The organism is Azoarcus indigens (assembly GCF_004361735.1).
GTDB lineage: Bacteria > Pseudomonadota > Gammaproteobacteria > Burkholderiales > Rhodocyclaceae > Azoarcus > Azoarcus indigens.
Window position 1 is genome coordinate 1 of sequence record NZ_SNVV01000007.1, and the last position, 56938, is coordinate 56938.

The following is a 56938-nucleotide window of genomic DNA, read 5'->3' on the forward strand; positions in this document are numbered from 1 at the left end:
ATCCTGCCCAGCGCGTCCCAGGTGTGGCTGGCGACACTGCTGTTGTTGGCGTACTTGGACTGGGTGCGCCGCCCCAGCAGGTCGTAGGTGAAGACGACGTTGTCCGCGGTGGCGGGGTAGCTGCGGCCCACCAGCCGGTTGAGGTTGTCGTAGGCGAGCGTGACCGTCTGGCCGCTGCGCTTCCGGTGGCTGGTGAGGTTGCCCGCGGCGTCGAAGCCGTACGTTTCGTAGTCGGTGGTGGAGGAGGTGTTGGGCGTGCTGGGGTGGGGGTAGCGCAGCGTTACCCGGCGGTCGTGGCCGTCGTATTCGTAGGTCGTCCGGTTGCCCTTGGCGTCCGTCAGCGTGGTCGGCAGGCCGTTGTTGCTGTAGGTGTAGGCGGCATAGGTCTGCGCCAGCGCGGTACCGACGGCGCGCCTGACCTGCAGCACGCTGCCGTCGGCGTTGTACTGGGTCTCGCTCACCCGGTTGCCGCCTTCGGCCGCGGGCAGGCTCTCGGTCACCCGGATCAGCCGGTCGAGGTCGTCGTAGGCGTAGTCGGTCACCGCCACCGGGGCGGCAGCCGTCGGGCAGGTCGTGGCCGCCGCCGTCACCGCCGGGCCCCAGGCCTTGAGCAGCTTGCCGGTCGTCGTGTAGCTGCGGCAACTCACCAGCCACTGCGTGCCGAGCTGCGCCGCGGTGCGCACCAGGCGGCCGTCTGCGTCGTAGCCGAAGCGGGTCTGCTTGCCCAGGGCATCCGTCGTTTGCGTGACGCGGCGTTCGGCGTCGAAGGTGCTGGTGGTGGTGTCGGTGACGTCGGTGCGCGGGCCATCGACCTGGGTGAGGTTGCCGACCGCATCGTAGGTGAAGCTGGTAGTGAGGTTGAGCTTGCCGCTGCCCGCATCGGCCACCACCGTTTGCGGAACGTATTTGTTGGCCGCGTTGTAGGTGCTCGTCGTCGCTACCGTGGCAGTAGCGTTGATCTTGCTCGTCTGCGAGGTCTGCAGGTAGAAGGTCGGTCACCCTCAACGACAACTTGCGGTATGGCGTTCAATGGTTCTTCGATTCAGGCGAGAACACGGTGACCTTAAGCACAACGGACACCGGTTCCGTGGCAACTCAATTCCCAGGCTTCTCTTATGTCTATTCCGGACGTGCCGACGCACGCGTCGTCCTGAACGCACTGCAGTCGAAGACCGAGGTTCGCATCCTCTCCGCGCCCAAGCTCTCAGTCATCAACAACCAGAAGGCGAGCTTGCAGGTGGGGGACCAAGTCCCGATCGTGACCCAGACAGCGCAAAGTACGGACTCCGCCGGCGCCCCCATCATCAGCACGGTTCAGATGCGGGACACCGGCGTCATTCTGGAAGTGACACCACGCGTCAACGACAACGGCAACGTGATCCTGGATGTCATGCAAGAGGTCAGCGAGGTTGCTCAAACAACTTCATCCGGCATCGACTCCCCCACTATCCAGCGACGCAAGATTCACAGCATCGTCGCCACCCGGGACGGCTTCACTGTCGCCCTTGGAGGCTTGATCCGGGAGAGCGGTGGTCGCGGAGACAGCGGCGTTCCCCTGCTGAAGGACATTCCCGTGGTCGGCAGCGTATTCAAGAACAACACCGTCGACCCAAGGCGAACAGAACTCGTTGTCCTGCTTGTTCCCCATGTCATGCGCAACCAAAGTGAGACGCAAGCTGTCGTCGACGCCCTGGTCGATGGCCTGGAAGCCGCAAGCAGCCTCGCCGAGCATGCACGACCTCTCGTACCACTCCCGACCAAGTAAGGGGTTCGTCCTGCTTCATACCTTGTGGCTGCTGCTGGTCGCCACAGCCTTGGTCATAGGATTGCTCATTCTCGCCACCCGCTCTTCGGAACGCTGGGCACTCGGAGAGCAGGAAGCTCGGCGGGAGATTGCCCAGGAGTCAGCGGTTGAACTGGTGCTGCATGACCTTGTTACGCGGGGCACCCGCAGTCCTTGGCTGACGCTGCCAAGCGCTCGTGGCGAGCTCAATGTTGATGACCAAGTCATCTCGATATCGGTACAAAACGTCGCAGGTCTGATCGACGCAGGAACCGCCGATGACAAGACTCTTGCGGCCTTTCTGGATCGAGCCGTCAAACAGAGCAGCAAAGACATGCTCATGAACCTGGATATGGCTAGGCTAAGACTTGGTGCCGAGACGCGTCCTTTCTCGACCTACGCCGAACTCCGGGCGCTCATGGGCGCCTCTGATCATGAATTCAGCTGCATTTACCCGCACCTCACCCTGTTCTCGGGAAGCGCTCAGCCCGACCTGTCTTTCGCTTCTCCACCCCTGATCGCGCTCCTGCAGATCGGGCAGCGCTCCTCCACCCCCGTCTCTGCGATGGAAGGAGTCTCGTCGGCCGCGGGAGCGACCTACCGTATCGAAGCCCGAGCGTCAGACGCATCGGGAAGCCGAAAGGGACAGGTCTTGTCGGTTGAAGTCACGATCACTGGCAGGCTCCAGCCCAGCCATATTGTCCGCAGTTGGTTACGCCTCTCCCAGGCCGAAGACAATCCGCCATGCGATTGAACATGACGCCATACTCTTTCCTAGTCGGGAGGCAGACTGCGGTCTCCAGAGCGGGCGTCCACTTCCGCCTGCAAGAGTCGATCGAACGCATCTGGGTCCAAGCTGCGGAGTAGGTCGAGTAGCGCCCTGGTCCGTTCTGAAGTTGTTTTCAGGGAGCTCTAGAGAGGCAAGCGCTTCACTCCACCGTAACGCTCTTCGCCAGGTTCCGCGGCTTATCCACGTCCGTACCCTTCACCAGCGCGGCGTGGTACGACAGCAGTTGCAGCGGGATCACGTGCAGTACCGGCGACAGCATGCCGTAGTGCTCCGGCATGTGCAGGATATGCAGACCTTCGGATTCGGCGATTTCGCTGCCGGCGTCGGCGAAGACGTAGAGCTCGCCGCCGCGGGCGCGGACTTCCTGCAGGTTGGACTTGAGCTTTTCCAGCAGTTCGTCCGCCGGGGCGACGGCGATCACGGGCATGTCCTTGTCCACCAGCGCCAGCGGGCCGTGCTTGAGCTCGCCGGCGGCATAGGCTTCGGCATGGATGTAGGAGATTTCCTTGAGCTTGAGCGCGCCTTCCATGGCGATGGGCCAGTGGCGGCCACGGCCGAGGAAGAGGGCGTGATGCTTGGCGGCGAAGCGCTGGGCCCACTTCTCGATTTCGGGCTCCAGTTCCAGCACCTTTTGCACCGCCACCGGCAGGTGACGCAGCGCGCCGAGGTGGCGGGCTTCTTCCGCTTCGCTCAGGCGGCCATTGAGCTTGGCCAGGGTGAGGGTGAGCAGCGCCAGCGCGGCGAGCTGGGTGGTGAAGGCCTTGGTGGAGGCGACGCCGATCTCGGGGCCGGCGCGAGTGATGAAGCGCAGCGCGGTTTCGCGCACGATGGCGGATTCCGGCACGTTGCAGATCGCCAGCGTACGGCCCATGCCCAGGCCGTGGGCGTGCTTGAGCGCGGCCAGGGTGTCGGCGGTCTCGCCGGACTGGGAGATGACCACGACCAGGGTGTCGGACTCCGGCACCGATTCGCGGTAGCGGTACTCGCTGGCGATCTCCACCGAGCACGGAACCTTGGCCACCGACTCCAGCCAGTAACGGGCGACCAGGCCGGCGTGGTAGCTGGTGCCGCAAGCCAGCACCAGCACCCGGCGGACGCCGTCGAGCACTTCGGGCGCCCGGGAGCCGAACAGTTGCGGAGAAACCGAGCCGCCGCCGGCAATGATCTCCAGCGTGTTGCCCAGCGCCTGGGGCTGCTCGAAGATTTCCTTCTGCATGTAGTGGCGGAACTGGCCCAGTTCCACCGCATCCGCCGACAGGCTGGAGATGTGCATCTCCCGCTCCGCCGGCGTGCCGTCGGGCCGCACGATGCGGTAGGCGTTCAGCCGCAGTTCGGCCACGTCGCCATCTTCCAGGTAGATCACCTTGCGGGTGACCTGCAGCAGCGCGGCGGTATCGGAGGCGGCGTACATGCCCTCCTCGCCCACGCCCAGCAGCAGCGGCGAGCCGCGGCGGGCGACGATGGCACGGAAGGGGTCGGCTTCGGCGACCACGCCGATGGCGTAGGCACCGACCAGTTCGTTGAGCGCGAGACGCACCGCTTCGAACAGGTCCGGCGTGGTGGCGAGCTTGCTGTGCACCAGGTGGGCGATGGCCTCGGTGTCGGTATCCGACTCGAACACATAGCCGCGCGCCTGCAGGCTGGACTTGATGGCCTCGAAGTTCTCGATGATGCCGTTATGCACCACCGCCAGGCCGCCGGAGATGTGCGGGTGGGCATTGCGTTCGCAAGGCACGCCGTGGGTAGCCCAGCGGGTGTGGGCGATGCCGATGTTAGCGCTGAGCTGGCGCGCATCGGCCAATGCCGCCAGTTCGGCGACCCGGCCGGTGGAGCGCAGGCGGGTGAGGCCATTGGCCAGCACTGCGACGCCGGCGGAGTCGTAGCCCCGGTATTCCAGCTTGCGCAGCCCTTCGAGCAGCACGGGAACCACATTGTTGGTTGCGATGGCGGTGACGATGCCACACATAGCGGGATTTCCTTGTCAGGCGGGGCCGGGAACGGGGCGGGAGAAAGGGGAGAAGGTGAGAAACGGGCTCAGCGCTTCTTCTCCGGCCGCTTCCAGCCGGCGATGCTGAGCTGCTTGGCGCGCGACACGGTGAGCTGCTCCGGCGGCGCATCCTTGGTCAGGGTGGTGCCGGCGCCCAGGGTGGCGCCGCGGCCGACGCGGACCGGGGCGACGAGCTGGGTGTCGGAGCCGATGAAGGCGTCGTCCTCGATCACGGAGCGGAACTTGTTGGCGCCATCGTAATTGCAGGTGATGGTGCCGGCGCCGATGTTCACCCGCCGGCCGACATCCGCGTCGCCCACGTAGGCGAGGTGGTTGGCCTTGGATTGATCCTCGATGCGGCTGTTCTTGATCTCGACGAAGTTGCCCACGTGCACTTCCTTGCCCAGCACCGTGCCCGGCCGGGTGCGGGCGTAGGGGCCGACGACGCAGCCTTCGCCCATGGTGCTGTCCTCGACATGGGAGAACGGGGCGATGCGGCTGCCGGCGCCGACCACGGCGTTGCGCAGCACGCAGTTGGCGCCGATGCGCACACCGTCGGCGAGTTCAACGCGGCCTTCGAACACGCAGTTGACGTCGATCTCGACGTCGCGGCCGCAGACGAGTTCGCCACGCACGTCGATGCGGGCCGGGTCGATCAGCGTCACGCCGTCTTCCAGCAGGCGGCGGGCGATGTTGCCCTGGTGCAGGCGCTCCAGTTCGGCCAGCTGCAGCTTGCTGTTCACACCCAGGGTTTCCCAGGCGGCGCCCGGCTGCACGGTGACGACTTCGACATCGTCCGCCACAGCCAGGCCGATGATGTCGGTGAGGTAGTACTCGCCCTGGGCGTTGTCGTTGCCGATGCGGCCCAGCCAGTCGCGCAGGCGGGCGACCGGCGCGACCAGGATGCCGGTATTGACCTCGCGCACCTTGCGCTCGGCGTCGGAGGCATCCTTCTCCTCGACGATGCGGGTCACCCGGCCGCTGCGGTCGCGCAGGATGCGGCCGTAGCCGGTCGGATTGTCCAGTTCCACCGTGAGCAGCGCCAGCCGGCTACCGCCGGCCGCTTCGGCCAGGCGGCGCAGCGTGGCCTCGGCGATGAGCGGCACGTCGCCGTAAAGCACCAGGGCGGACTCGGCATCCGAGAGATGGGGCAGCGCCTGCTGCACCGCGTGGCCGGTGCCCAGTTGCGGCTCCTGCCGGGCCCAAGCCAGGTCGGGCGCATCCAGCCGCTCCCGCACCACCTCGCCGCCATGTCCATAGACCACGCAGATGCGTTGAACGGAAAGCGCGCGGGCGGCGTCGACCACGTGGGCCAGCATCGGCTTGCCGGCGATCGGCTGCAGCACCTTGGGCAACATCGAACGCATGCGCTTGCCTTGGCCGGCAGCAAGAATCACGACTTCCATGGGGCCCCCGGGGGCAATCGGAAAGGCGGCGATTTTAGCATGCGCCCCTCCGCCCCCCGTGTGACGGACGCCATGGCAAGTGGGTGAATGTCAACGATATGTTGCGGCGCAGCGCCGCTTGACGCTCGTCTAATAAAAAGACCCTGTTGCCGTCTAGAATAGCCCTTACTGCAACGCAAACAGCGAGAACGTGGACATGGAAAATGCCGTGCAGCAATTTATTCAGAATCGCACCTTCGACGAGATCGCCGTTGGCGAATTCGCCCAGCTGATACGCACGCTCAAGCCGGACGACATCCACCTGTTCGCGGTGATGTCCGGCGACGTGAATCCCACCCATGTCGATCCCGAATATGCCCACTCCAGCCAGTTCCGCGAGGTGGTGGGCCACAGCATGTGGGGCAGCACGCTGATCTCCACCGTGCTGGGCACCGAGTTTCCCGGCCCCGGCACGGTCTATGTGTCGCAGGCGCTGAACTTCTGGCGCCCCATCACCATCGGCGACACCCTCACCATCACGGTGACCTGCAAGCAGAAGTTCGAGCACAACCACCACATCGTGTTCGACTGCCTGGCGGTGAACCAGGACGGCCTCAAGGTCATCGACGGCACCTCCGAGGTGCTGGCGCCCAGCGAGAAGATCAAGCGGCCACGGGTGAATCTGCCGGCAATCAAGATTTCCGACCGCGAGCTGCGCTACCGCCATCTGCTCTCCATCACCGCCGGCATGTCGCCGATTCCGATCGCCGTCGCCCACCCGTGCGATGCCGAATCCCTGCGCGGGCCGGTACAGGCGGCGCAGGCCGGGCTGGTCGATCCCATCCTGGTCGGCCCGGAGGCCAAGATCCGTGCGGTGGCGGAGGAACAGGGGCTGGACCTGCGCCCCTTCCGCATCATCGACGTGCCCCACAGCCATGCCGCCGCCGAAGCCGCGGTCGGCCTGTGCCGCGACGGTGGCGCCGAGGCGCTGATGAAGGGCTCGCTGCACACCGACGAGTTGATGGGCGCGGTAGTGTCCCGCACCGGCGGCCTGCGCACCGCGCGCCGCATCAGCCACGTATTCCTCGCCGACGTGCCCACCTACCCGCATCCGCTGATGATCACCGACGCGGCAATCAACATCGAGCCGACGCTGGAAGACAAGGTGGACATCATCCAGAACGCCATCGAGCTGGGCCTGATGCTGGGCCTGATCGAGCCCAAGGTCGCCATCCTGTCTGCGGTGGAAACCGTCACCTCCAAGATCCGCTCCACCCTGGACGCCGCCGCGCTGTGCAAGATGGCCGACCGCGGCCAGATCAAGGGCGGCCTGCTGGACGGCCCGCTGGCCTTCGACAACGCCGTCTCCCTGGTTGCCGCCAAGACCAAGGGCATCCGCTCGGCGGTGGCCGGCAACGCCGACATCCTGGTAGTACCCGACCTGGAGTCCGGCAACATGGTCGCCAAGCAGCTGGAATACCTGGCGGACGCGCTGATGGCCGGCGTCGTGCTGGGCGCCCGTGTGCCCATCGTGCTCACCAGCCGCGCCGACACCGCCGAAACCCGTGCCGCTTCCTGCGCCGTAGCGCAGTTGATGGCGCACAAGAAGCGCGCGGGGTGAGCCGATGAAGGCCATCCTGGTACTCAATGCCGGGTCGAGCAGCCTCAAGTTCGCCCTCTTCGCCCTGCAGCCCGGTCTCGCCGATGAAGCCGCCCTCTCCGGCCAGGTCGAGGGCATAGGCGCCGAGCCGGTGCTGGCCGCGCGCGACGGCGAAGGCAAGCGCTACCGCGAGCCGCTCACCGTTACCAGCACCAGCCGTACCGAGCAACACCGCGAGGCGCTCACCTATCTGTTCCGCTGGCTGAGCGCGCATAACCCGGCGCTGGAGATCGTCGCCGCCGGCCACCGCATCGTCCATGGCGGCGAGAACTACAGCGAGCCGCTGCTGCTCACCGGCCCGGCCCTGCGCCAGCTGCAGAAGCTGGTTCCGCTGGCGCCGCTGCACCAGCCGCACAACCTGCGCGCGGTGCAGGCGGTGGCGGCGCTGATGCCGGAGATTCCGCAGGTCGGCTGCTTCGACACCGCCTTCCACCGCACCCAGGAGCCTGTCGCCCAGGCCTTTGCGCTACCGCGCGCCATCTCCGCCGAGGGCGTGAAGCGCTACGGCTTCCACGGCCTGTCTTACGACTACGTGGCGCGCCAGCTGCCGGACGTGCTGGGCGACCGGGCGCAGGGCGGCGTGGTCATCGCCCACCTGGGCAACGGCGCCTCCATGTGCGCGCTGCGCGACGGCAGGAGCGTGGCCTCCACCATGGGCTTCACCGCGGTAGAGGGGCTGATGATGGGCACCCGCACCGGCAGCCTGGACCCCGGCGTGCTGCTCTACCTGATGGAGCAGAAGGGCATGGACCTGCAGGCGCTGACCAACCTGCTGTACAAGGAATCCGGCCTGCTCGGCGTCTCCGGCATCAGCCAGGACATGCGCACCCTGCTCGCCTCCGACAAGCCCGAGGCGGCGGAAGCGGTGGACCTGTTCTGCTACCGCATCGCCCGCGAACTCGGCTCGCTGGCGGCAGCGGCTGGCGGCGTGGACGCGCTGGTGTTCACCGGCGGCATCGGCGAGCACGCGGCGGAGGTGCGGGAACGGGTCGCGGCCCGTTGCGGCTGGCTGGGCCTGAAGCTGGACGCCGCCGCCAATGCCGCCGGCGCGCTGCGCATCGACGCGCCGGACAGCCAAGTGGCGGTGGCGGTGGTACCGACCAACGAGGAAGCGATGATCGCCCGCTACACGGTCGAAGTGCTGGGACTCTAAGCCTGGGCGTTCCTGCCGTGCAGTATGGAAGAAGCCCGGCAAGACCGGGCTGCTTCTTCTTTGATCCTGCCCGGTGATTGAAGCCTGGTGGGGCCGGCATCGCCGAAAGCGAGGCACGCGGCAATCCGGGCGAGGGTCGGGGGGACGCTGCGGGCTTCCGGCCTGGCCTGAGCCTTGCCGAAAGCCACCTAATCGCCCTTCCGCGCCGGGGCCCGGCTGGCCGGCGCCATCAGCAGGGCCCACAGCTCGCGCTGGCCGCCGATGCCGAGCTTGCGGTAGAGACGCTTGAGATAGGTCCGTGCGCTGGCGGGCCGGATGCCGAGCGCCGCGCCAACCTCCGCCACGTCGCCACCTCGCAGCAGAGCACGCAGCAAGTCCAGGTCGCGGGCACCAAGTTCGGGGAAGCGCTGCTGCAAGCGCGCCAGCAGCAGTGCCGGCATCGCCTCGTCGCTGCGCTGGCGGGCTTCGTGCAGCCGGGCGAGCTGGACCACCAGCGGTGCCCAGGCTTCGATGGCGCCCAGCTCGTTCGCCCCCAGCTTGCCATGCTCCCGGCCGCGGTAGAAATTCACCGACAGCCAGCGCCCGCCCTCCAACCGCGACAGCAGCGCGGCCCTATCGGCGATACGCGGCCGCTCGTAGCAGATGCGGCGGTATTCCGGCTCGAAGATGTCTTCGCCCGCCTGGCGCTGCAGCAGCAGGCCGCCGGCGCGCGCTTCGCGGCTGGCCATCGCCAGCCGGCTGCCGTCCCATGCATGGAAGCGGGCGGCGTAATCCCTTGAGATCAGCGGCAGTTCGCGGGTACGCGCGCGGTCGGCGTAGGACAAGACGGCGGGAGAAGCGGCGCCGTCGTGGACGAAGACGGTGCATTGGGCGAGCGGCAGCTGGGCCGCCAGCAGGTCCAGCAGATCAGCGGCCAGGCCACGGCCGCCGCCCTCGACGCCTGCCAGCAGCCCGGCCACCCGGGGCGCATCCAGCAGGCGGTCGTTCGCCCGCGGCCTGATAGTCCAGAACTCCATGCCATCTCCTCCGCGAGCGCCTTCCCGGTGGCGGCGCTGCCGGTGTTTTGCGGGGAGTATAGCGACGGGGGAGCGGCGGCCTTACAGGTCCCGGCGGGCAGCCGCCAGCAGGCCGGAAAAACGTTCGACGTCGCCGATCTCGTTCGCTGCCAGCAGGGCGAGCTTGGCCAGCAGGCGCTGGACTTCGGCCTGCGGCACCGCGTCGACCGCCTCGGCGAGGAGATCGTAGATGCGCTCCAGATCGGGGATGGACAAGGTGCTCATGGTTCGAGACTCCGGGGTTCGTGGCCTAGCGCCCGGTCCAGGGCGAGCTGCAGCCGGTCGGCGGACAAGGTGAGCCAGCGGGCGCAGACGTGCTGGTCCGGCCGCAGCAGATAAGCGGCGCCGGCCAGCGTCACGCCGAAGTGCCTGTGCAAGCGGCCCTCGCTGTCGGGCAGGATCTGCCCGTCTTCCACGGCGCCGCCCGGAGCTTCCTCGACCATGGCCACCCTCAACAATCGCAAGGGCACGCCACGCCGGCGGAAGGTGGCTATGCAGGCGAGCACCTCGGGCGCAGGCCCGGCGCCGAAATGAAGCAATTGGAAGGCCGGCCCCAGGTGGTCCAGCAGGAAGCCACCCTGCTCCAGCCTCAGGTCGGCACAGGGCGCGCCGTGAGGCGGGCCAGCGTCGAACAGCGCGTCGTCGTCACCCGCGCAGTTGAGGGCGGAGCTTGCGTAGTCGTGAGCGCGGGAGGTGCGCCAGTGCAACAGCGGGCGGACGAACTCCTCGCTCAACGCCAGGGACAGCACCGCGTCCCGCAGCAGGCGATAGCCGGGGCTGGGCGGCGTCATGAAGCGGGTGCTCTTGCCCGCCTCGTCGATGATCTCGCGCGCGGCGGCGACCCGCTCATGGGAGTAGCTGGACAGCAGGCCGGGGCCGGCGCAGCCGCGCAGCTTCAGTGCCAGTTTCCAGGCCAGATCGTGTGCATCCTGGAAGCCGGTGTTCGCCCCTCGCACGCCGAAGATGGGCAACAGGTGGGCAGCGTCGCCGACGAAGGCCACCCGCCCATGCAGGTAGTCCGGCAAGGTCATCGCCCGCGCGGAATAGACCGAGCACCAGTCCAGTTCCCACGGCCGGCCAGCGGCGCCGACCAGGGCCAGCGCGGCGTCGATACGGGACCTCAGCGCTGCCGGTGCCAGCGCCTCCTCGGCCGTCTCGCCTGGCGGCAGCTGGTAGTCCACGCGCCAAATGCCATCCGGCTCCCGGTGCATCAGCACGGTGTTGCCTGGATTCCAGGGCGGGTCGAAGAAGGCCAGGCGCTCGGTCGGCAAGTCCAGATCCACCCGGATGTCGGCGATGACGAAGCGCCCCTCGTAGGCCGTCCCCTCCATCTTCAGCCCCAGCAACTGGCGCAGCGTGGAGTGCGCGCCATCGGCCGCCACCACCCACTGCGCGCCCAAAGCATAGTCGCCGGCGGGTGTCTCCACCGTCAGCCGCACGCCGTCCTGGTCCTGGGCGATGGCGCTGACGCGGTTGCCCCAGCGCAGCTCGGCGTTGGGAGACTGCGCCAGCGCATCGGCCAGGTAGCGCTCCAGATAGGGTTGCTGCAGATTGGTCATCGGCAGGAAGCGCTGGTCGGCATCATGCGGCGCAGCCATGCGGAACACGCGGCGGCCGCGGTAGTAGGAATTGCCGTAGCGCCACGGCAGCCCCTTTGCCACCACCCGGTCGGCCACGCCGAGCTGATGCAGTATCTCCATGCTGCGGCGGGTGAAGACGATGGCGCGGCTGCCTTCGGAAACCTGCCGCTCCGCCTCCAGCAGCACGCAACGCACGCCGTAGCGGGCAAGATCCAGCGCCAGCGCCAGGCCGATGGGCCCCCCGCCAACGACGACGACCTGCACCTTTTCCTCCGGTGCATGCGCAGGTGGCAGCCAGACGGGATGAACACGGTAGGCGAAGTAGAGCGAGGCCCGGGGCTGGGCTTCCGGCTGGTGCATGCGCCTTTCCTCCTTAATGTCCGCCGGGCGGCGGGGAAGGACATGCTAGAGCGCGACCGGAGGCGGACTGTCCCCAGTTGGGGACAAGCGAACACCCCTTGGTGGACGACTCTTACCCTAGCAATGCGTCCCACAGCAGCTTGAACCCGGACAGGCCCAGCATTGCGGTGGCAAACAGGTAGAAAGGCCGTTCGGGAATCCGCGCCAGCAGCGCCATGCCCAGGCGCACGCCTATCGGCACCAGCGGCAGCAGGATGGCGGACATCAGCAGGCTTTCGCGGGAGAACAAGCCCAAGCCGATGTAGAAAGGCAGCTTCGCCATGTTGATGACGGCGAAGAAGAACACCGAGGTGGCGACGAACACTTCGCGCGGCAGCTTGCGGCCCAGCAGGTAGATCAGCAGCGGCGGACCGCCGGCGTGGGAGAGCGTGCTGGTGAAACCGGCGCCGGCACCGCACAGCCACGCCCAGGCGCCCGGACGGCCCTCGCCTGCCACCGCCGCCCCAGGCCGCCGCAGCAGGCGATCCAGCGCGAACGCCACCGCGATCAAGCCCAACGCGCCCTTGACCATGCGCTCCGACATCACGCCGAAGGCCAGGGTGCCGAGCAGAATGCCCAGCACCGCGGCGGGAATCAGCACCCGCAACTCGCTCCAATCCGCCTTGCCACGCCAGGCGCGGATACCGAACAGGTCCATGGCGATGAGGATGGGCAGCACCACCGCCACCGCGTCGTGCGGCGATATCCACATCGACATGAAGGGCACCGCCAGCCCGCCCAGCGCGCCGCCCAGTCCGGATTTGGAGATGCCGGTGAGCAGGATGGCAATGATGGTGACGATCCAGCCGCTGACACCCAGTTCCACGCTGCATGCTCCCGCTGCGGCGCCTTTCGCGCCTCAAAAACAAGAAGGCGACCTTCCGGTCGCCTTCCCTTGCCTGATGAAGCCTGCGCCGCTCAGCGCGGCAACACGCTCTCGCCCATCAGGAATTCATCCACCGCGCGGGCGCACTGGCGGCCTTCGCGGATTGCCCAAACCACCAGCGACTGGCCGCGGCGCACGTCGCCAGCGGCGAACACCTTGTCCACGCTGGTGGCGTAGCAGCCGGCACCGTCGGTGGTGGCCTTGGCGTTGCCACGCGCATCCTTGGCGACACCGAACGCATCCAGCACGCCGCCCACAGGATTGGTGAAGCCCATGGCGAAGAGCACCAGGTCGGCCTTGATCTCGAACTCGGAGCCCGGCACCTCGCTCATCTTGCCGTCCTTCCACTCCAGGCGGACCGCCTTCAGCGCGGTGACCTTGCCGTTGTCACCGATGAACTCCTTGGTGGCGACGGCGAAGTCGCGCTCGCAGCCTTCTTCGTGGGAGCTGGAAGTGCGCAGCTTGGTCGGCCAATACGGCCAGGTCAGCGGCTTGTTCTCCTCCTCCGGCGGCATCGGCATCAGTTCGAACTGGGTCACCGAGGCCGCGCCATGGCGGTTGGAGGTGCCGACGCAGTCGGAGCCGGTGTCGCCACCGCCGATCACCACCACATGCTTGCCCTTGGCGGAGATCGGGTTCGGGCGGTCGCCCGCCACTTCCTTGTTCTGCGGAATCAGGAACTCCAGCGCGAAATGCACGCCGGCCAGGTCGCGGCCCGGCACCGGCAGGTCGCGCGGCACTTCGGAACCACCGGCCAGCACCACCGCGTCGAATTCCTTCTTCAGATCGTCGGCGGAGATGACTTCCTTGGCGTCGTTGACGATGCCGGCAGGCATTTCCTTGGTGCCGACCAGCACGCCGGTGCGGAACACCACGCCCTCGGCCTTCATCTGCTCGGCGCGGCGGTCGATCAGGCCCTTCTCCATCTTGAAGTCGGGAATGCCGTAGCGCAGCAGGCCGCCGACGCGGTCGTTCTTCTCGAACACGGTGACGTCGTGACCGGCGCGCGCCAGTTGCTGGGCGGCGGCCAGGCCGGCCGGGCCGGAGCCGACCACCGCGACCTTCTTGCCCGTCCTGACGGCAGCTGGCTGCGGCTTGACCCAGCCTTCTTCCCACGCCTTGTCGATGATGGCGTGTTCGATCGATTTGATGCCGACCGGGTCGGAATTGATGTTCAGCGTACACGCCGCCTCACAGGGCGCCGGGCAGATGCGGCCGGTGAACTCCGGGAAATTGTTGGTGGAATGCAGCACCTCGATGGCTTCGCGCCAGTTGCCGCGATACACCAGGTCGTTCCAGTCCGGGATGATGTTGTTCACCGGGCAACCGTTGTTGCAGAACGGGATGCCGCAGTCCATGCAGCGCGCGCCCTGAACCGCAGCCTGCGCGTCGTCCAGGCGGAGCACGAACTCCTTGTAGGACTTCAGGCGCTCGTCGACCGAGGCATAGGCCTCGGACAGACGCTGGTGTTCGAGAAAACCTGTGGGCTTGCCCATATTCTTACGCGGCCTCCAGTTGCTGCTGGCGCTGCTCGGCCATCTCGGCCAGCGCGCGACGGTATTCGTGCGGCATCACCTTGACGAACTTGGTCCGCCAGGCACTCCAGTTGTCCAGAATCTGACGGGCGCGCGGGCTGCCGGTGAAGCGTGCATGGCGCTCGATCAGGCCCTTGAGGATGAGCTCGTCGCCCATCTCCAGGTGGTTGATGTCCACCCGGCCATGGGTTTCGAGCTCGTCGCCGGACTCGGACCCCTTGCGGGCCTCGATCTCCTCGGGCAGCGGTTCGAGCGCGACCTGGGCGAGGTTGCAACGGCCGGAGAAACTGCCGTCCTCGTCCAGCACGTAGGCCACGCCGCCCGACATGCCGGCGGCGAAGTTGCGGCCGGTCTGACCGAGCACGACCACGGTGCCGCCGGTCATGTACTCGCAGCCGTGGTCGCCCACGCCTTCCACCACCGCGGTGGCGCCGGAGTTGCGCACCGCGAAACGCTCGCCGCCAACGCCAGCGAAGTAAACCTCGCCTTCGGTGGCGCCGTAGAGCACGGTGTTGCCGACGATGATGTTGTCGACCGTGTTGCCGCGGAACTCGCTCTTGGGCCGGACGATGATGCGGCCGCCCGACAGGCCCTTGCCAACGTAGTCGTTGCCTTCACCGACGAGTTCCAGCGTCACGCCGCGGGCGACGAAGGCGCCGAAGGCCTGGCCGGCGGTGCCGGTCAGCTTGACGTGGATGGTGTCGGCTGGCAGGCCGGCGTGGCCGTAGCGGGTGGCAACCGCGCCGGACAGCATGGTGCCAACGGTACGGTTGATGTTGCGCACCGGCAGGTCGATGTTCACCTTCTCGCCCTTCTCCAGCGCCGGCTTGGCCAACTCGATGAGCTGGTTGTCCAGCGCCTTCTCCAGGCCGTGATCCTGGAATTCGGTGTGCAGGCGCGGCACGCTGGCAGGCACGTTCGGACGATAGAAGATGCGGGCGTAATCCAGGCCCCTCGCCTTCCAGTGCTCGATGCCCTTCTTCATGTCCAGCAGGTCGGCACGGCCGATGAGGTCGTCGAACTTGCGGATGCCCAGTTGGGCCATCAGCTCGCGCACTTCTTCGGCGATGAAGAAGAAGAAGTTGACCACATGCTCCGGCTGGCCGGAGAAGCGCTTGCGCAGTTCGGGATCCTGCGTGGCCACGCCCACCGGGCAGGTGTTGAGGTGGCACTTGCGCATCATGATGCAGCCTTCGACGACCAGCGGCGCGGTGGCGAAGCCGAACTCGTCCGCACCCAGCAGCGCGCCGACGACGACGTCACGACCGGTCTTGATCTGGCCGTCCACCTGCAGGCGGATGCGGCTGCGCAGACGGTTCAGCACCAGGGTCTGCTGGGTCTCGGCGAGGCCCAGCTCCCACGGCGAACCGGCGTGCTTGATCGACGACCACGGCGAAGCGCCGGTACCGCCGTCATGGCCAGCGACCACGATGTGGTCGGCCTTGGCCTTGGCCACGCCCGCGGCCACCGTGCCGACGCCGATCTCGGACACCAGCTTGACCGAGATGTCGGCCTTCGGATTGGCGTTCTTCAAGTCGTGGATCAGCTGCGCCAGATCCTCGATGGAGTAGATATCGTGGTGCGGCGGCGGCGAGATCAGACCGACACCCGGCACCGAGTGGCGCAGGAAGCCGATGTACTCGGACACCTTGTGGCCGGGCAGTTGGCCGCCTTCGCCAGGCTTGGCACCCTGGGCCATCTTGATCTGGATTTGGTCGGCGTTGACCAGATATTCGGCAGTGACACCGAAGCGGCCGGAGGCGACCTGCTTGATCGAGGAGCGCAGGGAGTCGCCGGCGGACAGCTCGATGTCGCGCTCGACCCGGCTCTCACCGATGATCTGCGACAGCTTCATCGCCTTGGTGATCGGCTTAAAGCGCATCGGGTCTTCGCCCCCCTCGCCGGTATTCGACTTGCCGCCGATGCGGTTCATCGCCACTGCCAGCGTGGTGTGGGCTTCGGTGGAGATGGAGCCGAGCGACATCGCGCCAGTGGCGAAGCGCTTGACGATCTCCTTGGCCGACTCGACTTCGTCCAGCGGCACCGGGGGCCCTGCCGGCTTGATCTCGAACAGGCCGCGCAGCGTCATGTGGCGCTTGCTCTGGTCGTTGATGATGCGGGCGTACTCCTTGTAGGTGTCGTACTTGCCGGAGCGGGTGGAGTGCTGCAGCTTGGCGATCGCATCCGGCGTCCACATGTGCTCTTCGCCGCGAACGCGGAAGGCGTATTCGCCGCCGGCATCCAGCATGCTGGCCAGCACCGGATCGGGACTGAAAGCCTTCTTGTGCAGGAGGATGGTCTCTTCCATGACCTCGAACACACTGATGCCTTCCACTTGGCTGGTAGTGCCGGTGAAGTACTTGTCCACGAAGGACTGCTGCAGGCCGACCGCTTCGAAGATCTGCGCGCCGGTGTAGGACATGTAGGTGGAAATGCCCATCTTGGACATCACCTTCATCAGGCCCTTGCCCACGCCCTTGACGAAGTGCTTGACGTACTTCTCGCCCGCCTCGGCATCCCCGGCCAGTTGCTGCAGGGTTTCCAGCGCGAGGTAGGGATGCACCGCCTCGGCGCCGTAGCCGGCGAGCACCGCGAAATGGTGCGTCTCGCGCGCGGTGCCGGTCTCGACCACCAGGCCGGCACGGGTACGCAGGCCCTTGGTCACCAGGTGCTGGTGGATGGCTGAAGTAGCAAGCAGCGCAGGGATGGCGACGTTGTTCTCATCCACCTTGCGGTCGGATACGACCAGGATGCTGTAGCCCTGCTGCACTGCGTCTTCGGCTTCGGCGCACAGCGAGGCCAGGCGCGCCTCCACGCCTTCCTTGCCCCAGGCGACCGGGTAGCAGATGTCCAGTTCGGCGGAACGGAACTTGTTCTTGGTATAGCGGGCGATGTTGCGGATCTTGGCCATGTCGCAGAAGTCCAGCACCGGCTGGGTGACTTCGAGACGGAACGGCGGGTTGATCTCGTTGATCTCGAGCAGGTTGGGCTTGGGGCCGATGAAGGACACCAGCGACATCACCAATTGCTCGCGGATCGGGTCGATCGGCGGGTTGGTGACCTGCGCGAAGAGCTGACGGAAGTAGTTGTAGAGCGGCTTTTCCTTGGACGACAGCACCGCCAGCGGCGAGTCGTTACCCATGGAGCCGGTGCTCTCTTCGCCGGCCTTGCCCATGGGCTCCAGAATGAACTTGATGTCTTCCTGGGTGTAGCCGAAGGCTTGCTGACGATCCAGCAGGGAGGCGGCACATTCCGGCGCGGCGGCGTCGGCCGGGGCATCCAGGCCATCGAGCTTGATGTTGATGCGGGAGAGCCAGTCGGTGTACGGCTTGACCGAGGCCAGGCTGTCCTTGATCTCCTTGTCGTCGATGATGCGACCCTGCTCCATGTCGATCAGGAACATCTTGCCCGGCTGCAGGCGCCACTTCTTGACGATCTTGCTGTCAGGGATGGGCAGCACGCCGGACTCGGAAGCCATGACGACGTGATCGTCATCGGTAACCAGGTAGCGCGCCGGACGCAGGCCGTTGCGGTCCAGCGTGGCGCCGATCTGGCGGCCGTCGGTGAAGGCGACCGCGGCCGGACCGTCCCACGGCTCCATCATGGCAGCGTGGTATTCGTAGAAGGCGCGGCGCTTCTCGTCCATCTGGGCGTGGGATTCCCAGGCCTCGGGGATCATCATCATCACCGCGTGGGCCATGGAGTAGCCGCTCATCACCAGCAGTTCGAGCGCATTGTCGAAGGCGGCGGAGTCGGACTGGCCGGGGTAAATCAGCGGCCAGATCTTCTGCAGATCGTCGCCCAACAGCGGCGAATGCACGCCCTTTTCACGGGCACGCATCCAGTTGTAGTTGCCGCGCACCGTGTTGATCTCGCCGTTGTGGGCGATGTAACGGAAGGGGTGCGACAGGTTCCACTTCGGGAAGGTGTTGGTCGAGAAACGCTGGTGCACCAGCGCCAGCGCGGAAACCGCGCGCGGATCGACCAGGTCGAGGTAGTACTCGCCCACCTGGGTGGCGAGCAGCAGACCCTTGTAGTTCACCGTGCGCGCCGACATCGACACCACGTAGAACTCCTTGCCATGCTTCAGCTGCAGCGCATTGATGGCGTTGGCAGCGCGGCGGCGGGCAACGTAGAGCTTACGCTCCAGCGCTTCGGTAACCATGATGTCGGCGCCACGGCCGACGAAGAACTGACGGATCACCGGCTCGGTGGCCTTCACAGCCGGCGACATCGGCATGTCGCGGTTCACAGGCACGTCGCGCCAGCCCAGCACCTGCAGGCCCTCGGCGCGGGCAGCCCGCTCCATTTCCTCTTCACAGGCCAGGCGGGAGGCTTGTTCCTTGGGCATGAACACCATGCCAACACCATAATTCCCGAGCGAAGGCAAAGTGATGCCTTGGGCAGCCATCTCTTCGCGATACAGCGCATCGGGAATCTGGATCAGGATACCGGCACCGTCGCCCTGCAACGGATCTGCACCTACGGCGCCACGGTGATCCAGGTTTTTAAGGATCTCCAGGCCCTGCAGGACTATGTCGTGCGTCTTATTGCCCTTGATATGGGCAATGAAGCCCACGCCACAGGCATCGTGCTCGTTGGCCGGGTCGTAAAGACCCTGCTTCTGGGGGAGATCCATCTCGTTCTTCCTCGAAACAACACGTTCGCCGGGCTAGGACCGGCGCGGTTCGGGCGGCACGGCGCAAGGCGCCGCACGCTCTCCAAACCCGCACGCTATGAAACGTGCGGACATCAAAAAAGCCGGGCGCAAGGCACACCGGCTCTACGCGACCGGGGCTCAAGGCGAGGGGTCGCTACGAACACTTCAGGCGGATTGACGAATATACCCGCGCAAAACCCGTGATTCAAGCAGTTTTTGCGCCGCCGCAAGACCTCCGGACAGCAGAAAATCCGGCACACGGCGCTCAGTAGATTTCGCCGACGGCAAACAGCCGGCGGTGCTCCTTCATCGCGTACCGATCGGTCATGCCCGCGATGTAGTCAGCAATGGCACGCGGCTTATCGATACGGGCGCGCTCCTGGTACTGCGGCGGCAGCAGGCGCGCATCTGCCATGAAGGCCTCGAAGAGGTCGCTGATGATGCGCTTGGCCTTGTCGGTCATCCGCAAGACCTGGTAATGCCAGTAGAGTTGCTCGCGCAGGAAGACCTTCAACCCCTGCAAGCGGGGCTTCAAGCCCTCGGAATAGGCAACGAGCCGCCCGGCAGCATGGACATCGTCCAGCGTTTCCACTCCGGCGCCGGCGATGTTGGCACGAGTCTGCTCGATCAGATCCAGCGCCATTGCATTGATCATCCGCCGTATCGTCTCGTAGATCAGCTTGCGCCCACTCAGGCCTGGCCATTCCGCTTCCACCGCACGGCGCTGTTCGGCGAAGACGTCCACCTCGCCCAGTTGCTCTAGGGTGATCAGACCGGAGCGCAACCCGTCATCCACATCATGATTGTTGTAGGCAATCTCGTCGGCCAGATTGGCCAGTTGCGCCTCCAGGGAGGGCTGCGTACCGTCAAGAAAGCGCCGCCCCAGGTCGCCGAGCAGTTCCGCGTTAGGCCGAGAACAGTGCTTGAGGATGCCTTCCCGCGTTTCATACGTGAGATTGAGTCCATCGAAGGCGGCGTAGCGCTCCTCCAGCAGATCGACCGTGCGCAAGGACTGCAGATTGTGCTCAAAACCGCCATACGCCTTCATGCAGGCATTGAGCGCATCCTGCCCGGCGTGCCCGAACGGAGTGTGGCCCAGATCATGGGCCAGCGCGATCGCCTCTGCCAGATCCTCGTTCAGCCTCAGCGCCCGCGCCAGACTGCGGGTGAGCTGGGCAACTTCGATGCTGTGAGTCAGCCGGGTCCGGAACAGATCCCCCTCGTGGTTCACGAAGACCTGGGTCTTATACTCCAGCCGGCGAAATGCGGTGCAGTGGATGATGCGGTCGCGGTCACGCTGGAATGCTCCCCGTGCCGCAGGCGGCGGTTCAACATGGACCCGGCCGCGCGAATTGACCTCGGTCACCGCATAGGTGGCAAGGCCCTCCGCGCTCACCGGCAGCGCGCCTCGATCGCCGCGGCGATGTCGGTCTGGGGAGCGTCGCCATGAACGACCGCAGCACCGATGGCCTTGAGCAGAACCAGTCGCAGGCGTCCCGCCTCCACCTTCTTGTCGTGCGACATCAGTTCCAGGTAGCGCTCAACGCCCAGCACCGGCCCCACGGTCGGCAAGCCCGCTCGGATGAAGAGGCTCTCGATCCGCGCGATGTCGGCATCGGCCAGCCAGCCCAGCCGTCGCGACAGCTCAGCAGCCATCATGGTACCGGCCGCTATCGCCTCCCCATGCAGCCACTCGCCGTACCCCAGCCCGGTCTCTATGGCATGGCCGAATGTGTGGCCAAGATTGAGCAGCGCCCGTTCGCCCTGCTCGGTCTCGTCCGCCGCCACCACTTCCGCCTTGTTGGCGCAGGAACGCTCAATCGCGAAAGCCAACGCTTCCGGCTCACGCATCAGCACGCGTTCGATATTGCTCTCCAGCCACTCGAAGAAGCCCGGATCACGAATCAACCCGTACTTGATGACTTCCGCGAGACCCGCAGTCAGCTCACGCGGCGGCAGGGTGCTCAGCACGTCGGTATCCGCCAGCACCAGTCGCGGCTGATAGAAAGCGCCGATCATGTTCTTGCCGCGTGGATGATTGATCGCGGTCTTACCACCAACCGATGAATCCACCTGGGACAACAGCGTCGTCGGAATCTGTACGAAGGGCATGCCACGCTGGTAACAGGCGGCGGCAAAGCCGCCCATGTCGCCGACTACGCCGCCGCCGAGCGCGATGAGGGTAGTGGATCGCTCGCAGCGCTGCTCCAGCAGCATGTCGAACACCAAGTTCAGCGTCGACCAGTCCTTGTGCGCTTCGCCATCCGGCAGGACAACCTGGCAGACGCGTATCCCTTGCGCCTCCAGGGCGTCGCGGAGCTTGCCCAGGTACAGCGGACCGACAACATCGTTGGTGACGATGGCGACCCGCGGCGTCTTCAGGTGGGGAAGGATCAGGCGGACCCGGTCGAGCAGGCCACGGCCGATATGGATGGGGTAACTGCGCTCGCCGAGCGCCACATTCAGTGTATGCATGTCGTCTTGCGCAGCGTAGGCAGCACCTTCTCGATCTGGCGCACCATGGAATTCGGATTGCAGCGACCGCCGTCTACGATGATATCGGCCACCTGGCGGTAAAGCGGATCGCGGACCGCGTACAGCTCCTCGATGCGCGCGCGCGGATTCTCCACGTTCAACAGCGGGCGGTTGCGGTCATTGCGGGTGCGCTCCCACAGGATCTGGGGGGCAACGTTGAGGTAGACGACGATGCCGCGCTGCATCAACATCTCACGGTTCTTTTCGTCCAGCACCGCACCGCCGCCAGTGGCGATGATGATGTCGGACTCCCTGGTGAGTTCGTCGATCACCTGGGTTTCCCGGCGACGGAAACCGGCTTCTCCCTCGATTTCGAAGATCGTGGGTATGGTAACGCCCGTGCGGGCGATGATCTCGTGATCGCAATCGACGAAGCGCACTCCCCGCCGCTTCGCCAGTTCCCGTCCGATGGTGGTCTTGCCGGCGCCCATCATGCCGATCAGTATCAAGCAAGTCACATGAAACCCGATGGCCATCCGTTAAAAACCAAGGGCGGCTGCCCCAGCAGGAGCAGCCGCCCTTGAATTGTAGCAGCGGCAGATCAGCTTAACGCAGGGTCAAGGCGTCGCTAACGATGCGCGGGGTGATGAAAACCAGCAGTTCGCTGCGGTTCGCAACCCGGGAATTGGTACGGAAAAGCGCGCCAAGCACCGGCAATTCCCCGAGCACGGGCACACGCTGGACGTTGGTGGTCTCCTCTTCCTCATAGATCCCGCCGATCACCACCGTTCCACCGTTCTCCACGAGAACCTCGCTCTTGATGTTCTTGGTGTTGATGGCCGGGATGTCGTAGCCGGAGAGGAATTGCGGCTGGTCCTTGTTTACCAGCACCTGCAGTTGCACCCGGCCATCGGGCGTAATCTGCGGCTTCACCTTCAGCGACAGCACTGCCTTCTTGAAAGAGACGCTGGTGGCACCGGAACTACTGGCTTCCTGGTAGGGCACCTCGGTGCCCTGCTCTATGGTGGCTTCCACCTGGTTCGCGGTCAGCACGCGCGGGCTGGAAACAACCCGACCACGGCCATCGGTCTCGAGGGCCGACAATTCCAGATTGAGGAAGCGCGTCATCGAGCTATTGAACAGGCTCAGGTTCAACTGAGCAAAATCCGCCACCGCCGTAGAACCGCCACTGGTCGACGTACCGGGCGTGAAGGTATTGCTGCCGGTACCCACCGCCGAAGATCCAAACCCCAGCTTGGCGCCATTTCCCAGGCTCTTGGACGAGTTGTCTCCGTAGGTCAGACGCACCCCCAGGTCGCGCGCAAACTCCTTGCTCGCTTCAACAATTCGTGCCTCGATCAACACCTGCCGGGGCGCGACGTCGATCTCGCTCACCAGCCGACGCAGCGACTGCAGCCGCGAAGCCACGTCGGTCACGAAGAGCTTATTGCTGCGGTCATCGACGACCACGGTACCCCGCTTGGAGAGCATCGTCTGATCCTTGCTCTTCAGGAAGTCGAAGATCTCTTTGGCCTTGTGGTAGTTGATCTGGAAGCTCTCCGTCTGCAGCGGCTCTAGATCGCCAATCTGGGCCTTGGCCTCGAGTTGCAGCTTCTCGCGCGTTGCCAACTCCTCGCCTGGCGCAATCCAGATCACATTGCCGTTCTTTCGCATGTCCAGACCCTTGGCCTGGAGAATGATGTCCAGCGCTTGATCCCACGGCACGTCCTTCAGGCGCAGGGTGAGATTTCCTTGCACCGAGTCCGAGGTAATGATGTTGAAGTTGGTGAAGTCGGCGATGACCTGCAACACTGAGCGGACGTCAATGTTCTGGAAGTTCAGCGACAGCTTTTCGCCTTGGTACTGTCCCCTGGAGCCCTGGACCAGCTTGTTCGGATCTTCCACGACGCGCTTGACCTCGAGGACGAACTGGCTGTCGCTCTGGTAAGCGTTGTGTTCCCACAAGCCGTTGGGAGTCACTGTCAGGCGGACGTTGTCGCCCTGCTGCTGGGTCGTCATGGACGTTACCGGCGTAGCGAAATCCGTGACGTCCGCGCGGCGGCGCAGATGCTCAGGCAAGGAAGTCTTCAGGAAATCCACCACCAGATTGCCGCCCTGCTGGCGAATGTCTATGCCGGTATCGGGGCTGGAGAGTTGCACCACAACACGACCCTCACCATCCTTGCCACGACGGAAGTTGATGTCGCGCACGCTCTGCCGGTCCGGCGCGGCGCTGCGGGAATCCGCAAAGTTCGCAAACGCTTGGCCAGTAACGGTATTAGCCGCGTTCTGCGCCCCAAGCGGGGACAGCGAAATCACCAGATTGCGGCCGTCGACACGCGCCTCGTAGGGCGCCATCTTGACCATGTTGAGTACAAGGCGTGTGCGATCACCGGCCTGCACAATATTGGCGCTACGCAATTCGCCCTGCTCGATGGCCTGGACGTTCCGACCCAGCCCGTTGGCAGTGGCAGGAAAGTCGAAAACGATGCGGGCTGGATTGGCGACGCTGAAACTGGCCGGCACTGCCGTCAGGGGATGCTGCAACCCCAGGCGAATGTACAAACCGCCTCCCTGTTCAGCGACCTCCAGCGTTTCAATCCGGTTTGAAGCGGTCGCTCCCGCAACAGCGTCCTGTGCGACGGCAGCCACCGAGGGCAGACAAGCCGCGACAAAGGCGGCCAGCAGCACTGCAATTCTGGTTCTCATCTTCCGGCCCCCTGCTGCTCCTGCAGCAGTAGCGAACTGGTCCGTTCGACCCAGTCGCCATTAACGTCTTGAACAAGCTCTCGAAGGGTGACTTCGGACTCGGAAATGGCTGTCACCACACCAAAGTTCTGCCCCATGTAATTACCTACCTTAACCTGATACAGATTCCGATCCGCCTGTACCAAAGCCTGGGTACTTCGCCCCTGGGTCAACACGCCCACCATGCGCAGGGACTCCAGAGGATAGGCTTCAAGCGGTTCACGGCGGCGGTCCATGTCCGGGCGCACTCCGCCCCCGGTCCGGCGCTCGGGGTCCAGCCGGTCTGCGCGAAAGGGCTCCGCCACTGCGCCGGCAGCATAGGCAACCGGATCAGCAGGCTTGATCTCTGGCAGAGGCTTGACCGCACCCCGCATGGTCTTCGCCTGCTCATTCATCCACGCTTGAATGTCTTCCTGATCGCTTGAGCAGGCTGCCAGCGAGAGCGCGACTACGACCCACCAAAAACCCCTCATTACCGGCCCCCCTTCTTGGCGGCCTGTTCAGCCTGACGCTTGCGCGCCAACTCATCTTCATCAAGGTAGCGATAGGTCACTGCGCGAGCATCGAACTTCAGCTTTCCGGATGCCTGGCCATCGAGCGCAATGTTGTTCAAGGTCACGATTCGTGGCATGCGCGCCACATCGGCCGCAAATTCGCCGAGATCGTGATAGCCACCAGTGACGCGGATCTCGATCGGCATTTCTGCGTAGAAATCCTTCACCACATCGCTACCCGGCTTGAACAACTCGAATTGAAGCCCGCGGCCCAGCCCCGCCTGGTTGATGTCCGACAGCAGCGAATCCATCTCCGCCCGATTCGGCAGCTGCTTCAACAACGCCCCGAACTGGCGGTCGATTTCAGCCAGTTGGCGCTTGTGCTCATCGAGGTTGACCGCTTGGCGCTTCTTGGCAATCCAGCTCTGCCTCAGTTGCTGCTCCTCCGCCTCGCGCTGCGCAAGCAAGGACGCCTGGTCGCTCCAGTCGAACCACCAGGCGGCGACGATCGTCAGCACGAAGACCATGACGAAAACCGCGATCCGGGGTGCCAGAGGCCACACGCCCGGATCATTGGGATCCAGCCCCTTGAAATCTTGGGCCAGGCGATTGAGATCGATGCCCCCTTTCATCTCGCCCCTCCTTGAGGCGCGGCAACGCCAGCCGGCACGTCCGGGCGCTTGAGACTCATGTTCAAGGAGAACTCGCTGACCTGACGGTTGTTTACCGTGGCAGCCTTCACCTCGACCAAGCTGGGTTGCGCCAGATATGGGGAGGCCTCGATATTGCGCATCAGGTTGGACACCCGGGCGTTGGATTGCGCATAACCGATCAGCGTGATGCGCTGCCCGTTCTGCTTGACCGACCTCAGATACACACCATCCGGCATCCGCTGCGCCAATTCATTGAATAAATGGACGGTCTGGGCCCTGTCACCCTGCAAGGACTCGATCACCTGCTTGCGGGCAAGGAGGGCGTCGATCTGCTCGCGCAAGCGCCGGATCTCCGCGATCTCGGTGTCCAGCTTGGCGATCTCCGCCTTGAAGAAGTCGTTCTTCCGCTCCTGGCGATCGATATAGCCCGCATACACGGTATGCACCAGCAGGGCGATGACGGCTGCAAGCAGGATCATCAAGCCCGAAACCACGTAGAACTGCTGGCGTCGCTCCTTGCGCCGCTGCTCACGGTGAGGCAGCAGGTTGATCCGTATCATGCGTCGAACCTCCGCAGCGCCAGGCCGCAGGCAACCATCAGCGAAGGCGCGTCCGCAGCCAGGCTCTTGGGCCGCAACTTGGAGGAAAGCGCCATGCCGGCAAATGGATTGGCGATCACGGTTTCCACCTGGGTACGGCCGCCCACGACCTCCGCCAGGCCCGGCATGACTGCACAGCCACCGGCCAGCACTACGTAATCTACTTGGTTGTACTGAGTGGAAGTAAAGAAGAACTGCAGCGCGCGGGAGACTTCAAGCGCGAGGCTATCCATGAAGGGCCGCAGCAGATCGCGCGCGTAATCGTCAGGCAGGCTGCCGCTGCGCTTGGCGGTTTCAGCCTCCTCGACGCTCATGCCGTACTGCCTCGCCACATCCTGGGTAAGCAAGGCGCCGCCAAAAGCCTGCTCGCGGGAATAGACGGGCTGACCGTTGCGCAGCACGGTGACGTTCATCACGGTGGCGCCAATGTCGATCAGGGCGATGACCTTGTCTGCACCGCCACCCGGGAGCTGGCGCCTGACGAGATCGAATGCCGACTCCATCGCCAGCGACTCGACGTCGATCACCGTCGCCTTCAGCCCGGCAGCCTGGGCAACCGCAACCCTGTCCTCGACCTTGTCCTTGCGGGAGGCAGCGATCAGCACTTCCACCTCTCCTGCGCCGCTATTGGCCTGCCCGACCACCTGGAAATCGAGATTGACCTCGTCCAGCGCGAACGGGATGTACTGATTGGCCTCGGACTCGACCTGCAACTCCATTTCCTGCTCGCGCAGTCCGTCCGGGAGAATGATTTTCTTGGTAATGACCGACGCCGCGGGCAAAGCCATCGCGACATTGCGCACTCCCGGCCCGAAGCGGCGCAGCGCCCGGCGCACGCCTTCGCTTACAGCATCCAGGTTGGCCACATTGCCGTCCACCACGGCATCCCTGGGCAGGCTTTCGATCACGTAACGCTCGATCCGGTAGCCATCCTTCTCACTACCGGAGAGCTCGACCATCTTGACTGATGACGAAGAGATATCCAACCCAGCGAGCTGTCGCGCTTTCGATCCAAATAGGGAGAACTCAATCACAAAGAAAATCCTTAAATTTCTTTATGTTAGGCGACTTTGCTGAGCAAGCCTCTGAAATGCTAGCAACAACAGTGGGAGGTGTAAAGCAAATCGCTGCAACAAAGCCGGCTGGAGCGGCGCTTGGACGCCCCTTATAATGCCCGCCCACCCCTATCCAAGATCAGGACTGCGAATGCGCTGGGTCCTCTATCCGATCGCCGGTCTGGTTGCGCTGGCGATCCTCGGCATGGCCACGCTGGCCGCGATGTCCATCCTCGCCTGGCCCAACCTGCCGTCCCTCGAATCCCTCACGGATTATCGTCCTCGCATTCCGCTGCGAGTATATACATCGGATGGCCACCTGCTGGGCGAATTCGGCGAGGAACGGCGCACCGTCGTGCGTATCGCCGACGTACCACCTACGCTAAAGCAGGCCATCCTGGCCGCCGAGGACGAGCGCTTCTACGAGCACCCTGGGATCGACATGCTCGGCATCGCACGCGCGGCCCTGTCCAACATCGCCAGCGGCGGTCGCGGCCAGGGCGCCTCCACCATCACCATGCAGGTGGCTCGCAACTTCTTCCTGTCGCGGGAAAAGACCTACAACCGCAAGCTGTACGAGATCCTGCTGGCGCTCAAGATCGAGCGCAGCCTGAGCAAGGACCAGATCCTGGAGCTGTACATCAACCAGATCTACCTGGGTCAGCGTGCCTACGGCTTCTCTGCCGCAGCCCGCGCCTATTTCAACAAGCCGCTGGCGGAGATCACCTTGCCGGAGGCGGCCATGCTGGCCGGGCTGCCCAAGGCGCCTTCCGCCTACAACCCCATCGTGAATCCCTCGCGGGCAGCGCTGCGCCAGCAGTACGTCCTGCGGCGTATGGTGGAAGCGGGCTTCATCGACGAAGCTACTTATCACGACGCCTCCGAAGCCGCCACCGTACGGGCGAAGGCAATAGAGCCGGTCCGCCGCAGCAGCGTCAGCCACGGCGACTATGTAGCAGAGATGGCGCGCCAGATCGCCGTCGAACAGTTCGGCGAAGAGGCCTATCAGCTCGGCATCCGCATCGTCACCACCGTCACCCAGGCTGACCAGGACGCCGCCTATGCGGCGCTGCGCCGTGGCGTGCTGGACTACGACCGGCGCCACGGCTACCGCGGCCCGGAGACCTTCGTCGACCTCCCTGCCGGCCACGACGAGGAGCGCTACGATGAGGCGCTCGCCGACACCACCGACTACGACGACCTGCTCGCCGCCCTGGTCCTCGACGCCTCGGCCAAGAGTGTCAAGGTCTACCGCCATGGCAGCACGCAGGAGATCACCGGCGACGGTCTGCGCTTCGTCACGCCGATGTTGAGTGACAAAGCGCCGCAGGCCCGCCGTATCCGGCGCGGCGCCATCGTGCGCATCCGCGATACCGGGGAGAAGGGCTGGGAGATTCTGCAGCTGCCGGAGGTGCAGTCCGCACTGGTTTCGATGGACCCTCACACCGGCGCGATCCGGGCGCTGGTAGGGGGCTTCGACTTCAACCGCAACAAGTTCAACCACGTCACCCAGGCCATCCGTCAGCCAGGCTCCAGCTTCAAGCCCTTCATCTACTCGGCCTCGCTGGAGCGCGGCTATGGGCCGGGCAGCCTGGTTGAGGACGAACCGCTGTACTTCCCTGCCGGCGTCACCGGTTCGCAGGCCTGGGAACCCAAGAACTACGACGGCAAGTACGACGGTCTGATGACCCTGCGCGACGCCCTCGCCCGTTCCAAGAACCTGGTTTCCATCCGCGTGCTGCAGTCCATCACCCCGCAGTACGCGCAGGACTACGTCGGCCGCTTCGGTTTCGACCCCTCCCGCCATCCGCCCTATCTCACCATGGCCCTGGGCGCAGGCGGCGTCACGCCGTGGGAAATGGCCTCCGCCTACGGCGTGTTCGCCAACGGCGGCTACCGGGTCGAGCCCTACATCGTCAAGGAGATCTACGACGGGACCGGCCGGCTGGTCGCGAAGATGGACCCGCCGGTGGCCGGTGAGAGCGCGCCCAGGGTCATCGACCCGCGCAACGCCTGGCTGATGGATTCGATGATGCAGGACGTCGTCCGCCGCGGCACCGCAACCCGCGCCCGCGCCCTCGGCCGCAACGATCTCGCCGGCAAGACCGGCACCACCAATGACTACCTGGATGGCTGGTTCTGCGGTTACAACCCGGATCTGGTCGCCATTGCCTGGATGGGTTTCTCCCAGCCCAAGAACATGGGCCGCGGCGAAACCGGCGGCTCTTCCGCCCTGCCTATCTGGGTGAATTACATGAAGACGGCGCTTGCCAACTCGCCGGAGAAAGCAAGGGAGCGTCCGCCCGGCCTGGTCTCCGTACCTACTGGCGATGGCCTGCGGGAGGACTTCGTCTACGAGGAAAACAAGCCGGCGACGCCCCCGGTATTGCCCGACCTGCCGGCCAGCCTGTTCTCCGACCACGGCCCCGCCACCGAGGCGCCGGAGGAAGCGCTGCCGCAAGTACCGGCAGCGCCGCCTCGGGCCACCCAACCGCCGGCGCCGGTGGTGGACCGGGTGCCCACCCCGGTCCAGCGCTGAGGACGAATCAGGCGGCGGGCGACAGCGTCACCGCCTCGCCGGCCTGCTCGCTCACCAGCCTGGACAACATCGCATAGAGTTCCGCGCCGTCCCGGGTGGCCAGCCACTGGCCACCCTCCGGGCGGAAATGGAAGCCGCCGGACTTTGCCGCCACCCAGATTTCCCGCGCGGCGCTGTGACGGTTGATGATCATCTTGCTGCCATTGTCGAACTCGATCTCCAATACGCCACCGGGCTTGGGCTCGATGTCGATGTCCAGTCCGCTGGCCTCCAGGGCCGCCTCGATGCGGGCCAGTTCCGCCTCGGCCGAGGCGTTGAATGCGGATTCTTCCATGTCGATTCCTTCTGTTAGGATTCCCGTTTTTCCTCGATCGACCGCCATGCGAGTCTTCCTCCCAGCCGCGGCGCTGACCGGCGCCCTGGTCTTGTCGGGCTGCGGCATCAAGGGCCCGCTCTACCTGCCCGGCAGCCAGCCCAAATCCAGCTCCAGTTCCAGCAGCAGCCAGATCGAAAGGCCCTCGGCCCAAACGGGCGCCGATCATAACAAACCCACTACACCCGCCGGCACGACCTCCGAATGACCCAGCCTTACCCTGTCACCACCCTGCGCAGCGTCGCCGATTCGCTTCATCTGGAAGACGTCGCGCTGGAAACCATCGCCCAGCGCTTCGGCACGCCCACCTACGTCTATTCCCGCGCCGCGCTCACCGCCGCCTTCCAGAGCTGGCAGCAGGCGCTGGCTGGCCGCCGCGCGCTGGTCTGCTACGCGGTCAAGGCCAACTCCAACCTCGCGGTGCTGTCGGTGTTCGCCAAGCTGGGTGCGGGTTTCGACATCGTTTCCGGCGGTGAGTTGGCCCGCGTCCTGGCCGCTGGCGGCAGCGCCGGCAAGGTCGTCTTCTCCGGCGTGGGCAAGAGCCGCACGGAAATGCGCTACGCGCTGGAGCAGGGCATACGCTGCTTCAACGTCGAATCCGCTGCGGAACTGGAGCGCCTGAACGAGGCCGCCGGCCAGCTCGGCAAGAAGGCGCCGATCGCGCTGCGGGTGAATCCGGACGTCGATCCCAAGACCCACCCCTATATCTCCACGGGCCTGAAGAGCAACAAGTTCGGCGTCGCCTTCGACGAAGCGCTGGCGCTGTATCGCCGCGCCGCCAGCCTGCCCAACCTCACCATCTCCGGCATCGCCTGCCACATCGGCTCGCAACTGCTGGACCCGGCACCGGTCGCCGAGGCTGCCGGCAAGGTGCTGGGGCTGGTGGACCAGCTGGCTGCCGAAGGCATCGCGCTGGATCACATCGATCTCGGCGGCGGCCTGGGCATCCGCTACCAGGACGAGACGCCGCCCTCGGTTGCCACCTATCTTGCGCCGCTGCTGGAGATCTTCGCCGGCCGCAAGGAAGAACTGTGCTTCGAGCCCGGCCGCTCCCTGGTCGGCAACGCCGGCCTGCTGCTGACGCGGGTGGAGTACCTGAAGCATGGCGAGGAGAAGAATTTCGCCATCGTCGATGCGGCCATGAACGACCTCGCCCGCCCGGCGCTGTACGACGCTTACCACGAAGCAGTGGCGGTCAAGGCCAGCGAAGTGCCGGCGCAGCGCTACGAAATCGTCGGCCCGATCTGCGAGAGCGGCGACTTCCTCGCCCATGACCGCGAACTGGCGCTGGCCGACGGCGACCTCGTCGCCCTGCTGTCCGCCGGCGCCTATGGCATGACCATGAGTTCCAACTACAACACCCGCGGCCGCGCCGCCGAGGTGATGGTGGATGGCGCGCAGGCGCATGAAGTGCGCGCGCGCGAAACGGTGGAGTCGCTCTACGCGCTGGAGCGTCCGCTACCGTAAATGCTGCACCGGCGGACCGCCGCAGCGGCCCGCCGCCCTCAATGGGTGGCTTCGCCGCCCAGCCGCTGGGATTCCACGATCAGCGCATGGCCGAAGGCCTTCCACGCCGGGCCGCCGTGGGTATGCACGCCGATCTCGGCGCTCTGGCGCATCGTTTCCAGCATCAGCGCTGCCAGGCCGAACAGTTCGACGCGGGCACGTGCCTGCGGATCGTCCCCGCGCAATTCCGCCAGGCTCTCCTGCGCCGAAGTCGTCAGCGCCTCGCGCGCCAACTCCCGCATCTGGTTCTCGTCCTGCCAGTCCAGGCCGAGCACGATGCCGCGCTTGACGATCTCCCGCTCCAGTTCCTCGGCGTCGCGCTCGTAGTGACCAAAACCGCTCATCTTTCCCCCAGTTCTTCCAGGCAGCGCACCAGCGCCACACGCCAATCGGGCAGCGCCACGCCAAAGCGTTCCACCAGGCGGCGCTGATCCAACCGCGAATTCAGAGGCCGGCGCGCGGGCGTTGGATAGTCGCCGCTGCCTATGGCCTCCACCGTCGTCACCTTGCGCTGCCAGGCCGGCAACACGCGGGACGCTTCATCGAAGATGGTCCGGGCGAACTCGCACCAGTTGGTCTCGCCGCCGCCAGCCAGGTTGTACAGGCCGGACTCGAAGCGCCCCTCACAGCGCTCCCGCATCGCCTGGGCAACGATCTGCGCGGTCGCATCGGCAATGTTGCGTGCCCAGGTCGGCGCTCCGATCTGGTCAGCCACCACCCGCAAGGCTTCCCGTTCGGCCCCCAGCCGCAGCATGGTACGGACGAAGTTGCCGCCGCGGGCGGCATAGACCCAGGTAGTGCGGAAGATGAGATGGTCGCAGCCGGAGGCGGCAATCGCCTGCTCTCCCGCCAACTTGCCGCGGCCGTAGGCGTTCAGCGGCGCAACCGCATCGTTCTCGAGGTAGGGCGTCGACTTGCTGCCGTCGAACACATAGTCGGTGGAGTAATGCACCAGCAAGGCACCGCGCGCCCGCGCCAGCCGGGCCAGTTCGCCGACCGCTTCGCCGTTGATGCGGGTCGCCAGCGCCTCTTCGCTCTCCGCCTTGTCCACCGCGGTGTAGGCGGCGGCATTGACGATCACATCCGGTGCCAGTTCAGCAACCCGCGCCGCCAGCGCTTCCGGCCGCGACAGATCGCAGGCGGCGCGGTCCAGTGCCAGCACCTCGCCCAGCGGCAGCAGGCTGCGCGCCAGCTCCCAGCCCACCTGGCCGCGTGCGCCAGTGAGCATCAGGCGCATGGAAAGTCCTCGTAGACCTCGGCCTGGGCGAAGGGCACGCCGGCCTTGTCCTTGGCCGCCAGCAGCGGCTCGCCGGCCAGCGGCCAGTCTATGCCCAGCGCCGGATCGTTCCACAGCAGGCTGCGCTCGTGCTCCGGCGCGTAATAGTCGGTGGTCTTGTAGAGGAAGTCGGCGGTTTCGGACAGCACCTGGAAGCCGTGGGCGAAGCCGGGCGGGATCCACAGCTGCAGGTTGTTTTCCTCCGACAGCTCCAGCCCGACCGAGCGGCCGAAGGTGGGCGAACCGCGGCGCAGGTCCACCGCCACGTCATACACCGCGCCGCGCAGCACCCGCACCAGCTTTCCCTGCGCTTGCTGGATCTGGTAGTGCAGGCCGCGCAGCACGCCGCGGCCGGAGCGGGAGTGGTTGTCCTGCACGAACTGCACGTCCAGGCCGGTGAGCTCGCGGAAAGCGCGGGCGTTGTAGCTTTCCATGAAGAAGCCGCGGGCGTCGCCGAAGACGCGTGGCTCCAGGATCAGGACGTCAGGGATCTCGGTTTCTTTTATCTGCATCAGAACACCTTTTCTTCGAGCATGCGCAGCAGGTACTGGCCGTAGCCGTTCTTGGACAAGGGCTTGGCCAGACCGCGCAGCTGGTCGGAGTCTATCCAGCCGGCGCGCCAGGCGATCTCTTCCGGGCAGGCGATCTTCAACCCCTGCCGCTTCTCTATGGTCTGGATGAAGAGGCCGGCTTCCAGCAGGCTCTCGTGGGTGCCGGTATCCAGCCAGGCGTGGCCGCGGCCCATCACCTGCACGTCCAGGTCGCCCCACTCGAGGTAGCGGCGGTTGATGTCGGTGATCTCCAGCTCGCCGCGGGCGCTGGGCTTGAGGCCGCGGGCGATGTCGCTCACCCGGCTGTCGTAGAAGTAGAGGCCGGTGACGGCGTAGCGGCTCTTGGGCTGGGCCGGCTTCTCTTCCAGGCTGACCGCATGTCCCGCCTCGTCGAACTCGACCACACCGTAGCGCTCCGGATCCTGCACCGGGTAGGCGAACACGGTGGCGCCTTGCTCGCGCTGGCCGGCGGCGCGCAGATCGTCGGCGATCTCGTGGCCGTAGAACAGGTTGTCGCCCAGTACCAGGGCGGAAGGCTGGCCGGCGAGGAAGTCCTCGCCGATCAGGAAGGCCTGGGCCAGGCCGTCCGGGCTGGGCTGCACCGCGTACTCCAGCTTCAGCCCCCAGCGCGCGCCGTCGCCCAGCAGCTGCTCGAAGCGCGGCGTGTCCTGCGGCGTGGAGATGATCAAGATCTCGCGTATGCCCGCCAGCATCAGGGTGCTCAGCGGGTAGTAGATCATCGGCTTGTCATAGACCGGCAGCAACTGCTTGGACACCGCCAGCGTGGCCGGATGCAGCCGGGTGCCGGAGCCGCCAGCGAGGATGATGCCCTTGCGGGCCAGAGACGTCGTCATTCCCACCTCCCCTCAGCGCGATGCGTAGTTGCGTTCCAGCCAGGCGCGGTAGGCGCCACTCTGCACGTTTTCCACCCAGGCCTGGTTCTCCAGGTACCACTGCACCGTGCGGCGGATGCCGGTGGCAAAGGTCTCCGCCGGCCGCCAGCCGAGTTCCCGCTCGATCTTGCGTGCGTCGATGGCGTAGCGGCGGTCGTGGCCCGGCCTGTCCTTGACGAAGGTGATCAGCCGCGCATACGGCCCGGCCGGATCCGGGCGCAGCTCGTCCAGCAGGCCGCAGATGATGTTCACGATGTCGATGTTGGGCTGCTCGTTCCAGCCGCCGACGTTGTAGGTCTCGCCCACGCGGCCGCGCGCCAGCACCTCGCGCACCGCCGAGCAATGGTCGCCGACGTACAGCCAGTCGCGCACGTTGCGGCCGTCGCCGTAGATGGGCAGCGGCCGGCCGGCCAGCGCGTTGGCAATGGTCAGCGGAATGAGCTTTTCCGGGAACTGGTAGGGGCCGTAATTGTTGGAGCAATTGGTGGTAAGCACCGGCAGGCCGTAGGTGTGATGCCAGGCGCGAACGAGGTGGTCGCTGGCGGCCTTGCTCGCCGAATACGGGCTGTTGGGCTCGTAGGCCTTGGTTTCGGTGAAGGCCGGATCCTCGGGGCCGAGCGAGCCGTACACCTCATCGGTGGACACATGCAGGAAGCGGAAGGCGGCGGCCTCTTCGACGCCCAGGCTGCCCCACCAGCCGCGTGCCGCTTCCAGCAGGGTGAAAGTGCCTTCGACATTGGTGCGCACGAAAGCGCCAGGGCCGTGGATGGAGCGGTCCACATGGCTCTCGGCGGCGAAATGGACGATGGCGCGCGGGCGGTGCTCGGCCAGCAGGCGGTCCACCAGCGTGCGGTCGCAGATGTCGCCGTGGATGAAGTGGTGGCGGTCGTCGCCAGCCAGGGTAGCGAGATTCTCGAGGTTGCCGGCGTAGGTCAGGGCGTCGAGATTCAGCACCGGCTCGTCCTGCGTCGCCAGCCAGTCGAGGACAAAGTTGGCGCCGATGAAGCCTGCACCGCCAGTCACTAGGATCATGTCGTCGTTCCGTGCGAGAAATCGGGGCGGAGCCAGACGGGTAGAATGCGTCGGTCGCGGCCCGCCGAGGACGCAATTCTATCCTGCCGCGCCGCAGCATGCGGTGACGGTACGCTGCCCACATGCCCCCCCTGCCCTGCCTCCACCGTCGCCTTCCTGCCCGCTTTGCCGGGCTTCTGGCCGTCCTGTTCCTGCTGCTCGTTTCAGGCAGCAGACCCTTATCCGCCGCCGAACTGCCGGTGCCGGTGGCGGCCGCCCTGCGCGCCGCGCGCATTCCGGCGGATGCGGTATCGGTGTGGGTGCAGCCGGTGGATGCGCCGGCGCCCACGCTGCAGCTGAACGCCGAACGGCCGATGAACCCGGCCTCGGTGATGAAGCTGGTCACCGCCTTCGCCGCCATGGACCGCCTCGGCCCCGCCTACCAGTGGACCACCCGCATCGCCACCACCGGCACCGTGCGCCACGGTGTGCTGCACGGCAATCTCTACATCGTCGGCGGCGGCGATCCCTTCCTCACCTATGAGCGCCTGTGGAAGCTGCTGCGCCAGCTGCGCGGCCTCACCGGCATCGACACGGTGGATGGCGACATCGTGCTGGACGACCGCGCGCTGCTGCTTCCCCCCCACGATCCGGACGCTTTCGACGGTCGCGGCCTGCGCCCCTACAACGCCGGCCCCTACGGCCTGCTGATGCAGTTCAACTCGCTGCGGCTGTCACTGCTGCCGGCGCCGCGCGCCGGGGGCGAGGTGCGCGTCGCCACCGATCCGCCCCTCGCCGGCCTGAGCGTGATCAACCGCCTGAAGACCAGCGACGGCCCCTGCCCGGTGTGGTATTCCGGCCTGGATGCCCGCCTGGAGCCCGGCCCCAGGCTGGTGCTGGAAGGCAGCCTGCCCGCCAGCTGCGGCCGCCGCGACTGGAGCGCCGCGCCGCTGCCGCCGGCCGACTACGCCCTGGCGCTGACCGCCGCCTTGTGGAAGGAACTGGGCGGACGGGTGGAGGGGCAGGTGCGCAACGGCCCCACCCCGGCGGCGCAGGCGGACGAGGTGCTGCGCGAGGATTCGCCGCCGCTGGCGGACGTGGTGCGCGACATGAACAAGTGGTCCAGCAACGTCATCGCCCGTCAGCTGCTGGCCACGCTGGGCAGCACCGCGCCGACGTGGACAACGGACATGGTCAGGGCCGGCGCCTACGTCGCCTTCGCGCAGTTGAATGCGGTCGGTATCCCGACCGCCGGCCTGGTGCTGGAGAACGGCTCCGGGCTCTCACGCCAGGAGCGGGTCAGCGCCGCCACGCTGGGGCAGTTGCTGGCGGTGGCCTGGCGGCGGCCGTGGATGCCGGAATACATCGCCGCGCTGCCGGTGGCCGGCGTGGACGGCACCGCCCGCCGCCGGCTGGCGGACAGCCCGGCCAACGGCCAGGCCCACATCAAGACCGGCACCATCAACGGCGTGCGCGCCATGGGCGGCTATGTGCTGGACCGCAACGGCCGCCGCCACATCGTGGTGATGCTGGTGAATCACCCGGAAGCCGCCGCCAGCCAGGCGGCACAGGATGCGCTGCTCGAATGGGTGTGGGCGCAGCAGGGTTGAAGATTTGAACGATCCGGCGGCCGGGCGCCACCACCCGCGCCGAGGCCGCATCCGCTCCCGCGCGCTCAGGCAGGATTGCGCGCCGGCCTCTCCTTCCAGCGAAGTGCGCTCCCTGCTCCTCAGCCCACCCGCACCGGCAGCGCATGCAACGGCGTCAGCGCTTGCGGACTGGCCTGGGCCGATACCGCCAGCACCTCCACGCCCGCCGCCAGTGCGGCACGCAGCGCGCGGCCATAGACCGGATCGATCTCGTCCGCCGGCCGCACCGCCACCAGGTCGGCGCGGGGCGCGCAGAACAGCAGCACCGCGCGGGCGCCGGCCGCCGCCATCGCCGACAGCTCGGCCAGGTGGCGGGCACCGCGGCTGGTCACTGCGTCCGGGAAGAAGCCGATGCCGTCCTCGCCCACCGCGGTCACGCTCTTCACCTCCACATAGGTCGGCGGCCAGCCATCCGACTCCAGCAACCAGTCGACGCGGCTGGCCACGCCGTAGCGCACCTCGGCGCGGCAGCGCTGGTAGCCGGCGAGGCCGGGCAGCAGGCCGGCGTCGATCGCCTCCCGCGCCAGCGCGTTGATGCGGCCGGTGTGCACGCCCACCAACACGGCGGGCCGCGCCTCCACCAGTTCCCAGGTCCAGGCCAGCTTGCGCAGCGGATTCGATGCCGCCGACAGCCACACCTGCGCACCGATCTGCGCACAGCCGGTCATGGAGCCGGTGTTGGGGCAATGGGCGACCACCCGGCTGCCATCCACCAATTCCACCTCGGCGAAGAAGCGCTGGTAGCGCCGCAGCAGCCGGCCTTCGACCAGCGGCGGGAGTTTCATGCGGCGGCTCCGGCGCAGCCGCCGCGCGTCAAAGGCCCGGCGTTGGGCCAGACTTCGACGGCCCTGGCATCAACGAGGGGGGCCGAACAAGCTGCACGCGGGCAAACCGACGGCGGAAACCAAACCGCGCCGGCCGGCGTGAGCAAGGGCCGCCGCATCGCCTCAGTCCATCGGCAGGCTGCGCCGGCCGCCCAGGGTCCACCAGCCGCGCACCACCCGGTAGAGCACCCACAGGCCGGCCACCCCCATCAGGAGCAGGGCGAAAGGCAGACCGATGATGGTGATGAAGAGCAGCACCGACATCACGATCCACAGCAGCGCGAACCAGAAGGTACGGATCTGCCAGCGGAAGTGGCTTTCCAGCCAGGTGCCGCGCACCTCGCCGCGCTTCCAGTAGTTGAGGATGACGGCAACGATGGAGGGCAGGCTGGCGACGAAGCCGAAGACGATGGTGGCCGACCCCACCACCGCGGTGAACACCGCGAAGGCATGCAGGGCGTAGATGAGGTGGGTGAGCGTGAGCAGCTTGTCGCCGGGGGTGGCGGCGACGGAGTAGTCGGGCTGGGACATCCGGGGGCTCCAGTGAAAGGCGGGGGATACCGGTTCAGAGTGCGCCGGCGGCGCCAGGGTTCAGGCCGGCGCCGCCCCACCTACATCTGGGCGGTACGGCGGATCACAAGCCCAGCTCGCCCCACATCGCATCCACCCTGGCCTTCACCGCGGCGTCCATGACGATGGGCGTGCCCCACTCGCGGCTGGTTTCGCCCGGCCACTTGTTGGTCGCGTCTATGCCCATCTTGGAGCCCAGGCCGGCGACCGGGCTGGCGAAGTCCAGGTAGTCGATGGGCGTGTTATCCACCAGGGTGGTGTCGCGGGTGGCATCCACCCGGGTGGTCAGCGCCCAGATCACCTCCTTCCAGTCGCGGATGTCCACATCGTCGTCCACCACGATGATGAACTTGGTGTACATGAACTGGCGCAGGAAGCTCCAGATGCCGAACATCACCCGCTTGGCGTGGCCGGGGTACTGCTTTTTCATGCTCACCACCGCCAGGCGGTAGGAGCAGCCTTCCGGCGGCAGGTAGAAGTCGGTGATCTCCGGGAACTGCTTGCGCAGCAGCGGCACGAAGACCTCGTTCAGCGCCAGCCCCAGCATCGCCGGCTCGTCGGGCGGCTTGCCGGTGTAGGTGGAGTGGTAGATGGGGTCGCGCCGCAGGGTGACGCGCTCCACGGTAAACACCGGGAACTCGGAGACTTCGTTGTAGTAGCCGGTGTGGTCGCCATAGGGGCCTTCGGGCGCGGTGTCGTCCGGGTGGATCAGGCCTTCCAGCACGATCTCGGCGCTGGCCGGCACCTGCAGGTCGGAGCCCAGGCACTGGGTCAGCTCGGTCTTGGCGCCGCGCAGCAGGCCGGCGAACTGGTATTCGGAGATGGTGTCCGGCACCGGCGTCACCGCCGCCAGGATGGTCGCCGGGTCGCAGCCCAGCACCACCGCCACCGGGAAGGGCTGGCCGGGCCTGGCCAGCTGGTGCTCGCGGAAATCCAGCGCGCCGCCGCGGTGCGCCAGCCAGCGCATGATCACCCGGTTGCGGCCCAGCACCTGCTGGCGGTAGATGCCGAGGTTCTGGCGCTTCTTGTGTGGGCCGCGCGTCACCACCAGGCCCCAGGTGATCAGCGGTGCGGCGTCGCCCGGCCAGCAGTGCTGGATGGGCAGGCGGCCGAGATCCACCTCGTCGCCCTCCCACACCTGCTCCTGGCAGGGCGCGTTGCGGGTTTCCTTCGGCGCCATGTTGAGCACCTGCTTGAGCACCGGCCACTTCTCCCAGGCGTCCTTCAGGCCCTTGGGCGGCTCCGGCTCCTTGAGGAAGGCGAGCAGGCGGCCGACATCGCGCAGCGGCTCGCGCCAGTCGCCGCCCTCGCCCACGTCCTCGCCCATGCCATAGAGCACCCGCTGCGGGGTGCCGAACAGGTTGGCCAGCACCGGGATGGCCTGCGGCACGCCGTGGGTGGTGGGCTTTTCGAACAGCAGCGCCGGGCCGCCGGCGCGCAGCACGCGGTCGGCGATCTCGGTCATCTCCAGGTGGGTGTCCACCGGCACGCGGATGCGCTTGAGTTCGCCGCGGGCTTCGAGCTTGGCGACGAAGTCGCGCAGGTCCTGGTATTTCATGGCGCGCCTCAGCCCTGGCGATGGGCGTTGATGGCGTCGCGGGTGGCCAGCGCGGCGCGGCGGGCGGCCTCGGCGTAGTCCTCGCCCTGGCTGGCGTAGAGGATGGCGCGGGAGGAACTGATCATCAGGCCGGTGCCGGCAGCGCTGCGGCCGGCCTTCACCGTGGCTTCGATGTCGCCGCCCTGCGCGCCTATGCCGGGTACCAGCAGCGGCATGTCGCCGGTCAGTTCGCGCACCCGGGCGATCTCGGCCGGGAAGGTGGCGCCCACCACCAGCGCGCAGTTGCCGCTGGCGTTCCAGTCCTCGGCCACCAGGCGGGCGACGCGTTCGAACAGGCGTTCCTCCCCGGCACCGCCGGCGACGTTGAGGAACTGCAGGTCGGAGCCGCCGGCGTTGGAGGTGCGGCACAGCAGGATCACGCCCTTGTCCGGGTAGGCGAAGTAGGGCTCGACCGAGTCGCGGCCCATATAGGGGCTGAGAGTGATGGCGTCCGCGCGGTAGCGCTCGAAGGCTTCGATGGCGTACTGCTCGGCGGTGCTGCCGATGTCGCCGCGCTTGGCGTCCAGGATCACCGGCACCGCCGGATGACGGCTGTGGATGTGGTCGATCAGCGCTTCCAGCTGCGCTTCCGCGCGCTGGGCGGCGAAGTAGGCGATCTGCGGCTTGAAGCAGCAGGCGAGGTCGGCGGTGGCGTCGACGATGCCGGTGCAGAACTCAAGGATCGCGTCCGGACGGCCCTTGAGGTGGGCGGGGAATCTGGCCGGATCGGGGTCGAGGCCGACGCAGAGCAGGCTGTCGTGCTGGCGCCAGGCGTCGGCGAGAGCGGTCATGAAATGCATGTGGGAGTCCTTGTGGGCCGGGCGCGGCGCCCGGCGGATTCAGCCGAGGCGGCGCAGCAGGTCGTCCACCAGCAGGCCGAGGAAGATGGCGCCGCCCAGCCAGTTGTTGTGGCGGAAGGCCTTGAAGCAGGCCATGCGCTCGCGCCCGCGGATCAGGCGGTAGTGATAGAGGGCGATGCCGGCGGCGCCGGCGAGGCCGAGGAAGTAGGCCGGGCCGCGCGCCACCGCCACGCCGACGGCGGCGAGGATGGCGAGCGCGGCGGCATAGCACAGCATCACCGCGGCGACGTCGAAGCGGCCGAAGGTGATGGCCGAGGTCTTGATGCCGATCTTGAGGTCGTCGTTGCGGTCGACCATGGCGTATTCGGTGTCGTAGGCCACCGCCCAGAAGATGTTGGCCAGCAACATCGCCCAACCCACCGCCGGCACCGTGCCCTGGATGGCGGCGAAGCCCATCGGGATGCCGAAGCCGAAGGCGATGCCGAGGTAGGCCTGCGGAATGGCGAGGAAGCGCTTGGTGAAGGGGTAGCTGGCGGCGAGGAACAGCGCCGGCAGCGACAGCCAGATCACCGCCGCGTCCAGCGGCAGGATCAGCAGGAAGGAGAGCAGCGCCAGCGCCGCCGCCAGCCACAGCGCCTCGCGGCCGCTGACCGCGCCGGTGGCGAGCGGCCGGTTGCGGGTGCGTTCCACATGGCCGTCGAAATCGCGGTCGGCGTAGTCGTTGATGACGCAACCGGCGGAGCGCATCAGCAGCGTGCCGAGGGCGAAGATCAGCAGGACGTGCAGCGGCGGCACGCCGTCGGCGGCGATCCACAGCGCCCACAGCGTGGGCCACAGCAGCAGCAGCGTGCCGATCGGCTTGTCCAGCCGCATCAGGCGTGCGTAGTGGGGAAGGCGTTCGGCGAGCATCATGGGGCAGGTCCGGGAAGGCGCGGGCCGGATGATACCGCGCGCACCGGCGCCGGGTCAGCGCCGGGCGTGCCGGCCGTGGGTGCCGGCATGGGCGCAACGCCGGCCCCGCTCAGGCGCGCAGCAGCGCCTCGCGGCCGCCCAGCCAGCGCGCCATCAGGCGATCGGCAACGACGGGTGCCTCGGTGAGCAGGCGTTCGGCCAGTTCGCGCGCAGCCTTGATCAGCTCGGCGTCGCGCTCCAGGTCGGCGTAGCGCAGCAGCGGCAGGCCGCTCTGGCGGGCGCCGACGAATTCACCGGGGCCGCGGATGCGCAAATCCTCGCGGGCGATGGCGAAGCCGTCGGTGTGCTCGTAGATCACCTTCAGCCGCGCGCGGCCGGTTTCCGACAGCGGCTGGGCGTAGATCAGGATGCACACCGATTCGGCGCTGCCGCGGCCAACGCGGCCGCGCAGCTGGTGCAGCTGGGCGAGGCCGAAGCGCTCGGCGTGCTCTATCACCATCAGGCTGGCGTTGGGCACGTCCACCCCGACCTCGATTACCGTGGTGGCGACCAGCACCTGCAGCTCGCCAGCGGAGAAGGCCGCCATGGTGGCGGACTTCTCCGCCGGCTTGAGGCGGCCATGCACCAGGCCCACCTTCAGCTCCGGCAGCGCCGCCGCCAGCGCCTCGTAGGTTTCCACCGCGGTCTTCAGCTGCAACGCTTCGGACTCCTCGATCAGCGGACACACCCAGTAAGCCTGGCGCCCACCCTGGCAGGCGGCGCGCACCCGCTCCACCACCTCCTTGCGGCGGGCCTCGGACACCAGCTTGGTGAGGATGGGCGTGCGCCCCGGCGGCAGCTCGTCCAGCACCGAGACGTCGAGGTCGGCGTAGTGGGTCATCGCCAGCGTGCGCGGGATGGGCGTGGCCGACATCATCAGCATGTGCGGATGCTGGCCGTGCTCGCCCTTGTCGCGCAGCGCCAGGCGCTGGCGCACGCCGAAGCGGTGCTGCTCGTCCACCACCGCCAGCGCCAGCCGCGGCAGCGTCACCGGGTCTTCGATCAGCGCGTGGGTCCCGACCGCCAGCAGCAGCTCGCCGCTCTTCAAGCGCTCCAGCTCGGCCTCGCGCTCGCGCTTCTTGCGGCTGCCGGACAGCCAGGCTACCTCCAGCCCCAGCGGCGCCAGCCAGGCGGCGAGCTTGCGGTAGTGCTGCTCGGCGAGGATCTCGGTGGGCGCCATCAGCACCGACTGCCAGCCGTTCTCCGCCGCCTGCAGCATGGCCAACGCGGCGACGATGGTCTTGCCGCTGCCGACGTCGCCCTGCAGCAGGCGCTGCATCGGATGAGCGCAGGCCAGATCGGCGGCGATCTCCGCCCCCGCCCGCGCCTGCGCGCCGGTGAGGGCGAAGGGCAGCGCCTCCACCAGCGCCCGCGGCAGCCGGCCCCGCGGCGCCAGCGCGATGGCACCGCGGGCGCGGCGGGCGTTGTAAGCGCGGCGCAGCGACAGCTGCTGCACCAGCAATTCCTCGAACTTGATCCGCCGCCAGCCGGGCGTCTCGCGGTTCTCCAGCGAATAGGCGTCCGCGTCCGGCGCCGGGTGGTGCAGGCTGCGGATGGCCTCGGCGAAACCGGGCAGATCCAGCTGCCGGCGTATCGGCTCCGGCAGCAGGTCGTCCAGCGGCACCGTCTTCAGCGCGCGGTCTATCAGCTTGCGCAGCGTCGCCTGGCCGACCCCGGCGGTGGTCGGGTAGACCGGCGTCAGCGCCTCCGGCAGGCCTTCGCCGGCAGCGACCGGCTTGACCCGCGGATGCACCATCTCGTCGCCGAAGAAGCCGCCGCGCACCTCGCCGAACAGCCGCACCCGGCTGCCGACGGTCAGCTGCTTCTGCTGCGAGGGGTAGAAGTTGAGCCAGCGCGCCACCAGCGAGCCGCTGGCATCGGCGATGCGCGCCACCAGTTGCCGGCGCGGCCGCAGCTGCACCTCGCAGGACAGCACCTCGCCCTCCACCTGGGCCGGGAAGCCGGCGCGGGCGACCTCGATGGCGGTCACCCGCGTCTCGTCCTCGTAGCGCAGCGGCAGGTGCAGCACCAGGTCGCGCATGCCATGGATGTCCAGCTTGGCCAGGCGGCCAGCCAGCTGCGGGTTCACGCCAGGCCAGCCGCGCGGCGCGGGCGTGAAGCTGGCGGTGGAAGGCGGGGACGCGGACAAAGGGCAGACGGGCTCTGGGAGCGGGACGCCTCAGGGCGTGCCGCTGGCTGGAGAGAGGAGGAAAAAGCGTGCGGCGGAAGAACACATCCGCCGCCTGCCCCATCCCCTGCTGCGGACGGGCCGGCGGCGGAGAGAAGCTCAGCCCAGCACCAGCACCGCGTCGGCTTCCACCACCGCGCCCTTGGGCAACTCCTTGACGCCGACCGCGGCGCGCGCCGGATAGGGCTCGGCGAAGTAGCGCGCCATGATCTCGTTCACCTTGGCGAAGTTGCCCAGGTCGGTCAGGTAGATGTTGAGCTTGACCGCATCCGCCAGGCTGCCGCCGGCGGCTTCGGCCACCGCGCGCAGGTTCTCGAACACCTGCACCGTCTGCGCCTCGAAGCCGTCGGCCAGCTGCATGCTGGCGGGGTCCAGGCCGATCTGGCCGGACAGGTAGACCGTGTTGCCGGCCTTCACCGCCTGGGAGTAGGTGCCGATGGCGGCGGGCGCCTTGGGGGTGGAGACGATGCTGCGGCTCATGGGATCATCCTTTTCGTATGAGGGGCGTAAGCCGCCATTTTAAACCTGCATGGGAGCGCAGCCGGCCATGACGCCAGAGATGATCGTCAACCTGGAGAAACTGCTGGACGGCCCGCGCGACAACGCCATGCTGCGTTTCTCGCTGGGCAACGCCTGGCTGGCCGGCGATCCGGCCCGCGCCGCCGGCTACTTCCGCGACGCGGTGACGCGCGACCCGGCCTACTCCGCCGCCTGGAAAGGCCTGGGCAAGGCCCTGGCCGCCAGCGGCGACGCGGCCGCCGCGCTGCAGGCATATCGCGAAGGCATCACCGTCGCCGAGAAGCGCGGCGACCTGCAGGCGGCCAAGGAGATGAAGGTGTTCGCGCGCCGGCTGGAGAAGCAGCTGGAGACGCCGCCGGAGTGAGCGGCCCGCGCCGCGGCAACCAGGCGCACGACGGCTGACACCCGCACCCGTCGCCCGCAGGACACGCCGCCGCGCCAGGCGACTTGCGGAAAGCGCCCGCCTCAGCCCTGGGCGCGCAGCACGATGTCGCAGCCCAGGCGGTTGATCACCTTCTGCAGGCCGCGCCTGGCGTTGAGGTTGAACACCAGCGGCGCCATGAAGTTGGCGCGCAGACCGGCGGTGGCCGGCGAGCCATTGGCGTCTTCCTTGCGGATGATGATGGCGACCAGCGCGTCTTCCGGCCGCTTGAGCTGCAGCAATTCCACCTCTTCGTCGCTGAGCTGGAACTCGTAGGTGACGCCCAGCAACTCCGGGCCGGTGATGGAAAAGGCCACGTCGCGCTCATCCACGCTCTGCAGCAGGAACACGCCGGCGGCGCTGCCCGCCTCGTGCATCACCACGAAACGGTGGCAGCCCTCGAAGCCGGGCAACCCCGCCGGAAACTCGATCACCTTGTCGTCAGCGATTTCCGCAGTACCGAATACCGGGCTTTCTATCTTCATCCTTGTTCTCCCGCGACGATGCGCTTCATCCAACCCGGCCACCAGCTGCGGCGGCCCCTATGCCCGGCCTTGCGGCGCCGGACGCCTCCTGATGCGTCTACTTTGCCGGACGGCCGGAGTTCCCGCCGCCCTTGGGCGGCACGATCACGCCCGGGCCATGGCCTTCGCGCCGCGCCGCCGCCTGCGCGGCCTCCGCCGCGCGGCGATCCTTGTACGGGCCGAGCACCACCCGGGTTTCCACCCGCGCCGGCAGGCCGCGCCGGGCCAGCTCCTGGCGCAACGCGTCGGCATTGGCGGCGTCGCCGAACACGCCCAGTTGAACCTGGAAGCCATCCGGCAGCGGCGCGGCCGGCTTGGCAGGCGTACGCGCCACGGCGGCGGCCGGTGCGGGCGCGGGTGGCGGAGCCGGCTGCGTGTGCGCTGCGGGCGGTTCGAGCAATGCACCGCCCGGCGCCGCCGCAGGAGCGCCGGCCACCACCGCTGCCACCGGCGGCGCTTCGACGTCGATCGCCGGGGCCTGCGCCGGCGAGGCCGGCCCTTCGCCCCCGGCAGGCGGCGCATTCGCCGCTTCCGCGGCGGCAGGCTTTTCCACCACTTTCGGCGGCACCCGGGGCCTGCCATCCTCGACCACCAGCAGGCCGACGAAAAGCAGCATCGCCAGGCCAACGGCCGCCCCTGCGCGGATCAGGGCCTGCTTGCGTTCGGGCGCCATGCTCATCGCTGTGCGTCTTCCCCGCGCGCCGCCAGCGAGCGCACCAGCTCGGCCTCGGCCACGCTGATGTCGCAGCGTTCGGCGATCAGTTCGGCCGGCAGGCCGCGGCGGGCGAATACCAGCGCCTCGGTGTATTGCGGCGCGCCGGCGGGCGTAGCGGCAGCGCTTTCGAGTTGCTCGCGCAGCAGGCGCACGCTTTCATGCAGGCCGCCGATTTCACCCTGCTGCACCTCCAGGGCGGCACGCAGGCCGGCGACTTCGCGGCGCATGCGCTGCAGTTCGAGTTCCAGCTGGAAGGCATCCGGCCCTGCGGGTGCGGACGCGGCGGCAGTTGGGGGGGCCGGTGCGGCGGGGGGTATGCCGGTGGCGGCCGGTGGCGGCAGCGGGCGGGCGACGGGAGCGTAGTCGAAACCCTCCTCGTCGTCCTCGCCGTCCTCGCCGCCCTCCTCAGCCGGCGCTTCCCGGCGGGCCGGGCGCAAACTCTCCTGCGCCCGCCGGCGGCCTGCGGCCAGGGCACGCAGCAGCTGCCAGGCGCCGTACAGCAGCAGGATCGCGATGCCTACCCACAGTAGTTCGCGCATGCCCGCCGCCCCGCCTCAGCCTGCCGCTTTCGACAGCGCCTGGTCGAGATCCCACAGGATGTCGTCCAGGGTTTCGATGCCCACCGACAGGCGCACCATGTCTGGCGGCACGCCGGCCGCGCGCTGTTCCTCTTCGGACAGCTGGCGGTGGGTGGTGGAAGCCGGGTGGATCACCAGCGTCTTGGCGTCGCCGACGTTGGCCAGGTGGCTGATCATCTGCAGCGCCTCGATGAAGCGCTCGCCGGCAGCCTGGCCGCCGCGGATGCCGAAGGACAGGATGCCGCCGGCGCCCTTGGGCAGGTAGCGCCTGGCCAGGGCGTAGTCCGGGCTGGATTCCAGGCCGGGGTAGCTGACCCAGTCCACCGCCGCATGGTTGGCGAGGAAGTCCGCCACGCCGCGGGCGTTCTCGACATGGCGATCCATGCGCACGTGCAGGGTTTCCAACCCTTGCAGCAGCATGAAGGCGTTGAAGGGCGACAGCGCCTGGCCGAAGGTGCGCAGGGTTTCCATGCGCGCCTTCATGGTGAAGCCGAAGTCGCCGAAGGTCTCGTAGAAGCGCACGCCGTGGTAGCCGGCGGAGGGCTCCACCATGTGCGGGAAGCGGCCGTTGTCCCAGGGGAAGCGGCCGGACTCCACCAGCACGCCGCCCAGCGTGGTGCCGTGGCCGCCGATGTACTTGGTGGCGGAGTGGATGACGATGTCGGCGCCATGCTCCATCGGCCGGCACAGGTAGGGCGAGGCCAGGGTGCTGTCGATGACCAGCGGCACGCCCGCTTCGCGGGTGATGGCGGCCACCGCTTCCAGGTCGAACACGTTGAGGCCGGGGTTGCCGATGATTTCGCCATAGACCGCGCGGGTGCGGTCGTTGATGGCGGCGCGGAAGTTCTCCGGGTCGGAGGGATCGACGAACACGGTCTCGATGCCCAGCCGGCGCAGGCTTACATCCAGCTGGGAGTAGCTGCCGCCGTACAGGGTGCGGGCGGCGACGATGCGGTCGCCGGCGGCGGCCAGGGTCAGCAGCGCGGTCATCTGCGCCGCCAGGCCGGAGGACACGGCCAGCGCGGCGCGGCCGCCTTCCAGCGCCGCCATGCGCTCCTCGAACACCGATACCGTCGGGTTGGCGAGGCGGGAATAGACGTTGCCGAAGGTCTGCAGATTGAACAGCGAGGCAGCGTGCTCGGCCGAATCGAAGACGTAGGAGGTCGTCTGGTAGATGGGCACTGCGCGGGCGCCGGTGGCGGCATCCGGCTGCTGGCCGGCGTGGAGGCAGAGCGATTCGATGCCGAAGCGGTGATCAGGCATGAGCGGGGCCGGCGTGGCGGTCAGGAAGATTCGCCGGATAATACTGGCCCCTCCCACCCGCCGCCAAATACGGATGGATTTCGACCTCCCCCTGCTGCTGTTCTGGCTGAAGAAGCTGGCTTCCGTCCTGCTGCTGCCGCCGCTGCTGCCGCTGCTGCCCATCGCCCTCGGCCTGCTGCTGCTCCGCCGCCGCCGTCGCCTGGGGCTGACGCTGGCCTGGGGCGGCCTGCTGCTGGCGCTGCTGCTGGTCACGCCCGGCCCGGTCAACCGCCTGCTGACGCCGCTGGAACCGCCGCCGCTGGAGATGGCCGCCATCGGTGATGCCGGCGCCATCGTGGTGCTGGCCGCCGGCAAGCGCCAGAACGCGCCGGAATACGGCGGCGAGACCATCAACCGGTTGTCGCTGGAACGGCTGCGCTACGGCGCCCGGCTGGCGCGGGAGACCGGCCTGCCGCTGCTGGTGACCGGCGGCGCGCCCACTGGCGGCCTCGCGGAAGCGGACCTGATGGCCGCCAGCCTGCAGCAGGATTTCGGCCTCGCGCCCCGCTGGGTGGAGAACGCCTCGCGCGACACCCGCCAGAATGCCGAACTCTCCGCCGCGCTGCTGCGGGAGGCCGGCATCCACAAGGTATTGCTGGTGACTCACGCCGCCCACATGCGCCGCGCCCAGGAGGCCTTCGAGGCCGCCGGGCTGGACGTGGTGGCGGCGCCCACCGCCTGGCTGGGGCAGGCGGTGGAGGGCGCAGAGGACAGACTGCACCTGCCCAGCGCCTCCGCCGCCTACGCCGGCTGGTTCGCACTGCACGAGTGGCTGGGGCTGCTCGCCTACCGGCTGTCGCGCTAAGGGGCGAAAGGTGGCAGCGGGCGCCTGCTGCCGCGGCTCAGCCACCCGGTTCAGCGCCCCTGGAAGGTGGGTTTGCGCTTCTCGATGAAGGCGCTCACCCCTTCGGCGAAGTCGGCGGTGGCGCCGCAGCGGCCGAAGGCCTCTGCCTCGTTCTGCAACTGGGATTCCAGCTGGTTGGCATGGGAATCCATCAGCAAGTGCTTGATCTCGCACAGCGCCTGGCGCGGCCCGGCCTGCAGGCGGGCGACCAGGCGGTCGGTTTCCGCTTCCAGATCGGCCGCCGGCACGCTGCGGGTCACCAGACCCAGGCGCAGCGCCTCGGCGGCATCGAAGCGCTCCGCCAGCAGCAGCAACTCCATCGCTTTGCGCCGCCCGACCACCCGCGGCAGGAAGTAGGAAGCACCGCCGTCGCCGGACAGGCCGACGCCGGCATAGGCGGTGGTGAAGGTGGCGTTATCCGCGCATACCGCCAGATCGCAGCCCAGCATCAGCGACAGGCCGAAGCCGGCGCAGGCGCCGCGCACCTTGGCGACCACCGGCTGGCGCAGGCCCTGCAGGATTTCCACCGTGGGGTTGATGTGCTGGGCGATCATGGCCTTGAAGGTGGCCAGCCGCGCCTCCGGCGACAGGTGCAGGTGGCGGGCGAAATCCTTGAGGTCGCCGCCGGCCATGAAGTGGTCGCCTGCGCCGGTGACGACGATCACATCCATATCCTTGCGTGCGGCAAGGTCACGGGCAACGGCGGCGAGGTCCTGCATCATCTCCACCGACAGCGCGTTGAGCGCCTCCGGCCGATTCAGGGTAAGGGTGGCAACCCGCTGATCCACGGTGAGCAGGACGGTTCCGGCCATGGTGTCGTCTCCATTGTCATGTGCCGCCCGGCGGCAGCGGTATTGCTTCCAGTGTAGCCGCCGGTCGGGGGCGGATCACGGAATCCGCCCGAGGCGCTGCTCCGGCCTTGCTGGAGTGGCGTTCCTGAGGCTGGGTGCGCTGCGGTTTGGAGAGACGGCGAGCCGGCCTTTCTCCCCTCGCCTCTCTCCCCTCTTGCGGGGTGTAGGCGAAACAGGCGAAGCATCGCTTCGTCCGCCGGAGCGCCCCTTCGCGCTGGTCAGCGCTGCTGCCGCATGTGGCCGGGCGCAATACCATCTATCTCTACTGCCGTCACCGCGGCAAGCCACCGCTGCGAGTGCGCACCTTCATCGTGCTGGCGCGCATCGCCGGCAATCCGGCCCTTTTCCTGGCGGCGGCGGAAGAAGACCGGCGGCACGGAACGGAGCCGCCCGGAGCCACCTCAAGCACGCAGACTCACAGGTCCAGCACCAGCAGCCCGCCCTTGGCGCGCGAGCAGCAGGGCAGGAACTGGTCGCCGGCGGCCTGCTCCTCCTCGGTCAGATAGAGATCCCGATGATCCGGCGTGCCTTCCAGCACGCGGGTGAGGCAGGTGCCGCAAACGCCCTGCTCGCAGGAGGTCGGCACCTCGACACCGGCGGCGGCCAGCGCGGCCACCACCGTCTGCGTGGCGGCCACATGCACCACCCGGCCAGAGCTGGCGAGGCGCACGTCGAAGGCGGTGTCGCCTGCCTGCGGTGCCACCTCGGCGGCGAAGAACTCGCAATGCAGCCGGTTTTCCGCCCAGCCGGCGGCGCGGGCGGCGGCCAGCACCGCGTCGATGTAGCCCTTGGGGCCACAGACGTAGAGGTGGCAGTCCGGCGCGGCGGCGGCCAGCGCGGCACCGATGTCCAGGCGTTCGGCGGCCGGCGCATCGTCGAAATGGAAGCGCACCCGCTCGGCGTAAGCGGCGGCGAGCAGGCGGTCGCGGAAGGCGGTGCGGGCGGCGCTGCGGGTGCAGTAATGCACGCGGAAATCGCGGCCGGCGGCGGCTAGGGCCTCGGCCATGCACAGGATGGGGGTGACGCCGATGCCGCCGGCGAACAGCAGCGCCGGTGCCTCGCCAGCCGCCAGCGGGAAGTGGTTGCGCGGCGAGCTGATGTGCAGCAGGTCGCCCTGCTGCACCGCCTCGTGCATCGCCCAGGAGCCGCCGCGGGAAGCAGGCTCGCGCAGCACGCCCAGGCAGTAGCGGTGGCGCTCCGCCGGCGGGTTGCACAGGGAATACTGGCGCACCAGCCCGCCGGGCAGATGCACATCCACATGGGCGCCAGCCTCGAAGGCCGGCAGCGGCGCGCCATCCACCGCCTGCAGTTCGAAGAGGGCGATGTCGGCGCATTCCAGGCGCTTGGCGGCGACGCGTACCTTGATCAGCTCAGAGGTATTCATGTTCATGCTGGGGTCCTCTATGGCGCCGGCGGACCGCAGCTGCGACGCGCCGGGCTTGCACTCGTTGGCGCAAGGGTTTGTTCTGTCTCTCTCGTGGCGGGGCCGGCTCCCGCCCGCCAGCCCCGCCGCTGTCCGGCGGACAAGCCGAAGCGCGGGGAGTTCGTCCGCCGCCGGGGGCCGTTGCGGCCAGGCTGGCGGCTACGCCGGGCCGCCCGGCGCGCAGGCATCCATGCCCCGCGCCAGGCCGCGGCCGTCGCGCCTGCGGTTCACGCCGGCACCGTCTCCCCCGCGGGCTGCTGCTCGGCGGCGATCAGCCGGTCCAGGATGCGGCGCGACTGCACGCCGCCGGCGTCGATGTTGAGCTTGAGCAGGCGGCGCTCCGGGTAGGCCAGCAGGTTGCGCTGCTGCTGCTCCAGCATCTCCAGGTCCTCGGCGAAGATCTTGCCCTGGCCTTCACGGATGGTGGCGGTCAGCGCCGCGTCCTGCGGCTTGAAGTGGCGCGCCATGCCCCAGAAGTACCAGATGGAGGTTTCGGTTTCCGGGGTGATGAAATCCACCACGATGCTGGAAGCCTTGTACTTCGGATCGGCGTGGTAGCCACCGTGGCCGGCGTGGGCGACGCCGACCTCGATCAGCACATGGCTGGGCGGCGTGAAGCGGCAGATCTGCCAGCGGTCCACCGGCACGTCGTCGGCGAGCTCGTTGGCACGCAGCGCGGCGCGCCAGAACGGCGGCGCCTGCACGTTCTCCATGTGGCGGGCGGTGATCACCGTGTCACCCTCCACCGTGGTCACCGGCGGCGCTTCGTCTATCTCCTTCTGGCCGATGCTGGTGGAATGCACATAGGTTTCGTGGGTGAGGTCCATCAGGTTGTCCACCATCAGCCGGTAGTCGCAGTTGATGTGGTACAGCCCGCCGCCGTAGGCCCATTCAGGGTTGTCGGCCCATTCGAGGTGATGGATCAGCGCCGGGTCGGCCTTGTCCGCCTCGCCCGGCCACACCCAGATGAAGCCGTAGCGCTCCACCACCGGGAAGCTGCGGATGCAGGGGAAGCCGCGCACCCGCTGCGCCGGCATCGCCACCGTGCGCCCGTCGCAGCCCATTTCCAGGCCGTGGTAGCCACAGACCAGGCGGCCGTCGGCGACGAAGCCCAGCGACAGCGGCGCGCCGCGGTGCGGACAGAAATCCTCCAGCGCGGCGACTTCGCCGGCGCGGGGGCGGTAGAACACGATGCGCTCGCCGCAGACCATGCGGCCCAGCGGCTTGTCGGCGATCTCGTCCGGCGTGCAGGCGACGTACCAGGCGTTCTTGGGAAACATCTCTATTCCTCCGGGGTGGGTTGCGCGGCGCCGACCAGCGGCGCCGCGCGGATGGGCTGGCGCCTGGACCGCCAGGCGCTCAGTGCGCAGCACTTCCTCAGTCGCTGTACTTCTTCACCAGCGCCTTGGCGGCGTCGTACAGGCGCTGGCCGTCCTTCACTTCCTTGATCCATTCGGCGGTCACCACCTGGCTGGCCTGCTGCCAGCGGCGGGCCTCGTCCGGCGTCAGCGCATACACGGTGTTGCCGCGCGCCGCCGTCATCTCGCGGGCGGCGACATCCGCCGGGGCGAACTGTTCGGACACCCAGGCCGAGGTCTCGCGGCCGCTGTTGTCGTCTATGACCTTCTTCAGCTCCGGCGGCAGGCTGTCGTACTTCTTCTTGTTCATGACGAAGACCATGGTGGAGGCGAGCAGCGCGCGGTCGGTGTCGGCCTCCAGGTGAAAGCGCGTCAGCTCCTGCGTCTTGGTCGGCGGCACCACTTCCCAGGGCACCAGCGCCCCCTCGATGACGCCCTTGGACAGGCTCTCCGGCATCTGCGGCACCGGCATGCCCACCGGGATGGCGCCCAGCGCGGCCAGCTGCTTGTTGCCAAGGCGCGAGGGCGCGCGGATCTTCATGCCCTTGATGTCCTCCAGCGACTTCACCTGCTTGTCGCGGAAATGGAAGACATAGGGCCCGGTGACCCAGGTGGCGATGGGCTTGAAGCCGGCGAACTCCGAGGCCGCGTCCGCCTGGGCGAAGTCCCACAGCGCACGGGAGGAGGCCGCGCGGTCGGCGGTGAAATAGGGCAGTTCGAACACTTCCGAGATCGGGAAGCGGCCGGGCGTCCAGCCGGGCAGCGTCCAGGTGATGTCGGAGACGCCGTCGCGCGCCTGCTGCAGCAGCTGCGGCGGCGTACCACCCAGCGACATGGCGGTGTAGATCTGGCACTTCATCCGGTTGCCCGACTCGGCGGCGATCTTGTCGCACCAGGGCACGATGAAGCGGGTATGAGCAGCGGAAGTGGGCGGCAGCGAGTGCGCCACCTTCAGCACGACTTCCTCGGCGGCACTGGCGGCGGCCGGCAGGGCCAGCAGCGCACAGGCGATCAGGGGCCTGCAATGGATCTGCATGTTCTTGTCTCCTCTCTGTTTTTTGCGTGGGGTTGGTGCTGCGGGAAAGCCTTATCCGGGCACGATCAGGCTGGCGCCGGGGATGAGTTCGCGGATCGCCGGGTGGGCGAGCGTGGTTTCGAGGTTGCGCTGGGGAATGCGGGCGTGCTCCCGCATCAGCGCTTCGGCGCGGGCGCCTTCGCGGCCGGCCAAGGCTTCGACCACCGCGCGGTGCTGGGCATTGGCCAGGCGCAGGGTGTGCAGCGCATCCGGCGCCACCGCCTGCACCCGCAGGAAGCCGTTGGGCGAGGCGAAGGGCAGCGCCATCGCCCGCTCCACCTGGCGCCGCACCACCTCGCTGCCGCAGGCGCCGGCGATGAGCTCGTGGAAGCGGGCGTTGCCGTCCACATAGGCGGCGAAGCGGGCTTCGCTCAGCGCCTCGTCATCGGCCAGCACTTCGTCGATCTGGTCCACACAGTCGGCCAGCATCTCCAGCAACTCCGGCGCCACCCCGCGCTCCGCTGCCAGCCGGGCGGACAAGCCCTCCAGCGTGGCGCGGATCTGGATGGCATCGCGGATCTCGTCCAGCGAGAAGGCCCGCACCCGGAAACCGCCGGACTGTATCGGCTCCAGCAGCCCTTCTTCCTGGAGTCGCACCAGCGCGGTCCGGATGGGCGTGCGCGAGATGCCGGTCGCCTCCGCCATCACCGGCTCCGACAGCCGCTCGCCCGGCGCCAGCTCACCGGCCAGGATCATCTCGCGCAGGCGCAGCAGCGCGCGCACGGTCTGGGAGGATGTGGCTTCACTCGTTTCGGGGAGGGGGGCGGAGGCCATGGGGCAATCCAGCTCAAGGTGTATACAGTTCAAAGTGTATACATGACAAAACTGAATTGCTCATAAAATTATTTTATCAACAAGCAGACCACGAGAGGGCGAACGGCAACGGGACTTTATGGCTTCAAGGAAGGGGATAAGAGCAAGGCTGGCGACGGGCGGAGATCGGCCTGCTGCTTCAAGGCGAAAAAAGGCTGCTTCCTGCCAGCCTTTATATGTATACAACTCTCGATATTGAACATCTTTCACCCCGCCCCCTCGCTGCGCCGGTACGACTGGGACCACGCGGCCCGGAGGCGAAAAAAAGAAGCCCCCAGGCCAGGCCACAGGGGTGGGGGTGGGGGTGGGGGTGGGACGCGGAGCGGCGGTCGGGAGGCAGGGGCTAGGTCGCTTGCATCACTCCAGGCCCCCTGGCGGACGCCCCCTTTCTTCGGCCCTTGCTCTCCCGCGAGGGGCTAGCGTATGCACACAATGACTACTGCATGAAAAAGAACGGCATTCGGACAGTTTCCGGCAGCGGAAATGACAGAAGCAGCCAGAAATTCCGCAAAAACGACAAGGAGCGAGCTTCTCTCTAATGCCGTATGAGTTGTGTGCATACACAAGCCCACGAAGGGGGAGGGAGATGCGGCGGTGAGCCCTGGGAAGCATGCGGTTTTTCCCGATGGTTGTCCCAAGCCGCGCTTTTCGGCCGCCAGCTTCAAGCGCCTTTTCGGCAGCCCCTTTTCGAACCGCCCCAACCATCTTCCCTTTACCTCCCCCAACTCCCCGACTACACCCGCTCAAACACGCCGGCCGCGCCCATGCCTGTGCCTATGCACATGCTGATCATCCCGTAGCGCGCTTCGCCGCGCGCCATGGCGGCCAGCAGGGTGGCGGTGCGGATGGCGCCGGTCGCGCCCAGCGGGTGGCCGAGGGCAATGGCGCCGCCCAGGGGGTTCACCTTCTGCGCATCCAGGCCGAGCTGGCGGGAAACGCACAGCGCCTGGGCGGCGAAGGCCTCGTTCAGCTCTATCCAGTCGATGTCGCGCAGGTGCAGGCCGGCTTGCGCCAGCGCGCGCGGGATGGCTTCCACCGGGCCTATGCCCATGATTTCCGGCGGCACGCCGGCCACCGCGTAGCTGCGGAAGCGGGCCACCGGCGCGCAGCCGTAGCGTTTCAGCGCGCGTTCGCTCATCAGCAGCACCGCGCCGGCGCCGTCGGACATCTGCGAGCTGTTGCCGGCGGTGACCGAGCCGCGGGCGGCGAACACCGGCTTGAGCTTGGCCAGGCCGTCGGCGGAGGCATCGACGCGCGGGCCTTCGTCGTCTTCCACCAGGCGCTCGGCGATGCGCACCGTGCCGCCCTCGCCGGGCAGGTGAGCGCGCACCGGGTAGGGGGCGATCTCGTCGCGGAAGCGGCCGGCGGCGATGGCGGCGGTGGCGCGGCGGTGGGATTCGAGCGCGAAGGCGTCCTGGTCGGCGCGGCTCACCTGCCAGCGCTCGGCCACCTTCTCGGCGGTCAGGCCCATGCCGTAGGCGATGCCGACGTTCTCCGGGTGGGCGAAGATCTCCGGGTTGAGGCTGACCTTGTTGCCCATGATCTGCGGCATCGCGCTCATGCTCTCGGTGCCGGCGGCGATCATGACGTCCGCCTCGCCCAGGCGGATGCGGTTGGCGGCATCCGCCACCGCCTGCAGGCCGGAGGCGCAGAAACGGTTGATGGTCACGCCCGGCACCCGCTCCGGCAACCCGGCCAGCAGCAGGCCGATGCGGGCCACGTTCATGCCCTGCTCCGCTTCCGGCATGGCGCAGCCGGTGATGACGTCGCCGATCTCGCCGGCATCCACGCCCGGCACCCGCGCCAGCAGCGCGCGCAGCACATGGGCCAGCATGTCGTCCGGCCGCACCCGGCGGAAGGCGCCGTTGCGCCTGGCCACCGGGGTGCGCACCGCGGCGACGAGGTAGGCGTCCTGTATCTCTTTGCTCATCGTGTGTCCTCCTCGGCCGGCGCTCAGTTGCGCAGCGGCTTGCCGGTTTCCAGCATGTGCACGATGCGCTGCTGGGTCTTTTCCTCTTTCAGCAGGGCGACGAACTGGGCGCGTTCCACCTCCAGCAGCCACTGCTCGTCCACCTCGCTGCCACTATCCACCTCCCCGCCGCACAGGGCGATGGCGGCGGCCTTGCCGACGCGGTAGTCGTAGGCGGAGATGAAGCCGCCTTCGGCCATGTTGGCGAGCAACATCTCGCAGGTGGCGACGCCGTTGCGCCCGGCCACCACCACCTTGCGCTCGCGCGCCGGCGGCCGCCAGCCGGCCTCGGCCAGCGCGCGGGCGCGGTGCAGAGCGACGTAGAGCAGCTCGTCCGCATGCAGCAGGATGTCGTCGCCCGCCCGGCCGAAGCCCAGCGCCACCGCCTCGCTGGCGCTCTTGGCCACGGTGGCGCGGGCGATGGTCTGGAAGGCGTTCTGGATGTAGAGGAAAACATCGCCGCCGGCGGCGCGCTGCGCCAGCCGGTGCGCCTGCAGGGCGAACTCCTTGCTGCCGCCGCCGGCCGGGATCAGCCCCACCCCCACTTCCACCAGGCCGACATAGCTTTCCAGCGCCATCACCCGGTGCGCCGCATGCATGGCGAACTCGCAGCCGCCGCCCAGGGCCAGGCCTTGCACCGCGGCCACCACCGGCACCTGGGCGTGCTTGAGTGCCATCGACACCTGCTGGAACTTGGCTACGGTGGCTTCCAGGCGGCCGAACTCGCCGGCGGCGCAGGCGGTGGCCACCTGCTGCAGGTTGGCGCCGACGGCGAAGGGCGGCTCATGCCACAGCACCAGCCCGTCCAGCTCGCTCTCGGCGCGCGCCACCGCTTCCAGCAGGCCGTCCATCACCTCTTCGCCGATGGCGTGCATCTTGGATTTGAAGGAGACGATGCCGATGCCGGCATCCTGGTCGGCA

The 56938-nt window shown here is 67.5% G+C and carries 51 protein-coding genes (1 of these 51 cut by a window edge); 10 read left to right on the plus strand and 41 right to left on the minus strand.

All coding sequences use genetic code 11. From position 1 onward, the window contains the following. Positions 1 to 887, minus strand: an 887-nt coding sequence (locus C7389_RS09425; protein ID WP_162851709.1) for an RHS repeat domain-containing protein, incomplete at its 3' end; no start/stop codon positions are given. A gap of 200 nt (positions 888 to 1087) precedes the next feature. Between C7389_RS09425 and C7389_RS09430 the strand changes: the two genes are divergently transcribed. Together C7389_RS09430 and C7389_RS09435 are read left to right on the plus strand one after the other, a co-directional pair. Further along, complete coding sequence (locus tag C7389_RS09430; protein WP_162851710.1) at positions 1088 to 1765, plus strand: type II secretion system protein GspD; 678 nt, start codon at positions 1088 to 1090, stop codon at positions 1763 to 1765. Continuing rightward, a complete protein-coding gene (locus C7389_RS09435; protein WP_133590683.1) occupies positions 1731 to 2537 on the plus strand; it encodes a hypothetical protein in 807 nt (268 codons plus the stop codon). Before C7389_RS09430 ends, C7389_RS09435 begins: the two co-directional genes overlap by 35 nt. Before the next feature lie 175 nt (positions 2538 to 2712). Here C7389_RS09435 and glmS read toward each other — a convergent pair whose 3' ends face one another. Beyond that, positions 2713 to 4539 (minus strand): glutamine--fructose-6-phosphate transaminase (isomerizing), encoded by a 1827-nt coding sequence (glmS, locus tag C7389_RS09440; protein WP_133590685.1) that lies wholly within the window; start codon positions 4537 to 4539, stop codon positions 2713 to 2715. A gap of 68 nt (positions 4540 to 4607) precedes the next feature. Next, positions 4608 to 5966, minus strand: coding sequence for a bifunctional UDP-N-acetylglucosamine diphosphorylase/glucosamine-1-phosphate N-acetyltransferase GlmU (gene glmU / locus C7389_RS09445; RefSeq protein ID WP_133590687.1), 1359 nt, complete (start codon positions 5964 to 5966; stop codon positions 4608 to 4610). Between the two features lie 196 nt (positions 5967 to 6162). Here glmU and C7389_RS09450 point away from each other — a divergent pair, with 196 nt between their 5' ends. Both C7389_RS09450 and C7389_RS09455 read left to right on the plus strand, forming a co-directional pair. Beyond that, positions 6163 to 7566: a bifunctional enoyl-CoA hydratase/phosphate acetyltransferase gene (locus tag C7389_RS09450; protein WP_133590689.1), complete on the plus strand. Its 1404-nt coding sequence runs from the start codon at positions 6163 to 6165 to the stop codon at positions 7564 to 7566. Positions 7567 to 7570: 4 nt separating this feature from the next. Then, positions 7571 to 8758 (plus strand): acetate/propionate family kinase, encoded by a 1188-nt coding sequence (locus C7389_RS09455; protein ID WP_133590691.1) that lies wholly within the window; start codon positions 7571 to 7573, stop codon positions 8756 to 8758. Between the two features lie 188 nt (positions 8759 to 8946). Here C7389_RS09455 and C7389_RS09460 read toward each other — a convergent pair whose 3' ends face one another. The 14 genes from C7389_RS09460 to C7389_RS09525 all read right to left on the minus strand — a co-directional run bounded on the left by C7389_RS09460 (position 8947) and on the right by C7389_RS09525 (position 26876). Beyond that, entirely contained in the window at positions 8947 to 9774 is an 828-nt protein-coding gene (locus C7389_RS09460) for a helix-turn-helix transcriptional regulator (RefSeq protein ID WP_133590693.1), read from the minus strand. 81 nt (positions 9775 to 9855) lie between these two features. Continuing rightward, positions 9856 to 10038, minus strand: coding sequence for a DUF2783 domain-containing protein (locus C7389_RS09465; RefSeq protein WP_133590696.1), 183 nt, complete (start codon positions 10036 to 10038; stop codon positions 9856 to 9858). After that, entirely contained in the window at positions 10035 to 11753 is a 1719-nt protein-coding gene (locus tag C7389_RS09470; protein ID WP_133590698.1) for an FAD-dependent oxidoreductase, read from the minus strand. Before C7389_RS09470 ends, C7389_RS09465 begins: the two co-directional genes overlap by 4 nt. Positions 11754 to 11865: 112 nt before the next feature. Then, entirely contained in the window at positions 11866 to 12618 is a 753-nt protein-coding gene (locus tag C7389_RS09475) for a sulfite exporter TauE/SafE family protein (RefSeq protein ID WP_133590700.1), read from the minus strand. Between the two features lie 92 nt (positions 12619 to 12710). Further along, positions 12711 to 14174 carry a glutamate synthase subunit beta gene (locus C7389_RS09480; protein WP_133590702.1) on the minus strand — a complete coding sequence of 488 codons (1464 nt, stop codon included), beginning with the start codon at positions 14172 to 14174 and terminating at the stop codon, positions 12711 to 12713. Between the two features lie 4 nt (positions 14175 to 14178). After that, positions 14179 to 18852 carry a glutamate synthase-related protein gene (locus C7389_RS09485; protein ID WP_133590704.1) on the minus strand — a complete coding sequence of 1558 codons (4674 nt, stop codon included), beginning with the start codon at positions 18850 to 18852 and terminating at the stop codon, positions 14179 to 14181. Positions 18853 to 19138: 286 nt separating this feature from the next. After that, a complete protein-coding gene (locus C7389_RS09490; RefSeq protein ID WP_133590706.1) occupies positions 19139 to 20269 on the minus strand; it encodes a deoxyguanosinetriphosphate triphosphohydrolase in 1131 nt (376 codons plus the stop codon). Then, entirely contained in the window at positions 20266 to 21348 is a 1083-nt protein-coding gene (gene aroB, locus C7389_RS09495) for a 3-dehydroquinate synthase (protein WP_133590708.1), read from the minus strand. Before aroB ends, C7389_RS09490 begins: the two co-directional genes overlap by 4 nt. Next, positions 21336 to 21866 carry a shikimate kinase gene (locus C7389_RS09500; RefSeq protein WP_133590710.1) on the minus strand — a complete coding sequence of 177 codons (531 nt, stop codon included), beginning with the start codon at positions 21864 to 21866 and terminating at the stop codon, positions 21336 to 21338. Before C7389_RS09500 ends, aroB begins: the two co-directional genes overlap by 13 nt. 88 nt (positions 21867 to 21954) lie before the next feature. Further along, positions 21955 to 24057: a type IV pilus secretin PilQ gene (locus tag C7389_RS09505; protein ID WP_133590712.1), complete on the minus strand. Its 2103-nt coding sequence runs from the start codon at positions 24055 to 24057 to the stop codon at positions 21955 to 21957. Beyond that, complete coding sequence (locus C7389_RS09510) at positions 24054 to 24569, minus strand: pilus assembly protein PilP (RefSeq protein ID WP_133590714.1); 516 nt, start codon at positions 24567 to 24569, stop codon at positions 24054 to 24056. The genes C7389_RS09505 and C7389_RS09510 overlap by 4 nt, the downstream gene beginning before the upstream one ends. Next, positions 24569 to 25222, minus strand: coding sequence for a type IV pilus inner membrane component PilO (locus C7389_RS09515; RefSeq protein ID WP_133590716.1), 654 nt, complete (start codon positions 25220 to 25222; stop codon positions 24569 to 24571). Before C7389_RS09515 ends, C7389_RS09510 begins: the two co-directional genes overlap by 1 nt. Further along, positions 25219 to 25803, minus strand: coding sequence for a PilN domain-containing protein (locus tag C7389_RS09520; protein ID WP_133590718.1), 585 nt, complete (start codon positions 25801 to 25803; stop codon positions 25219 to 25221). Before C7389_RS09520 ends, C7389_RS09515 begins: the two co-directional genes overlap by 4 nt. Next, positions 25800 to 26876 (minus strand): pilus assembly protein PilM, encoded by a 1077-nt coding sequence (locus C7389_RS09525; RefSeq protein WP_133590720.1) that lies wholly within the window; start codon positions 26874 to 26876, stop codon positions 25800 to 25802. Before C7389_RS09525 ends, C7389_RS09520 begins: the two co-directional genes overlap by 4 nt. 172 nt (positions 26877 to 27048) lie before the next feature. Here C7389_RS09525 and C7389_RS09530 point away from each other — a divergent pair, with 172 nt between their 5' ends. Beyond that, on the plus strand, positions 27049 to 29436 hold the full coding sequence (locus C7389_RS09530; RefSeq protein WP_133590722.1) for a penicillin-binding protein 1A: 2388 nt from the start codon (positions 27049 to 27051) through the stop codon (positions 29434 to 29436). 7 nt (positions 29437 to 29443) lie between these two features. On the opposite strand, the gene cyaY is transcribed toward C7389_RS09530, so the two are convergent. Beyond that, the gene (cyaY, locus tag C7389_RS09535) at positions 29444 to 29770 is read right to left on the minus strand and encodes an iron donor protein CyaY (RefSeq protein WP_133590724.1); all 327 of its coding nucleotides are present in this window, start codon (positions 29768 to 29770) and stop codon (positions 29444 to 29446) included. Here cyaY and lptM point away from each other — a divergent pair. After that, the gene (gene lptM, locus C7389_RS09540) at positions 29769 to 30017 is read left to right on the plus strand and encodes an LPS translocon maturation chaperone LptM (RefSeq protein ID WP_246034695.1); all 249 of its coding nucleotides are present in this window, start codon (positions 29769 to 29771) and stop codon (positions 30015 to 30017) included. The two genes, cyaY and lptM, sit on opposite strands and share 2 nt — an antisense overlap. Further along, entirely contained in the window at positions 30014 to 31276 is a 1263-nt protein-coding gene (lysA, locus tag C7389_RS09545; protein WP_133590726.1) for a diaminopimelate decarboxylase, read from the plus strand. The genes lptM and lysA overlap by 4 nt, the downstream gene beginning before the upstream one ends. A gap of 38 nt (positions 31277 to 31314) precedes the next feature. Here lysA and C7389_RS09550 read toward each other — a convergent pair whose 3' ends face one another. From C7389_RS09550 to rfbB, 5 genes are read right to left on the minus strand one after another with little or no spacing between them, the layout of a single operon-like run. Further along, entirely contained in the window at positions 31315 to 31659 is a 345-nt protein-coding gene (locus C7389_RS09550) for a hypothetical protein (RefSeq protein WP_133590728.1), read from the minus strand. Continuing rightward, positions 31656 to 32552, minus strand: a complete 897-nt coding sequence (gene rfbD / locus C7389_RS09555; RefSeq protein ID WP_133590729.1) for a dTDP-4-dehydrorhamnose reductase — start codon at positions 32550 to 32552, stop codon at positions 31656 to 31658. The genes C7389_RS09550 and rfbD overlap by 4 nt, the downstream gene beginning before the upstream one ends. Next, positions 32543 to 33103: a dTDP-4-dehydrorhamnose 3,5-epimerase gene (gene rfbC, locus C7389_RS09560; RefSeq protein WP_133590731.1), complete on the minus strand. Its 561-nt coding sequence runs from the start codon at positions 33101 to 33103 to the stop codon at positions 32543 to 32545. Before rfbC ends, rfbD begins: the two co-directional genes overlap by 10 nt. Beyond that, positions 33103 to 33996 (minus strand): glucose-1-phosphate thymidylyltransferase RfbA, encoded by an 894-nt coding sequence (gene rfbA / locus C7389_RS09565; RefSeq protein WP_133590733.1) that lies wholly within the window; start codon positions 33994 to 33996, stop codon positions 33103 to 33105. Before rfbA ends, rfbC begins: the two co-directional genes overlap by 1 nt. Positions 33997 to 34008: 12 nt before the next feature. Continuing rightward, entirely contained in the window at positions 34009 to 35067 is a 1059-nt protein-coding gene (gene rfbB, locus C7389_RS09570; RefSeq protein ID WP_133590735.1) for a dTDP-glucose 4,6-dehydratase, read from the minus strand. 122 nt (positions 35068 to 35189) lie between these two features. On the opposite strand from rfbB, the gene dacB reads away from it, so the two are divergent. After that, entirely contained in the window at positions 35190 to 36656 is a 1467-nt protein-coding gene (gene dacB, locus C7389_RS09575; protein ID WP_133590737.1) for a D-alanyl-D-alanine carboxypeptidase/D-alanyl-D-alanine endopeptidase, read from the plus strand. A gap of 119 nt (positions 36657 to 36775) precedes the next feature. Here the strand turns inward: dacB and sfsA are convergent, their stop codons facing one another. The 7 genes from sfsA to C7389_RS09610 form a co-directional block, all read right to left on the minus strand. Then, positions 36776 to 37480, minus strand: coding sequence for a DNA/RNA nuclease SfsA (sfsA, locus tag C7389_RS09580; RefSeq protein ID WP_133590739.1), 705 nt, complete (start codon positions 37478 to 37480; stop codon positions 36776 to 36778). Between the two features lie 162 nt (positions 37481 to 37642). Continuing rightward, positions 37643 to 38050 carry a DUF4870 family protein gene (locus C7389_RS09585; RefSeq protein WP_133590741.1) on the minus strand — a complete coding sequence of 136 codons (408 nt, stop codon included), beginning with the start codon at positions 38048 to 38050 and terminating at the stop codon, positions 37643 to 37645. Between the two features lie 103 nt (positions 38051 to 38153). Then, positions 38154 to 39647 (minus strand): 4-hydroxy-3-polyprenylbenzoate decarboxylase, encoded by a 1494-nt coding sequence (gene ubiD, locus C7389_RS09590; RefSeq protein WP_133590743.1) that lies wholly within the window; start codon positions 39645 to 39647, stop codon positions 38154 to 38156. 8 nt (positions 39648 to 39655) lie between these two features. Beyond that, positions 39656 to 40486: an orotidine-5'-phosphate decarboxylase gene (pyrF, locus tag C7389_RS09595; RefSeq protein ID WP_133590755.1), complete on the minus strand. Its 831-nt coding sequence runs from the start codon at positions 40484 to 40486 to the stop codon at positions 39656 to 39658. A gap of 39 nt (positions 40487 to 40525) precedes the next feature. Beyond that, positions 40526 to 41398 (minus strand): 4-hydroxybenzoate octaprenyltransferase, encoded by an 873-nt coding sequence (gene ubiA / locus C7389_RS09600; RefSeq protein ID WP_133590757.1) that lies wholly within the window; start codon positions 41396 to 41398, stop codon positions 40526 to 40528. A gap of 109 nt (positions 41399 to 41507) precedes the next feature. Beyond that, positions 41508 to 43526, minus strand: a complete 2019-nt coding sequence (gene recG, locus C7389_RS09605; protein WP_211342509.1) for an ATP-dependent DNA helicase RecG — start codon at positions 43524 to 43526, stop codon at positions 41508 to 41510. Positions 43527 to 43724: 198 nt separating this feature from the next. Then, positions 43725 to 44105 carry a RidA family protein gene (locus tag C7389_RS09610; RefSeq protein WP_133590761.1) on the minus strand — a complete coding sequence of 127 codons (381 nt, stop codon included), beginning with the start codon at positions 44103 to 44105 and terminating at the stop codon, positions 43725 to 43727. Positions 44106 to 44172: 67 nt separating this feature from the next. Here C7389_RS09610 and C7389_RS09615 point away from each other — a divergent pair, with 67 nt between their 5' ends. Then, positions 44173 to 44508, plus strand: a complete 336-nt coding sequence (locus tag C7389_RS09615; RefSeq protein ID WP_133590763.1) for a tetratricopeptide repeat protein — start codon at positions 44173 to 44175, stop codon at positions 44506 to 44508. Between the two features lie 101 nt (positions 44509 to 44609). Here C7389_RS09615 and fliW read toward each other — a convergent pair whose 3' ends face one another. The 4 genes from fliW to C7389_RS09635 all read right to left on the minus strand — a co-directional run bounded on the left by fliW (position 44610) and on the right by C7389_RS09635 (position 47645). Beyond that, positions 44610 to 45050 carry a flagellar assembly protein FliW gene (fliW, locus tag C7389_RS09620; RefSeq protein WP_133590765.1) on the minus strand — a complete coding sequence of 147 codons (441 nt, stop codon included), beginning with the start codon at positions 45048 to 45050 and terminating at the stop codon, positions 44610 to 44612. A gap of 97 nt (positions 45051 to 45147) precedes the next feature. After that, positions 45148 to 45762 carry an SPOR domain-containing protein gene (locus C7389_RS09625; protein WP_162851711.1) on the minus strand — a complete coding sequence of 205 codons (615 nt, stop codon included), beginning with the start codon at positions 45760 to 45762 and terminating at the stop codon, positions 45148 to 45150. A gap of 2 nt (positions 45763 to 45764) precedes the next feature. Then, complete coding sequence (locus C7389_RS25130; protein WP_211168435.1) at positions 45765 to 46343, minus strand: DUF2802 domain-containing protein; 579 nt, start codon at positions 46341 to 46343, stop codon at positions 45765 to 45767. A 15-nt stretch (positions 46344 to 46358) separates the two neighbouring features. Continuing rightward, positions 46359 to 47645 (minus strand): O-acetylhomoserine aminocarboxypropyltransferase/cysteine synthase family protein, encoded by a 1287-nt coding sequence (locus C7389_RS09635; protein WP_133590769.1) that lies wholly within the window; start codon positions 47643 to 47645, stop codon positions 46359 to 46361. 73 nt (positions 47646 to 47718) lie between these two features. Between C7389_RS09635 and C7389_RS09640 the strand changes: the two genes are divergently transcribed. After that, positions 47719 to 48489, plus strand: coding sequence for a YdcF family protein (locus C7389_RS09640; RefSeq protein WP_133590771.1), 771 nt, complete (start codon positions 47719 to 47721; stop codon positions 48487 to 48489). 50 nt (positions 48490 to 48539) lie between these two features. Here C7389_RS09640 and C7389_RS09645 read toward each other — a convergent pair whose 3' ends face one another. The 7 genes from C7389_RS09645 to C7389_RS09675 form a co-directional block, all read right to left on the minus strand. Further along, complete coding sequence (locus tag C7389_RS09645; RefSeq protein ID WP_133590773.1) at positions 48540 to 49340, minus strand: enoyl-CoA hydratase; 801 nt, start codon at positions 49338 to 49340, stop codon at positions 48540 to 48542. A 454-nt stretch (positions 49341 to 49794) separates the two neighbouring features. Beyond that, a complete protein-coding gene (locus tag C7389_RS09650) occupies positions 49795 to 50769 on the minus strand; it encodes a PDR/VanB family oxidoreductase (protein ID WP_246034696.1) in 975 nt (324 codons plus the stop codon). Positions 50770 to 51029: 260 nt separating this feature from the next. After that, entirely contained in the window at positions 51030 to 52082 is a 1053-nt protein-coding gene (locus tag C7389_RS09655) for an aromatic ring-hydroxylating dioxygenase subunit alpha (protein WP_133590775.1), read from the minus strand. A 97-nt stretch (positions 52083 to 52179) separates the two neighbouring features. Beyond that, positions 52180 to 53196 carry a TRAP transporter substrate-binding protein gene (locus C7389_RS09660; protein ID WP_133590777.1) on the minus strand — a complete coding sequence of 339 codons (1017 nt, stop codon included), beginning with the start codon at positions 53194 to 53196 and terminating at the stop codon, positions 52180 to 52182. A gap of 51 nt (positions 53197 to 53247) precedes the next feature. Further along, on the minus strand, positions 53248 to 54009 hold the full coding sequence (locus C7389_RS09665; RefSeq protein ID WP_133590779.1) for a GntR family transcriptional regulator: 762 nt from the start codon (positions 54007 to 54009) through the stop codon (positions 53248 to 53250). Positions 54010 to 54781: 772 nt separating this feature from the next. Continuing rightward, entirely contained in the window at positions 54782 to 55978 is a 1197-nt protein-coding gene (locus C7389_RS09670) for an acetyl-CoA C-acyltransferase (RefSeq protein ID WP_133590781.1), read from the minus strand. 23 nt (positions 55979 to 56001) lie between these two features. Continuing rightward, positions 56002 to 56938: the 3' end of a 3-hydroxyacyl-CoA dehydrogenase/enoyl-CoA hydratase family protein gene (locus tag C7389_RS09675; RefSeq protein ID WP_133590783.1), read on the minus strand. Its footprint extends 1454 nt past the window's final position; 937 of the gene's 2391 nt are visible here — the last part of the coding sequence; its start codon lies off the right edge, out of view; it ends in the stop codon at positions 56002 to 56004.

Bases quoted from the DNA above. Each gene is read 5' to 3' on its own strand.
- C7389_RS09435 (WP_133590683.1), top strand. From the start codon at position 1,731: ATGCACGACCTCTCGTACCACTCCCGACCAAGTAAGGGGTTCGTCCTG.
- glmS (WP_133590685.1), bottom strand. From the start codon at position 4,539: ATGTGTGGCATCGTCACCGCCATCGCAACCAACAATGTGGTTCCCGTG.
- glmU (WP_133590687.1), bottom strand. From the start codon at position 5,966: ATGGAAGTCGTGATTCTTGCTGCCGGCCAAGGCAAGCGCATGCGTTCG.
- C7389_RS09450 (WP_133590689.1), top strand. From the start codon at position 6,163: ATGGAAAATGCCGTGCAGCAATTTATTCAGAATCGCACCTTCGACGAG.
- C7389_RS09455 (WP_133590691.1), top strand. From the start codon at position 7,571: ATGAAGGCCATCCTGGTACTCAATGCCGGGTCGAGCAGCCTCAAGTTC.
- C7389_RS09460 (WP_133590693.1), bottom strand. From the start codon at position 9,774: ATGGAGTTCTGGACTATCAGGCCGCGGGCGAACGACCGCCTGCTGGAT.
- C7389_RS09465 (WP_133590696.1), bottom strand. From the start codon at position 10,038: ATGAGCACCTTGTCCATCCCCGATCTGGAGCGCATCTACGATCTCCTC.
- C7389_RS09470 (WP_133590698.1), bottom strand. From the start codon at position 11,753: ATGCACCAGCCGGAAGCCCAGCCCCGGGCCTCGCTCTACTTCGCCTAC.
- C7389_RS09480 (WP_133590702.1), bottom strand. From the start codon at position 14,174: ATGGGCAAGCCCACAGGTTTTCTCGAACACCAGCGTCTGTCCGAGGCC.
- C7389_RS09485 (WP_133590704.1), bottom strand. From the start codon at position 18,852: ATGGATCTCCCCCAGAAGCAGGGTCTTTACGACCCGGCCAACGAGCAC.
- aroB (WP_133590708.1), bottom strand. From the start codon at position 21,348: ATGCATACACTGAATGTGGCGCTCGGCGAGCGCAGTTACCCCATCCAT.
- C7389_RS09505 (WP_133590712.1), bottom strand. From the start codon at position 24,057: ATGAGAACCAGAATTGCAGTGCTGCTGGCCGCCTTTGTCGCGGCTTGT.
- C7389_RS09510 (WP_133590714.1), bottom strand. From the start codon at position 24,569: ATGAGGGGTTTTTGGTGGGTCGTAGTCGCGCTCTCGCTGGCAGCCTGC.
- C7389_RS09515 (WP_133590716.1), bottom strand. From the start codon at position 25,222: ATGAAAGGGGGCATCGATCTCAATCGCCTGGCCCAAGATTTCAAGGGG.
- C7389_RS09520 (WP_133590718.1), bottom strand. From the start codon at position 25,803: ATGATACGGATCAACCTGCTGCCTCACCGTGAGCAGCGGCGCAAGGAG.
- C7389_RS09530 (WP_133590722.1), top strand. From the start codon at position 27,049: ATGCGCTGGGTCCTCTATCCGATCGCCGGTCTGGTTGCGCTGGCGATC.
- lptM (WP_246034695.1), top strand. From the start codon at position 29,769: ATGTCGATTCCTTCTGTTAGGATTCCCGTTTTTCCTCGATCGACCGCC.
- cyaY (WP_133590724.1), bottom strand. From the start codon at position 29,770: ATGGAAGAATCCGCATTCAACGCCTCGGCCGAGGCGGAACTGGCCCGC.
- lysA (WP_133590726.1), top strand. From the start codon at position 30,014: ATGACCCAGCCTTACCCTGTCACCACCCTGCGCAGCGTCGCCGATTCG.
- C7389_RS09550 (WP_133590728.1), bottom strand. From the start codon at position 31,659: ATGAGCGGTTTTGGTCACTACGAGCGCGACGCCGAGGAACTGGAGCGG.
- rfbD (WP_133590729.1), bottom strand. From the start codon at position 32,552: ATGCGCCTGATGCTCACTGGCGCACGCGGCCAGGTGGGCTGGGAGCTG.
- rfbC (WP_133590731.1), bottom strand. From the start codon at position 33,103: ATGCAGATAAAAGAAACCGAGATCCCTGACGTCCTGATCCTGGAGCCA.
- rfbA (WP_133590733.1), bottom strand. From the start codon at position 33,996: ATGACGACGTCTCTGGCCCGCAAGGGCATCATCCTCGCTGGCGGCTCC.
- rfbB (WP_133590735.1), bottom strand. From the start codon at position 35,067: ATGATCCTAGTGACTGGCGGTGCAGGCTTCATCGGCGCCAACTTTGTC.
- dacB (WP_133590737.1), top strand. From the start codon at position 35,190: ATGCCCCCCCTGCCCTGCCTCCACCGTCGCCTTCCTGCCCGCTTTGCC.
- sfsA (WP_133590739.1), bottom strand. From the start codon at position 37,480: ATGAAACTCCCGCCGCTGGTCGAAGGCCGGCTGCTGCGGCGCTACCAG.
- C7389_RS09585 (WP_133590741.1), bottom strand. From the start codon at position 38,050: ATGTCCCAGCCCGACTACTCCGTCGCCGCCACCCCCGGCGACAAGCTG.
- ubiD (WP_133590743.1), bottom strand. From the start codon at position 39,647: ATGAAATACCAGGACCTGCGCGACTTCGTCGCCAAGCTCGAAGCCCGC.
- pyrF (WP_133590755.1), bottom strand. From the start codon at position 40,486: ATGCATTTCATGACCGCTCTCGCCGACGCCTGGCGCCAGCACGACAGC.
- ubiA (WP_133590757.1), bottom strand. From the start codon at position 41,398: ATGATGCTCGCCGAACGCCTTCCCCACTACGCACGCCTGATGCGGCTG.
- C7389_RS09610 (WP_133590761.1), bottom strand. From the start codon at position 44,105: ATGAGCCGCAGCATCGTCTCCACCCCCAAGGCGCCCGCCGCCATCGGC.
- C7389_RS09615 (WP_133590763.1), top strand. From the start codon at position 44,173: ATGACGCCAGAGATGATCGTCAACCTGGAGAAACTGCTGGACGGCCCG.
- fliW (WP_133590765.1), bottom strand. From the start codon at position 45,050: ATGAAGATAGAAAGCCCGGTATTCGGTACTGCGGAAATCGCTGACGAC.
- C7389_RS09625 (WP_162851711.1), bottom strand. From the start codon at position 45,762: ATGGCGCCCGAACGCAAGCAGGCCCTGATCCGCGCAGGGGCGGCCGTT.
- C7389_RS25130 (WP_211168435.1), bottom strand. From the start codon at position 46,343: ATGCGCGAACTACTGTGGGTAGGCATCGCGATCCTGCTGCTGTACGGC.
- C7389_RS09635 (WP_133590769.1), bottom strand. From the start codon at position 47,645: ATGCCTGATCACCGCTTCGGCATCGAATCGCTCTGCCTCCACGCCGGC.
- C7389_RS09640 (WP_133590771.1), top strand. From the start codon at position 47,719: ATGGATTTCGACCTCCCCCTGCTGCTGTTCTGGCTGAAGAAGCTGGCT.
- C7389_RS09645 (WP_133590773.1), bottom strand. From the start codon at position 49,340: ATGGCCGGAACCGTCCTGCTCACCGTGGATCAGCGGGTTGCCACCCTT.
- C7389_RS09650 (WP_246034696.1), bottom strand. From the start codon at position 50,769: ATGAACATGAATACCTCTGAGCTGATCAAGGTACGCGTCGCCGCCAAG.
- C7389_RS09655 (WP_133590775.1), bottom strand. From the start codon at position 52,082: ATGTTTCCCAAGAACGCCTGGTACGTCGCCTGCACGCCGGACGAGATC.
- C7389_RS09660 (WP_133590777.1), bottom strand. From the start codon at position 53,196: ATGCAGATCCATTGCAGGCCCCTGATCGCCTGTGCGCTGCTGGCCCTG.
- C7389_RS09665 (WP_133590779.1), bottom strand. From the start codon at position 54,009: ATGGCCTCCGCCCCCCTCCCCGAAACGAGTGAAGCCACATCCTCCCAG.
- C7389_RS09670 (WP_133590781.1), bottom strand. From the start codon at position 55,978: ATGAGCAAAGAGATACAGGACGCCTACCTCGTCGCCGCGGTGCGCACC.